The 55,426-nt window shown below is 75.1% G+C and carries 49 protein-coding genes, 1 pseudogene and 1 riboswitch (2 of these 51 cut by a window edge); of the genes and pseudogenes, 23 read left to right on the forward strand and 27 right to left on the reverse strand.

Annotated features, from left to right (window positions below):
* A protein-coding gene (locus tag ACIQPQ_RS10005) for an acyl-CoA synthetase (RefSeq protein WP_401302165.1) crosses the window boundary here: on the reverse strand, nt 1–3 show its start. It extends 1,617 nt beyond the left edge of the window; only the first 3 of its 1,620 coding nucleotides appear in the window; it begins with the start codon at nt 1–3; its stop codon lies beyond the left edge, outside the window.
* Nucleotides 1–1,115, reverse strand: the 5' portion of a protein-coding gene (locus ACIQPQ_RS10010) for an NAD(P)H-dependent flavin oxidoreductase (RefSeq protein ID WP_401302168.1). It extends 1 nt beyond the left edge of the window; 1,115 of the gene's 1,116 nt are visible here — the first part of the coding sequence; the start codon lies at nt 1,113–1,115; its stop codon straddles the left edge of the window (only 2 of its three bases are visible, at nt 1–2). The genes ACIQPQ_RS10005 and ACIQPQ_RS10010 overlap by 4 nt, the downstream gene beginning before the upstream one ends.
* A 145-nt stretch (nt 1,116–1,260) precedes the next feature.
* Nucleotides 1,261–2,937 carry a phytoene desaturase family protein gene (locus ACIQPQ_RS10015; protein ID WP_401302171.1) on the reverse strand — a complete coding sequence of 559 codons (1,677 nt, stop codon included), beginning with the start codon at nt 2,935–2,937 and terminating at the stop codon, nt 1,261–1,263.
* Nucleotides 2,938–3,011: 74 nt separating this feature from the next.
* Nucleotides 3,012–4,850 (reverse strand): protein kinase, encoded by a 1,839-nt coding sequence (locus ACIQPQ_RS10020; protein ID WP_401302173.1) that lies wholly within the window; start codon nt 4,848–4,850, stop codon nt 3,012–3,014.
* A gap of 59 nt (nt 4,851–4,909) precedes the next feature.
* A complete protein-coding gene (locus tag ACIQPQ_RS10025; RefSeq protein ID WP_401302176.1) occupies nt 4,910–5,764 on the reverse strand; it encodes an oxygenase MpaB family protein in 855 nt (284 codons plus the stop codon).
* Nucleotides 5,765–5,866: 102 nt separating this feature from the next.
* Here ACIQPQ_RS10025 and ACIQPQ_RS10030 point away from each other — a divergent pair, with 102 nt between their 5' ends.
* Nucleotides 5,867–6,664: a hypothetical protein gene (locus ACIQPQ_RS10030; protein WP_401302179.1), complete on the forward strand. Its 798-nt coding sequence runs from the start codon at nt 5,867–5,869 to the stop codon at nt 6,662–6,664.
* Here ACIQPQ_RS10030 and ACIQPQ_RS10035 read toward each other — a convergent pair.
* Nucleotides 6,621–7,799, reverse strand: a complete 1,179-nt coding sequence (locus ACIQPQ_RS10035) for an acyl-CoA dehydrogenase family protein (protein WP_401302181.1) — start codon at nt 7,797–7,799, stop codon at nt 6,621–6,623. The genes ACIQPQ_RS10030 and ACIQPQ_RS10035 overlap by 44 nt on opposite strands.
* A gap of 287 nt (nt 7,800–8,086) precedes the next feature.
* Between ACIQPQ_RS10035 and ACIQPQ_RS10040 the strand changes: the two genes are divergently transcribed.
* From ACIQPQ_RS10040 to ACIQPQ_RS10050, 3 genes are all read left to right on the forward strand, one after another.
* Nucleotides 8,087–8,452 (forward strand): DUF6479 family protein, encoded by a 366-nt coding sequence (locus ACIQPQ_RS10040; RefSeq protein ID WP_383777541.1) that lies wholly within the window; start codon nt 8,087–8,089, stop codon nt 8,450–8,452.
* 181 nt (nt 8,453–8,633) lie between these two features.
* Nucleotides 8,634–9,437, forward strand: a complete 804-nt coding sequence (gene ppk2, locus ACIQPQ_RS10045; RefSeq protein WP_383777539.1) for a polyphosphate kinase 2 — start codon at nt 8,634–8,636, stop codon at nt 9,435–9,437.
* Nucleotides 9,438–9,672: 235 nt separating this feature from the next.
* Nucleotides 9,673–11,619: a PAS domain S-box protein gene (locus tag ACIQPQ_RS10050; protein ID WP_401302185.1), complete on the forward strand. Its 1,947-nt coding sequence runs from the start codon at nt 9,673–9,675 to the stop codon at nt 11,617–11,619.
* 9 nt (nt 11,620–11,628) lie between these two features.
* Here the strand turns inward: ACIQPQ_RS10050 and ACIQPQ_RS10055 are convergent, their stop codons facing one another.
* The 3 genes from ACIQPQ_RS10055 to ACIQPQ_RS10065 form a co-directional block, all read right to left on the reverse strand.
* Nucleotides 11,629–12,630, reverse strand: a complete 1,002-nt coding sequence (locus ACIQPQ_RS10055) for a RimK family alpha-L-glutamate ligase (RefSeq protein ID WP_401302188.1) — start codon at nt 12,628–12,630, stop codon at nt 11,629–11,631.
* Nucleotides 12,631–12,929: 299 nt separating this feature from the next.
* Nucleotides 12,930–15,314 carry a phosphoketolase gene (locus ACIQPQ_RS10060; protein ID WP_401302191.1) on the reverse strand — a complete coding sequence of 795 codons (2,385 nt, stop codon included), beginning with the start codon at nt 15,312–15,314 and terminating at the stop codon, nt 12,930–12,932.
* Between the two features lie 290 nt (nt 15,315–15,604).
* The gene (locus ACIQPQ_RS10065) at nt 15,605–16,054 is read right to left on the reverse strand and encodes an RpiB/LacA/LacB family sugar-phosphate isomerase (protein ID WP_401302193.1); all 450 of its coding nucleotides are present in this window, start codon (nt 16,052–16,054) and stop codon (nt 15,605–15,607) included.
* Between the two features lie 80 nt (nt 16,055–16,134).
* On the opposite strand from ACIQPQ_RS10065, the gene ACIQPQ_RS10070 reads away from it, so the two are divergent.
* Nucleotides 16,135–16,656 carry an SMI1/KNR4 family protein gene (locus tag ACIQPQ_RS10070; RefSeq protein ID WP_401302196.1) on the forward strand — a complete coding sequence of 174 codons (522 nt, stop codon included), beginning with the start codon at nt 16,135–16,137 and terminating at the stop codon, nt 16,654–16,656.
* Nucleotides 16,657–16,714: 58 nt separating this feature from the next.
* Here the strand turns inward: ACIQPQ_RS10070 and ACIQPQ_RS10075 are convergent, their stop codons facing one another.
* Nucleotides 16,715–18,433 carry a GAF domain-containing protein gene (locus ACIQPQ_RS10075; RefSeq protein WP_401302198.1) on the reverse strand — a complete coding sequence of 573 codons (1,719 nt, stop codon included), beginning with the start codon at nt 18,431–18,433 and terminating at the stop codon, nt 16,715–16,717.
* Between the two features lie 223 nt (nt 18,434–18,656).
* Nucleotides 18,657–19,454 carry a response regulator gene (locus ACIQPQ_RS10080; protein ID WP_401302200.1) on the reverse strand — a complete coding sequence of 266 codons (798 nt, stop codon included), beginning with the start codon at nt 19,452–19,454 and terminating at the stop codon, nt 18,657–18,659.
* 232 nt (nt 19,455–19,686) lie between these two features.
* On the opposite strand from ACIQPQ_RS10080, the gene ACIQPQ_RS10085 reads away from it, so the two are divergent.
* The 5 genes from ACIQPQ_RS10085 to ACIQPQ_RS10105 all read left to right on the forward strand — a co-directional run bounded on the left by ACIQPQ_RS10085 (nt 19,687) and on the right by ACIQPQ_RS10105 (nt 23,899).
* Complete coding sequence (locus tag ACIQPQ_RS10085; RefSeq protein WP_401302203.1) at nt 19,687–20,157, forward strand: pyridoxamine 5'-phosphate oxidase family protein; 471 nt, start codon at nt 19,687–19,689, stop codon at nt 20,155–20,157.
* A gap of 99 nt (nt 20,158–20,256) precedes the next feature.
* The gene (locus ACIQPQ_RS10090; protein ID WP_383777525.1) at nt 20,257–20,721 is read left to right on the forward strand and encodes a Crp/Fnr family transcriptional regulator; all 465 of its coding nucleotides are present in this window, start codon (nt 20,257–20,259) and stop codon (nt 20,719–20,721) included.
* Nucleotides 20,722–20,884: 163 nt separating this feature from the next.
* Nucleotides 20,885–21,442, forward strand: a complete 558-nt coding sequence (locus ACIQPQ_RS10095; protein ID WP_401302206.1) for an EF-hand domain-containing protein — start codon at nt 20,885–20,887, stop codon at nt 21,440–21,442.
* Between the two features lie 89 nt (nt 21,443–21,531).
* Nucleotides 21,532–22,251, forward strand: a complete 720-nt coding sequence (locus ACIQPQ_RS10100) for a TenA family transcriptional regulator (protein ID WP_401302209.1) — start codon at nt 21,532–21,534, stop codon at nt 22,249–22,251.
* A gap of 253 nt (nt 22,252–22,504) precedes the next feature.
* Nucleotides 22,505–23,899 (forward strand): Tat pathway signal sequence domain protein, encoded by a 1,395-nt coding sequence (locus ACIQPQ_RS10105; protein ID WP_401302211.1) that lies wholly within the window; start codon nt 22,505–22,507, stop codon nt 23,897–23,899.
* 68 nt (nt 23,900–23,967) lie between these two features.
* Here the strand turns inward: ACIQPQ_RS10105 and ACIQPQ_RS10110 are convergent, their stop codons facing one another.
* Nucleotides 23,968–24,465, reverse strand: a complete 498-nt coding sequence (locus ACIQPQ_RS10110; protein ID WP_401302214.1) for a hypothetical protein — start codon at nt 24,463–24,465, stop codon at nt 23,968–23,970.
* Between the two features lie 172 nt (nt 24,466–24,637).
* Here ACIQPQ_RS10110 and ACIQPQ_RS10115 point away from each other — a divergent pair, with 172 nt between their 5' ends.
* Entirely contained in the window at nt 24,638–25,384 is a 747-nt protein-coding gene (locus ACIQPQ_RS10115) for a phosphotransferase family protein (RefSeq protein ID WP_401302216.1), read from the forward strand.
* 27 nt (nt 25,385–25,411) lie between these two features.
* Here ACIQPQ_RS10115 and ACIQPQ_RS10120 read toward each other — a convergent pair whose 3' ends face one another.
* Together ACIQPQ_RS10120 and ACIQPQ_RS10125 are read right to left on the reverse strand one after the other, a co-directional pair.
* Nucleotides 25,412–26,350, reverse strand: coding sequence for a M56 family metallopeptidase (locus ACIQPQ_RS10120; protein WP_401302219.1), 939 nt, complete (start codon nt 26,348–26,350; stop codon nt 25,412–25,414).
* Nucleotides 26,351–26,356: 6 nt separating this feature from the next.
* The gene (locus ACIQPQ_RS10125; RefSeq protein WP_401302221.1) at nt 26,357–26,803 is read right to left on the reverse strand and encodes a BlaI/MecI/CopY family transcriptional regulator; all 447 of its coding nucleotides are present in this window, start codon (nt 26,801–26,803) and stop codon (nt 26,357–26,359) included.
* Between the two features lie 227 nt (nt 26,804–27,030).
* Between ACIQPQ_RS10125 and ACIQPQ_RS10130 the strand changes: the two genes are divergently transcribed.
* Together ACIQPQ_RS10130 and ACIQPQ_RS10135 are read left to right on the forward strand one after the other, a co-directional pair.
* Nucleotides 27,031–27,762: a hypothetical protein gene (locus ACIQPQ_RS10130; protein ID WP_401302224.1), complete on the forward strand. Its 732-nt coding sequence runs from the start codon at nt 27,031–27,033 to the stop codon at nt 27,760–27,762.
* Nucleotides 27,723–28,463 (forward strand): DUF1775 domain-containing protein, encoded by a 741-nt coding sequence (locus ACIQPQ_RS10135; protein ID WP_401302227.1) that lies wholly within the window; start codon nt 27,723–27,725, stop codon nt 28,461–28,463. Before ACIQPQ_RS10130 ends, ACIQPQ_RS10135 begins: the two co-directional genes overlap by 40 nt.
* A gap of 47 nt (nt 28,464–28,510) precedes the next feature.
* On the opposite strand, the gene ACIQPQ_RS10140 is transcribed toward ACIQPQ_RS10135, so the two are convergent.
* Nucleotides 28,511–28,870 (reverse strand): ArsR/SmtB family transcription factor, encoded by a 360-nt coding sequence (locus ACIQPQ_RS10140; RefSeq protein ID WP_383781461.1) that lies wholly within the window; start codon nt 28,868–28,870, stop codon nt 28,511–28,513.
* Between the two features lie 160 nt (nt 28,871–29,030).
* Between ACIQPQ_RS10140 and ACIQPQ_RS10145 the strand changes: the two genes are divergently transcribed.
* Entirely contained in the window at nt 29,031–30,359 is a 1,329-nt protein-coding gene (locus ACIQPQ_RS10145) for an MFS transporter (RefSeq protein WP_401302230.1), read from the forward strand.
* 47 nt (nt 30,360–30,406) lie between these two features.
* On the opposite strand, the gene ACIQPQ_RS10150 is transcribed toward ACIQPQ_RS10145, so the two are convergent.
* The 5 genes from ACIQPQ_RS10150 to ACIQPQ_RS10170 are packed head-to-tail and all read right to left on the reverse strand — an operon-like array spanning nt 30,407 to nt 35,699.
* The gene (locus ACIQPQ_RS10150; RefSeq protein WP_401302233.1) at nt 30,407–31,093 is read right to left on the reverse strand and encodes an ABC transporter ATP-binding protein; all 687 of its coding nucleotides are present in this window, start codon (nt 31,091–31,093) and stop codon (nt 30,407–30,409) included.
* The gene (locus ACIQPQ_RS10155; RefSeq protein ID WP_401302236.1) at nt 31,086–32,201 is read right to left on the reverse strand and encodes an ABC transporter ATP-binding protein; all 1,116 of its coding nucleotides are present in this window, start codon (nt 32,199–32,201) and stop codon (nt 31,086–31,088) included. The genes ACIQPQ_RS10150 and ACIQPQ_RS10155 overlap by 8 nt, the downstream gene beginning before the upstream one ends.
* Nucleotides 32,198–33,088 (reverse strand): ABC transporter permease, encoded by an 891-nt coding sequence (locus ACIQPQ_RS10160; RefSeq protein ID WP_401302239.1) that lies wholly within the window; start codon nt 33,086–33,088, stop codon nt 32,198–32,200. Before ACIQPQ_RS10160 ends, ACIQPQ_RS10155 begins: the two co-directional genes overlap by 4 nt.
* A gap of 5 nt (nt 33,089–33,093) precedes the next feature.
* Nucleotides 33,094–34,062, reverse strand: coding sequence for an ABC transporter permease (locus ACIQPQ_RS10165; RefSeq protein WP_401302677.1), 969 nt, complete (start codon nt 34,060–34,062; stop codon nt 33,094–33,096).
* Between the two features lie 26 nt (nt 34,063–34,088).
* Nucleotides 34,089–35,699, reverse strand: coding sequence for an ABC transporter substrate-binding protein (locus tag ACIQPQ_RS10170; protein ID WP_401302242.1), 1,611 nt, complete (start codon nt 35,697–35,699; stop codon nt 34,089–34,091).
* A gap of 267 nt (nt 35,700–35,966) precedes the next feature.
* On the opposite strand from ACIQPQ_RS10170, the gene ACIQPQ_RS10175 reads away from it, so the two are divergent.
* The 3 genes from ACIQPQ_RS10175 to meaB are packed head-to-tail and all read left to right on the forward strand — an operon-like array spanning nt 35,967 to nt 40,931.
* Nucleotides 35,967–37,772, forward strand: coding sequence for a methylmalonyl-CoA mutase family protein (locus ACIQPQ_RS10175; protein ID WP_401302244.1), 1,806 nt, complete (start codon nt 35,967–35,969; stop codon nt 37,770–37,772).
* A 1-nt stretch (nt 37,773) separates the two neighbouring features.
* Nucleotides 37,774–39,948 (forward strand): methylmalonyl-CoA mutase, encoded by a 2,175-nt coding sequence (gene scpA / locus ACIQPQ_RS10180; RefSeq protein ID WP_401302247.1) that lies wholly within the window; start codon nt 37,774–37,776, stop codon nt 39,946–39,948.
* Complete coding sequence (gene meaB / locus ACIQPQ_RS10185; RefSeq protein ID WP_401302250.1) at nt 39,945–40,931, forward strand: methylmalonyl Co-A mutase-associated GTPase MeaB; 987 nt, start codon at nt 39,945–39,947, stop codon at nt 40,929–40,931. The genes scpA and meaB overlap by 4 nt, the downstream gene beginning before the upstream one ends.
* Before the next feature lie 67 nt (nt 40,932–40,998).
* Here the strand turns inward: meaB and lysA are convergent, their stop codons facing one another.
* The 3 genes from lysA to ACIQPQ_RS10200 form a co-directional block, all read right to left on the reverse strand.
* Complete coding sequence (gene lysA / locus ACIQPQ_RS10190) at nt 40,999–42,363, reverse strand: diaminopimelate decarboxylase (RefSeq protein ID WP_401302253.1); 1,365 nt, start codon at nt 42,361–42,363, stop codon at nt 40,999–41,001.
* 14 nt (nt 42,364–42,377) lie between these two features.
* Nucleotides 42,378–42,788 carry an SAV_915 family protein gene (locus tag ACIQPQ_RS10195; protein WP_401302254.1) on the reverse strand — a complete coding sequence of 137 codons (411 nt, stop codon included), beginning with the start codon at nt 42,786–42,788 and terminating at the stop codon, nt 42,378–42,380.
* A 204-nt stretch (nt 42,789–42,992) separates the two neighbouring features.
* Nucleotides 42,993–44,165 (reverse strand): magnesium and cobalt transport protein CorA, encoded by a 1,173-nt coding sequence (locus ACIQPQ_RS10200; protein ID WP_401302256.1) that lies wholly within the window; start codon nt 44,163–44,165, stop codon nt 42,993–42,995.
* 252 nt (nt 44,166–44,417) lie between these two features.
* Nucleotides 44,418–44,572: riboswitch (cobalamin riboswitch) on the forward strand.
* Between the two features lie 185 nt (nt 44,573–44,757).
* Here ACIQPQ_RS10200 and metE point away from each other — a divergent pair.
* Nucleotides 44,758–47,076: a 5-methyltetrahydropteroyltriglutamate--homocysteine S-methyltransferase gene (gene metE / locus ACIQPQ_RS10205; RefSeq protein ID WP_401302258.1), complete on the forward strand. Its 2,319-nt coding sequence runs from the start codon at nt 44,758–44,760 to the stop codon at nt 47,074–47,076.
* A 90-nt stretch (nt 47,077–47,166) separates the two neighbouring features.
* Here metE and ACIQPQ_RS10210 read toward each other — a convergent pair whose 3' ends face one another.
* Together ACIQPQ_RS10210 and ACIQPQ_RS10215 are read right to left on the reverse strand one after the other, a co-directional pair.
* Nucleotides 47,167–47,592: a universal stress protein gene (locus ACIQPQ_RS10210; protein ID WP_401302260.1), complete on the reverse strand. Its 426-nt coding sequence runs from the start codon at nt 47,590–47,592 to the stop codon at nt 47,167–47,169.
* A 1-nt stretch (nt 47,593) separates the two neighbouring features.
* The gene (locus tag ACIQPQ_RS10215) at nt 47,594–49,102 is read right to left on the reverse strand and encodes an APC family permease (RefSeq protein WP_401302262.1); all 1,509 of its coding nucleotides are present in this window, start codon (nt 49,100–49,102) and stop codon (nt 47,594–47,596) included.
* Nucleotides 49,103–49,366: 264 nt separating this feature from the next.
* Here ACIQPQ_RS10215 and dhaK point away from each other — a divergent pair, with 264 nt between their 5' ends.
* The 3 genes from dhaK (at nt 49,367) to ACIQPQ_RS10230 (ending at nt 51,493) form a co-directional block, all read left to right on the forward strand.
* Nucleotides 49,367–50,359, forward strand: a complete 993-nt coding sequence (dhaK, locus tag ACIQPQ_RS10220; RefSeq protein ID WP_401302264.1) for a dihydroxyacetone kinase subunit DhaK — start codon at nt 49,367–49,369, stop codon at nt 50,357–50,359.
* 115 nt (nt 50,360–50,474) lie between these two features.
* Entirely contained in the window at nt 50,475–51,074 is a 600-nt protein-coding gene (gene dhaL / locus ACIQPQ_RS10225) for a dihydroxyacetone kinase subunit DhaL (protein WP_401302265.1), read from the forward strand.
* Nucleotides 51,071–51,493, forward strand: a complete 423-nt coding sequence (locus ACIQPQ_RS10230; protein WP_401302267.1) for a PTS-dependent dihydroxyacetone kinase phosphotransferase subunit DhaM — start codon at nt 51,071–51,073, stop codon at nt 51,491–51,493. Before dhaL ends, ACIQPQ_RS10230 begins: the two co-directional genes overlap by 4 nt.
* Nucleotides 51,494–51,894: 401 nt before the next feature.
* Here the strand turns inward: ACIQPQ_RS10230 and ACIQPQ_RS10235 are convergent.
* A pseudogene (locus tag ACIQPQ_RS10235) lies at nt 51,895–52,608 on the reverse strand (glycoside hydrolase family 75 protein); the annotation flags it as partial.
* Nucleotides 52,609–53,123: 515 nt separating this feature from the next.
* On the opposite strand from ACIQPQ_RS10235, the gene ACIQPQ_RS10240 reads away from it, so the two are divergent.
* On the forward strand, nt 53,124–54,080 hold the full coding sequence (locus tag ACIQPQ_RS10240) for a fibronectin type III domain-containing protein (protein ID WP_401302268.1): 957 nt from the start codon (nt 53,124–53,126) through the stop codon (nt 54,078–54,080).
* A gap of 178 nt (nt 54,081–54,258) precedes the next feature.
* A complete protein-coding gene (locus ACIQPQ_RS10245; RefSeq protein WP_401302270.1) occupies nt 54,259–54,795 on the forward strand; it encodes a hypothetical protein in 537 nt (178 codons plus the stop codon).
* Here the strand turns inward: ACIQPQ_RS10245 and ACIQPQ_RS10250 are convergent.
* Nucleotides 54,792–55,352 carry a PadR family transcriptional regulator gene (locus tag ACIQPQ_RS10250; protein WP_401302272.1) on the reverse strand — a complete coding sequence of 187 codons (561 nt, stop codon included), beginning with the start codon at nt 55,350–55,352 and terminating at the stop codon, nt 54,792–54,794. The genes ACIQPQ_RS10245 and ACIQPQ_RS10250 overlap by 4 nt on opposite strands.
* Between the last annotated feature and the right edge of the window lie 74 nt (nt 55,353–55,426).

The following is a 55,426-nucleotide window of genomic DNA, read 5'->3' on the forward strand; positions in this document are numbered from 1 at the left end:
CACGGGGCGCTCCTTCCGGTTCCGGCGATGCGGTTGACGTCGGCGACGGCGCGGGCGAAGCCGCGGGTGAGGTCGTCGAAGACGGCGCGGACGCTGCGGACGTCGTTCATGCGGCCGACGATCTGCCCGACGGGCGTCCCGAGCAGGGGGTCGATCTCGTGCTTCTGGATGCGGGAGACGGCCTCGGCGACCAGGAGGCCCTGGAGGGGCATGGGCAGCGGGCCGGGCCCGTCCGGGTCGTCCCAGGCGTCGGTCCAGGCGGTGCGGAGCTGGCGGGCGGGTTTGCCGGTGAGGGCGCGGGAGCGGACGGTGTCGCCGGACCCGGCGGCGAGGAGTTTGCGGGTGAGCGCGGGCGAGTGGAGGTCGGCCTCGGCGGTGGTCAGCCAGAGGGAGCCGAGCCAGACGCCCTGCGCGCCGAGGGCGAGCGCGGCGGCGATCTGCCGTCCGCTGCCGATGCCGCCCGCGGCCAGCACGGGCAGCGGGGCGACGGCGTCCACGACCTCCGGGGTGAGCACCAGGGAGGCGATCTCCCCGGTGTGCCCGCCCGCCTCGTAGCCCTGCGCGACGACGACGTCGATGCCGGCGTCCCGGTGCTTGAGCGCGTGCCGGGCGCTTCCCGCGAGGGCCGCGACCAGGACACCGTGCCCGTGGGCGCGTGCGACGACGTCGGGGGGCGGGGAGCCGAGGGCGTTGGCGAGCAGCCGGATCGGGTAGTCGAGGGCGACGTCGAGCTGGCCGCGCGCCACCCGCTCCATCCAGCCGGTGATCCGCCAGCCCGACGGCTCCCCGTCGGCGAGGCCGGGCACCCCGTACCGGGCGAGGGTGTCCCGCACGAACCGCCGGTGCTCCTCGGGGATCATCGCCTCGACGTCGGCCTCGGTGACGCCCTCGATCCGCCGGGCGGGCATGACGACGTCGAGCCCGTACGGCCGCCCGTCGACGTGGGCCTCGATCCAGTCCAGGTCGCGCCGCAGGTCGTCGGGGGCGGTGTAGCGGACCGCGCCGAGCACCCCGAACCCGCCCGCCCGGCTGATGGCGGCGGCCACGGCGGGAAAGGGGGTGAAGCCGAAGACGGGGTACTCGACGCCCAGGTGCTTGCTCAGCTCCGTCTGCATGCGCGCAGGATGCCGCAGGGGTCCGGACGACGGAAGAGATTTTCTGATACTCCGTCAGATCGGTGGTGGGGCGGGCGGCTTCGGGGTGAACTCGGCGGGCGGGTCGGAGCGCATCGGGGCGAACTCGGCGGGCGGGCCGGGCGGTTCAGGCGTGTGTCACCTCCAGCACGGCCATCGCCGCGTTGTGGCCGGGCACTCCGCTCACGCCGCCGCCGCGCACCGCGCCCGCCCCGCAGAGCAGGACGTTGGGATGCGGGGTCTCCACACCCCACCGGCCGGTGGACTCCTGGGCGTGGGGCCAGGACAGGTCGCGGTGGAAGATGTTGCCGCCGGGCAGGCCGAGGTCGCGTTCCAGGTCCAGCGGGGTGCGGGCCTCGACGCAGGGGCGGCCGTCGGCGTCGGTGGCGAGGCAGTCCGCGATCGGTTCGGCGAGGTGGGCGTCGAGCTGGGCGAGGGTCGCCTTGAGGAGTTCCTCGCGGACGGCGTCGTTGTCGCGGTCGAAGAGGCGGGCGGGGGTGTGCAGGCCGAACAGGGTGAGCGTCTGGAAGCCGCGCGCGACCAGGTCGGGGCCGAGGATGCTCGGGTCGGTGAGGGAGTGGCAGTAGATCTCGGAGGGCGGGGCGGTGGGCAGGCGTCCGGCGGCGGCCTCGGCGTGGGCGGTGGCCAGTTGGGCGTACCCCTCGGCGATGTGGAAGGTGCCGGCGAAGGCCTCGCGGGGGTCGACGGCGGTGTCCCGCAGCCGGGGCAGCCGCTCCAGCAGCATGTTGACCTTGAGCTGGGCGCCCTCGGCGGGCTCCGGCGGGGCGTCGCCGGTGAGGGCGGCGAGGGCCTGCGGGGAGGCGCCCACCAGGACGTGCCGGGCGGCGGCGACTCCCTCGCCGTCGGCGGTGCGGTAGGTGACCTCGGCGCCGCGGCCGTCGGTGTCGATCCGGACGGCCTCGTGGCCGGTGGCGAGCACGGCGCCCGCCTCCCGTGCCGCGGCGGCCAGGGCGTCGGTGAGCGCGCCCATGCCGCCGACCGGGACGTCCCAGGCGCCGGTACCGCCGCCGATCACGTGGTAGAGGAAGCAGCGGTTCTGCTTGAGGGACGGGTCGTGGGCGTCGGCGAAGGTGCCGATCAGGGCGTCGGTGAGGACGACGCCCCGGACCAGGTCGTCGGCGAAGCGCGCCTCGACGGCGGCGCCGATCGGCTCCTCGAACAGGGTCCGCCAGGCCTCCTCGTCGTCGATCCGGCGGCGCAGCGCGTCCCGGCTGGGCAACGGTTCGGTGAGGGTGGGGAAGACACGCTCGGCGAGGCGGCCGGTCATGCCGTAGAAGCGGCGCCAGGCCTCGTACTCGGTGTCGCCGCCGGTCAGCCGGGCGAACGCGGCGCGGGTGCGGTCCTCGCCGCCGCCGACGAGCAGCCCGGTGGCCCGGCCGCCGCGCTCCACGGGCGTGTACGAGGAGATGGTGCGGCCCTGGACGCGGAACCGCAGGCCGAGGTCGCGCACGATCTTCGACGGCAGCAGGCTGACCAGGTAGGAGTAGCGGGAGAGGCGGGCGTCGACCCCGGCGAAGGGGCGGGTGGAGACGGCGGCGCCGCCGGTGTGGTCCAGCCGCTCCAGCACCAGCACGGAGCGTCCGGCGCGGGCCAGATAGGCGGCGGCGACGAGGCCGTTGTGCCCACCGCCGACGACGACCACGTCGTAGGCGCGGTTCCCGGCACGGGCCGCCGCACCGCCGGGGCCTGTGCCCCGCGCGCCGCCCCCGTCCTCGCCGCCGCCCGTGCCGCCGCCGTCCCGCTCGCCCCGGTGTCCGGTCCGCTGTCCCTCGTCTGCTGGCATGCCTCTTGGTAACACGGCGCGATCAAGGTCGGCCAGAGGGGCGCGGCCCGGACGGCACCGCCACGGCGGCACGGCTACGAGGGGTGCGTCTCCTCAGGGTGCGGCTCCGCGGTCCGCTCCTGCTCGGCGAGGCGTTCCCGGCAGCGGGCCTCGTCGGCGCGGGCCGCGCGGGTGTCGGGGTGGTCCGGGCCGAGGGCGCGCTCCCGGATCGCGGCGAGTTCGCCGTACGTCTCCAGCGCCTCCGCCCACCGCGCCGACCGGCGCAGCACATGGGCGACCTCGGCGCGGGTGGCGAGGGTGTCCGCGTGCAGCGGCCCGAGCACGCGCGCCCGGACGACGGCCGTCTCGTACGCCGCCCGGTACGCCTCCTCCAGCCGGCCGAGCCGGGCGAGGTTGACGGCGAGGTCGTGACGGCAGCGCAGGGTGTCGGGGTGGTCGGGGCCCGCGGCGCGCTCGCGGGCGGCCAGCACCGCCGTGTGGAGCTGGTGGGCGTCGTGGTGGCGGCCCAGGCGGCCCAGGGCCGCGGCCGTCTCCTGCCGGGTGGCGAGGGTCTCGGGGTGGTCGGGGCCGAGGACGCGCAGCCGGGCGTCGGCGACCTGCCGGTAGACGCGCAGGGCCTCGGCGGCCCGTCCGGTCCGGGCGAGGGCGGCGGCGGCCTCGTGGCGGCTGGTGAGGGTGTCGGGGTGGTCGGCGCCGAGCAGGCGGGCGCGGTCGGCGCCCACGGTGCGGTGCGCCTCGGCGGCCTCCGACCAGCGGCCGTCGCGGGCGAGCCCGACGGCGCTCTCGTGGCGGCCGGTGAGCGCGGTCAGCTCGCGCGCGGCGGCGGGGCCGGGCGCGGGCGGCTCGGGGCGGGTGCCGTGGGCGTCCACGCGGGTCCACCGGTCGCTCAGCGGCACGCCGGTGTCGGACGGCGGGACGACGGGCCGTCCCCCGGCGGCCCGGTGGCCGGGGGTCATGCCCCGGGTCCAGGACGGCAGCGGCGAACCGGGGCCGTTCTCCCCCGTGGGCGCGGACGGCGCGTCGGGCGGTTCGGGGGCGAGGGCGGGCAGGTACGGCGGGGTGGTGCGGCCGACGCTGATCCGCCGCTCCAGCTCACGGGCGTCCGGGGGCCGCTGGTCGGGCTGTTTGGCGAGGAGTTCGAGGATGACCCGGTCGAGGTAGTCGGGCAGGTCGGGCCGCTGCTCGCGGGGCGGGACGGGGACGGTGTCGCGGTGGCCGAGGAGGATCGCCCAGGGGTCGCCGAGGTCGAAGGGCGGGACGCCGGTGGCGATCTCGTACAGCACGCAGCCGAGGGAGTAGAGGTCGCTGCGCTGGTCGACGTCGGTGCCGCCGATCTGCTCGGGCGACATGTAGTGCGGGGTGCCGAGGGCGAGGCCGGTGGTGGTGAGCCGGGACGCGCCCGCGCCGGGGTCCTCGCCGAGGCGGGCGATGCCGAAGTCGCAGATCTTCACGGTGCCGTCGGTGAGCCGCACGATGTTGGCGGGCTTGAGGTCGCGGTGCACGACGCCCTGCCGGTGGGTGTAGTCGAGGGCGGCGGCGACCTGTTCGGCGATGTCGAGGACGTCGGCGACGGGCAGCGGCCGGTGCTCGGCCTCGTCGAGCAGGCGGCCGAGGTCGCGGCCGTCGAGGAGTTCCATGACGAGGAAGAGGACCCCGTCGGACTCGCCGAAGTCGTGCACGACGGTGACGCCGCGGTGCTGGAGCCCGGCCGCCACCCGCGCCTCGCGCCGGAACCGTTCGCGCAGCACGCGCGCGGCCTCCGGGTCGAGGTGCGGGGCGGGCGGTTTGAGGCACTTCACCGCCACCTGGCGGCCGAGGGACTCGTCCCGCGCCCGCCAGACCTCGCCCATACCGCCGCGCCCGATCGGCTCCAGCAGCCGGTACCGGCCCTGGATCACCTTGCTCTCCGCCATAGTGCGCCGCCGCCCCCGTAAACTGTCCGGCTCCCCCCTGGCCCGCCCAGTATGACGGTCTACCGCGCGGCTTTGTACGCCGCGGGTCGTACCTGCGGTCCGAGTCGCGCCATCGCGCCCAGCACGTTGCGCGGCGGCATCTGCCACCGCACCCGCGCCGGAACGGCCCGCAGCACGCCCCCAGCGACCCGCAGCCGCCGGGTCACCGTCGCCGCCGGGGGTGCCCCACGACCGTACAACTCCTGTGCGTACGACGGGAGGGAGCCGTACGCGAGGTCCGCCACCCGGCGCCACAGCAGGGCGCGGGCCGGGACGAGCAGGGGGTGCGCGGGCGGGCGCCGCAGGAAGGCGTCGACGGCGTGGGCGTCGTCCCCGGCGGCGAGCGCGGGCCGGGTCCGCGCGAAGTAGGCGGCCATGGCGGCCCGGTCGGCCGGTACGGCGTCGGGGTCCAGGCCCACCAGGCGGGCGGCGACGCGCTGTTCGGTGAGGTAGCGGTCGGCGGCCGCGTCGGTGAGGGGGTATCCGGAGCGGCGCAGGACGTGCAGGTAGGAGTCGACCTCGGCGCAGTGCACCCACAGCAGCAGCGCCGGATCGTCCACGCCGAACCGCTCCCCCGTGACGGGGTCGGCCGCCGACAGCCGCCGGTGGATGCCGCGCACCCGGGCCCCGGCCCGCTCGGCCGCCTCCGTCGTGCCGTAGGTCGTCGTCCCCACGAACCGGGCGGTCCGCGCCAGTCGCCCCCACGCGTCCGCCCGGAAGTCCGAGTTCTGCGTCACCCCGGCCACCGCGCGCGGATGCAGCGCCTGGAGATACAGCGCCCGGATCCCGGCGATCCACATCACGGGATCGGCGTGCGCCTGCCAGGTGACGCTGGACGGGCCGAAGAGTCCGGGGTCGGGGGTGTCGGGGGTCATACCCGTCCTATGCTCGGCGGCCCAGCCCGCCACACACGGGCCGGACGGTGCGGGACGGGGCCCGTGCGGGGAGCTGTCCGGCGGGGCGGCTACGGTGCGTGCATGTCGTACCGACTCGACGCCGTCGTGGGTGACTTCGACCGTCTACGGAGCTGGGCCGCCGGGGTGCCCGGGGCGGTGGTCGCCCCGCTGGAGCAGCGCCTGGGGCTGCTGCCGCTGTCCGACGCGCTCCGCGACGACCTGCCGCGCCTGCTCGGCGAGCTGTCCCGCGGCGGCCCGGTGGCCCGACTGGAGGCCGATTTCTGGGGCGGCGAGGGCGACCAGACCGCCGCCCTGTGGCGGGACGGCGCCCGGGAGTGGGGGCCGGTGCGCACCGCGGACTTCGACGGCCCCCGGGAGGACTGGCCGATCAACGCGGCGCTGGCCCGGCTCGGCGCGGCATCGGCCGGGCTCGGCGCTCCGGCCCACCGCGACCTGTTCGCGGAGGTCGGCCTCGGCCGGGGCCGCGACGAGGAGGACTGGCACCGGGCCGCGCTGGAGGCCCGCGACGCGGGCGGCTACGACGCCTGGCACACCCGGAACCGGGCGCTACGGGCGGCCGAGGAGCAGGCCGCCGCCGACCGCGCCGACGCCCAGCGGCTCGCCGGTGTCCCACTCCCCCTCGACGGCCGGGACATCATCGCCCTGCTCGGCCTCCCCCCGGGCCCGACCGTCGGCGCGGCCCTCCGCCACCTCCGCCGACTCCACCTCGACCAGGGCCCCCGCTCGCGCACACAGGCGGAGACCGCACTGCGCGCGTGGGCGGCGCAGCAGGGCCTGCCACCCGCGCCGGTGCAGCCCGGCGGCGACGGGACGCCTACCGGCGCACCCGCGGCATCCCCAGTCCGATCCACGCGATGATCTCCCGCTGGATCTCGTTGTTGCCGCCGCCGAAGGTGAAGATGACGGCGGAGCGGTAGCCGCGTTCGAGTTCGCCGTGGAGGACGGCGCCCGCGGAGCCTTCCTGGAGGGCGCCGGGGGCGGCGACGATCTCCAGGAGCCAGGCGTAGGCGTCGCGGCGGGCCTCGGAGCCGTACACCTTGACGGCGGAGGCGTCCTGGGGGGTGAGGGTGTTGTCCTGGAGGGCGGCGACCATCTGCCAGTTGAGGAGTCGCAGGGCGTCGAGGCGGACGTGGGTGCGGGCCAGGAGGCGGCGGACCCAGGGGAGGTCGACGACCCGGCGGCCGTCGGCCAGTTTGGTCTCCGTGGCCCAGCGCTGGACGTCGTGCAGGGCGCGGACCGCCATCGTGCCGTGGGCGGCGAGCGTGACGCGCTCGTGGTTGAGCTGGTTGGTGATCAGCCGCCAGCCCTCGTTCTCGGCGCCGACGCGGTGGGCGACGGGGACGCGGACCCCCTCGTAGTGGCTCGCGGTCGTGTCGTGCGAGGCCAGGGTACGGATGACGGTGCAGGAGTAGCCCGGGTCGGTCGTCGGCACCAGCAGGAGGGTGATGCCCTTGTGGGGCGGGGCGTCCGGGTCGGTGCGGACGGCGAGCCAGACCCAGTCGGCGGTGTCGCCGTTCGTCGTCCAGATCTTCTGGCCGTCGACGACGTACGTGTCACCGTCGCGCACCGCGCGCGTCCGCAGCGCGGCCAGGTCGGTGCCCGCGTCCGGTTCGCTGTAGCCGATCGCGAAGTCGATCTCGCCCGCGAGGATGCGCGGCAGGAAGTACGCCTTCTGCTCGTCGGTGCCGTAGCGCATGATCGTCGGGCCGACCGTGTTGAGGGCCATCAGCGGCAGCGGGACGCCCGCCTGCGCGGCCTCGTCGAAGAACACGAACTGCTCGGTCGGGGTCAGGCCGCGGCCGCCGTACTCCTTCGGCCAGCCGACGCCGAGCCAGCCGTCGGCGCCGAGGCGGCGGATCGTCTCCCGGTAGAAGCGCTTCGCGGCGACCGGGTCGGTGTGCCGGGCGTACGCGTTGTCGGGCACCAACGCGGCGAAGTAGGCGCGCAGTTCGGTGCGCAGCCGCAGCTGCTCGGGCGTGTGGTCGAGGTGCACGGCGCCTCCCGGCTGCCCAGGGCGGTACTCCTGACGGTCATCTGACGGCGCACACGGTAGAACGTGTTCCAGAAATAGGGAATGGCGGCGGCCGGGTCGCCGTACACCCCGGACGCCGGGGCGCGGCGCTCGGTCCAGAGGCACCCCGGAGCCGAGGCCGAGACCGGGACAGGGACAGGCACCGGGGCGCACCCACGCCCCCGCCCGGCCTCCCCAGCCCGCCGGGCCGCCTCCAGCCGCCCCGTCACCAGGTGGTTCACGTCCGCTATAGGGGGTATTCAGCCGATATGACTAACGCAACCGTGCAGCTGGCCGCCGCGAGCGGCCTGCTCAGCCTCGCGCTGTTCGTGGTGGGCATCGCCGTCGTGGCGATGCTGGCCGGCAGCTTCTGGCTGGGAGCGCGTATCAAGCTGCGCGAGCCGCCCCGGCCGCGCCCCGAGGAGCAGCCGCACCTGCCGCCCGACGGTCCGGTGCGCGAGATCCGGGAGAACCGGGAGCCCGACGAGGTGCCCCTGATCCCGAAGGACGGCCGCGCCCTCACCCCGTACGAGATCAGCAACGCCAAGACCCGCACCAGCTCCGACACCTCCCGCAAACGCTGGGCGCCGGGGAGCAGCGGCTCGTTCGGCGGGGGTGGGCTGGGGTCCCACTGAGGGACGTCCGCGACGCCGGGGCGCCGACGGGGAGGCGCCCCGGAGCTTCGATGGCGGGGCGTGACCGTCCGACCGCGCCCCGCACCCGGGGCCCCGTCGCCGCGCGGGTCCGCCGCCCGCGTCACCCGGTCCCGTACGGTGGGTCACCATGATCCGGTACCCGGCGAGGGGATGAGGCGGCATGGCCGACAAGAAGGCTGCGCGGGTCCCGCGCAAGGTGTACGAGACCGAACTGCTCAGGCTCCAGACCGAGTTGGTCAAGCTCCAGGAGTGGGTGCGGGCGGAGGGCGTGCGGCTGGTCGTTCTGTTCGAGGGCCGGGACGCGGCGGGCAAGGGCGGCACCATCAAGCGGGTCTCCGAGCACCTGAACCCGCGCGTCGCGCGCATTGTGGCCCTGCCGAAGCCGACCGAGCGCGAGCGCACCCAGTGGTACTTCCAGCGGTACGTCGAGCATCTGCCGGCCGCCGGGGAGATCGTGCTGCTGGACCGGTCCTGGTACAACCGGGCCGGGGTGGAGCGGGTGATGGGGTTCTGCACGCCGGAGGAGTACCAGCTCTTCCTGCGGCAGTGCCCGATCTTCGAGCGGATGCTGGTCGAGGACGGCATCCTGCTGCGCAAGTACTGGTTCTCGGTGAGCGACACCGAGCAGCAGGAGCGGTTCCGGCGGCGGCTGGAGGACCCGCTGCGGCGCTGGAAGCTGTCCCCGATGGACCTGGAGTCGATCACCCACTGGGAGGACTACTCCCGCGCCAAGGACGAGATGCTGGTCCACACCGACATCGCCGAGGCGCCCTGGTACGTGGTGGAGAGCGACGACAAGCGCCGGGCCCGGCTGAACACCATCGCCCACCTGCTGGCCACGGTGCCCTACCGCGAGGTGCCGCCGCCCGTCCTGGAGCTGCCCCCGCGTCCTCCGTCGACCGGGTACCAGCGCTCGCCGCGCGACCTCCAGAACTTCGTGCCCGACCACGCGGCACGGCTCTAGGCGTACGTCTCCGCTTCAGGCGTAGGGCTCCGCAGGACCTGCCTGGGCCGACCCTTGCCGCGCCCCGGCCCGGACCACCTCGGCCCGGCGCGGACCGTCCCTCTCGGCCGGGCCCCGCCCCGGCCCGGAGCGCGGGCAGGTTCTGGCGATAGCGGTCAGTATGCGACTTTCCGGCACGCGGCCGGTGTGAAGGCGCTGTGATGGCCCCTATTCGTCGCGCGAGCCGAGGTGGAACATGGCCGATCTGGTGCAGGTGGAACCGGCGGTACGACCCCGCCGCGGCAGCCACGTCGCTCCGCCCGCCGCGTCCGGGAGCACCCCGGGCGGGGCGGAGGAGCGGTTCCGGGGGCTGCTGGAGGCGGCCCCGGACGCGATGGTCATCGTGGACGACCGGGGCACCATCCGGCTGGTGAACGCCCAGACGGAGGCGCTGTTCGGCTACGGCCGCGAGGAACTCCTCGGCCGCCCGGTGGAGTTGCTGATGCCGCACCGCTTCCGCGACCAGCACACGGACCACCGCGGCGGCTACGCGGCCAACCGTCAGGTCCGGCCGATGGGCGCCGGTCTCGAACTGCGCGGGCTGCGCAAGGACGGCACCGAGTTCCCGGTCGAGATCAGCCTCAGCCCGCTGGAGACCACGGACGGCCTGCTGGTGTCGGCGGCCGTCCGCGACGTCTCCGAGCGCAAGGCCGCCGAGGCCCGTATCAACGAGCTGGCCGCGCTCGTGGAGTCCTCGCAGGACGCGATCCTCGCCCACACCCTCGACGGCTACGTCACCTACTGGAACGCGGCCGCCCAGCGGCTGTACGGCTGGACCGCCGAGGAGGCCATCGGACGGCACGTGTCGATGCTCGCCCCGCCGGAACTGCGCGGCGAGGTGAAGGGGCTGCTGAAACGGCTGCGGCGGGGCCGCAAGGTCGAGCACTTCGAGACGCTGCGGGTGACCCGCTCGGGCGGGCTGCTCGACGTGGACGTGACGCTGTGGCCGACCCGCGACACCCAGGGCACGGTCGTCGGGGCGTGCGCGATCGTGCGGGACATCAGCGACCGCAAGCGGGCCGAGGCCGAACTGACCGCGCTCTACGAGCAGCAGCGGCACATCGCGCTCACCCTCCAGCGCAGCCTGATGGGCACCCCGCCCGACCTGCCCTCGCTGGCCACGGCGAGCCGCTACCGGCCCGCCACCCAGGGCGCCGGGGTGGGCGGCGACTGGTTCGACCTGGTGCCGCTGGGCGCCGACCGGGTGGGGGTGCTGATAGGCGATGTGATGGGCCGCGGGCTGGAGGCGGCGGCCGTGATGGGGCAGCTGCGGTCGGCGGCGCACGCGCTGGCGAAGACCGGGATGCAGCCCCGTCAGCTGATGCGGGCGCTCGACACCTGCGTCGCCGACCTCGACGTCCCCGACCAGCTGGTCACCTGCTGCTATCTGGTGATCGCCCCGGACACGGGCACGGTCACCATCTGCTCGGCGGGCCATCTCCCGGTCCTGATCGCCGGGGCGGGCGAGGGCGTCCGGCCGCTGGACTGCCCGGTGAACGCGCCGCTCGGGGTGGGCGACGTGCTGTACGAGCAGTCCAGCGCGGAGATAGCGCCGGGGGCCACGCTGGTGCTCTACACGGACGGGCTGATCGAGACGCCGGGCAGTGACATCGAGCTGCGGATCGGTGAACTCACCGAGCTGCTGGAGAAGTTGTTCTCGGGATCGACAGGTCTGGAGGCGGCGGCCGACCAGGTCCTGGCGGGGCTGCTGCCCGACCCGGAGAGCCACAACGACGACGTGACCCTGCTGCTGGCGCAGCTCCCTGCGCCCCCGCTGGCGGCGGTCACCACGGTCCTGGACGCCGTACCCGCCTCGGTGCGCGCGGGGCGGACCTTCCTGAGCGAGACGCTGGCCGCGTGGCAGTGCGCGGACCGCGCCGACGACGCCCTGCTGCTGCTGTCGGAGACGCTCACCAACGCCGTGGTGCACGCCGAGGGCCCGGTCGACGTCCATCTGCACCGCACGGCCACCGACCTCACCGTGGAGGTCGGCGACCGCAGCCCGCGGGTGCCGCAGCCGCGCCCGGCGGCCGAGGAGGAGGAGTCCGGGCGCGGTCTGCTGCTGGTGCGGGCCCTGTCCGACAGCTGGGGGGTGCGGCCGACGGACGAGGGCAAGACCACCTGGTTCACGCTGCGGCTGTGACGGCCCGGGTCAGGCGAGGGCGGTGAAGTCCCGCTCCACGCGCGGGTCTTCGCGCCGTCGTCCGTCGTCCGCGGCGCGGGTCCGGGCGTACGCGTCGAGGTGCGCCCGCACGTACGGCACGGCGACGGTCTCCACCTCCCCCGGCACGAACGCGGGCTGCACGTTCACCTCGAAGACGACGCCGCCGTGCTCCACGGCCAGGTCCACCCCGGCGAAGGGCAGGCCCACCGAGGCGGTCGCGGCGACGGCGAGCGCGGCGAGCCGGGGGTCGAGGTCGGCCGGGGCGATGGGGACCGGGGTGGCGCCCTGGCAGGTGTTGCAGGGGGTGTCCGGGGCGGGCTGCAGGTGCTCGCGGGCGTGCACGACCCGGTCGCCGAGGACGAAGACCCGGAACTGGTGGCGGCGGCCGTCGGCGGTGAAGTTGCCCGCGTCGCGGGAGAGCATCCAGTCGCTGCCGTGCGCCGCGTAGTAGACGCGGGCCGCCTCCACCTGGTCCGGGGTGGTGACGTGGAAGGTGTCGCTGCCCCCGGTGCCGACGACCGGCCGGGCCCAGGTGTCGCCGCCGAGCCGGGCGAGGGTGTCGGCGGCCTCGCGGGCCGTGGGTCCGGACAGGACGGCCGTCTCCATCTGGGCGACGCCGTCGCGGCGGAACCGCTCCACGGTGAGGTTCTTCTCGGTGGCGGTGCGCCAGGCGTCGGGGCCGGTGCCGAGGGTGACCACGTCGTGGAGTTCGAGGACGTCCTGGAACGCGGCCAGGGCACGCCTGCGGTGCGGCGGGATCTCGTACAGGACGACGATGTCGGGGACGACGTCGATCCGCTCCCCGGGCACCGTCAGGCGTAAGCGTCCGCCGTCGCCGACCGCGAGGCCGGTGCCGCCGGACGCGAAGTGGCGGGCGTCGATCCGGACCGGCGGGGCGCCGGTGAGCAGGTCCACGGCCTCGGCGAGATACTCCCGGCAGCCCTCGGGGGACGTCGGATCGGCGATCAGGGCGATGCACGGTCGGGACACAGCGGCCTCCTGGGGCTCTCGACGCGCGCGGCCCGCGGGCACCCTGGGGCTCACGGCCGTACGGCGTCACGGGGGTGGTGCCTGTCGCGCGCCCGGCCCGGCGGCCCGCGCGGGGCTCGCCCACCGGGTCCGCGCCGCGGGGCGGGCCGTCCACTGTAGGCAGGCGGCGCACGACGTGACAGGGCGCACGGCGGCCCGGCTCCTGCCCCGGCCCCTGCGCCGTCCGCACCACCCGTGCGCCCCGCCCCAGCCCCGATTTCCCGGTCCCGCCCCGTTTCCCGGGTCCCGCGGCGGTGCGGTCAGCCCTGCCAGGTCCAGTCGGCCACCTCGGGCAGGTCGGTGCCGTGGACGCGGATCCAGTCGTGGTGGCGCAGCCGCGCGTCCTCCATCCGCTGCCGTACGGCCGCCGCGCGCACCGCGAGGCCGGGCACGCGGTCGATGACGTCCATGACGAGGCGGTAGCGGTCGAGGTCGTTGCGGACGACCATGTCGAACGGGGTGGTCGTGGTGCCGATCTCCTTGTAGCCGCGGACGTGCAGGTTCCGGTGACCGGTGCGGCGGTAGGCGAGGCGGTGGATGAGCCACGGGTAGCCGTGGTAGGCGAAGATGACGGGCCGGTCGGCGGTGAACAGGCCGTCGTACTCGAAGTCGCCCATGCCGTGCGGGTGTTCCTCGCTGGGCAGCAGGCGGGCGATGTCGACGACGTTGACGACCCGGACGGCCAGCTCGGGCAGGTGACGGCGGATCAGCTGGGCGGCGGCCAGGACCTCCTGGGTGGGGACGTCGCCCGCGCAGGCGAGGACGACGTCCGGTTCGCGGTCGCCGGTCTCGGTGCCCGCCCAGTCCCAGATCCCGGCGCCGCGGGCGCAGTGGGCGCGGGCCTGGTCGATGGTCAGCCAGTCGAAGCAGGGCTGCTTCCCGGCCACGACGACGTTGACGTAGTCGCGGCTGCGCAGGACGTGGTCGGCGACCGACAGCAGGGTGTTGGTGTCCGGCGGGAAGTAGACGCGGACCGCCTCGGGGCTCTTGTTGAGGATGTGGTCGACGAAGCCGGGGTCCTGGTGGGAGAAGCCGTTGTGGTCCTGGCGCCAGACGTGCGACGTGAGCAGGTAGTTGAGAGAGGCGACGGGGGCGCGCCAGGGCAGCCGCCGGGTGGTGCGCAGCCACTTGATGTGCTGGTTGACCATCGAGTCGACGATGTGGACGAACGCCTCGTAGCAGGAGAACAGTCCGTGGCGGCCGGTGAGGAGGTAGCCCTCCAGCCAGCCCTGGCAGGTGTGTTCGGAGAGGATCTCCATCACCCGGCCGTGCCGGTCGAGGTGTTCGTCGACCTGGAGGGTCTGGGCCTGCCAGGCCTTGCCGGTGGCGCCGTAGACGGTCTGGAGCCGGTTGGAGGCGGTCTCGTCGGGGCCCACCAGGCGGAAGTCGCGCCGGTCGGCGGTCGCGTGCATCACGTCCTCCAGCAACTCGCCCAGCACGTGGGTGGGTTCGTGGAGGGTGGTGCCGGGCTTGTCGACGGCGACGGCGTAGGTGTCGAGGTCGGGCAGGGGCAGACTGCGCAGCAGGAGACCGCCGTTGGCGTGCGGGGTGGCGCCGAGGCGGCGGGTGCCGTCGGGGACCCAGGTGAGCACGTCGTGGCGGGGGGCGCCGGTCGCGTCGAAGAGTTCCTCGGGCCGGTAGGAGCGCAGCCACGCCTCCAGTTGGCGCAGGTGCTCGGGGTTGTCGCGGACGCCGGACAGCGGCACCTGGTGGGCGCGCCAGGTGCCTTCCACGGACAGTCCGTCGACGTGGGCGGGACCGGTCCAGCCCTTGGGGGTGCGCAGCACGATCACCGGCCAGCGGGGGCGCTCGCGGGCGCCGTCCTCGCGGGCGGCGCGCTGGAACGCGGCGATGCGGTCCAGGGCGGTGTCCATCGCCTCGGCCATGGCGCGGTGGACGGCGGCCGGGTCGCTGCCGGTGACGTGGATCGGGTCGTGGCCGTAGCCGCGCAGCAGGTCGTCCAGTTCCGGTTCGGGGACGCGGGCCAGCACCGTGGGGTTGGCGATCTTGTAGCCGTTGAGGTGCAGGATCGGCAGGACGGCGCCGTCGTGGACGGGGTCGAGGAACTTGTTGGAGTGCCAGGACGCGGCGAGCGGTCCGGTCTCGGCCTCGCCGTCGCCGATGACGCAGGCGACGGTCAGGCCGGGGTTGTCGTAGGCGGCGCCGTAGGCGTGGGAGAGGGCGTAGCCGAGTTCGCCGCCCTCGTGGATGGAGCCGGGGGTCTCGGGCGCGACGTGGCTGGGGATGCCGCCGGGGAACGAGAACTGCTTGAAGAGGCGGGCCATGCCGTCCGCGTCGCGGGTGACGTCGGGGTAGGTCTCGGTGTACGAGCCCTCCAGCCAGGAGTTGGCGACGACCGCGGGACCGCCGTGGCCGGGGCCCCACACGCAGAGGGCGTCGAGGTCGCGTTCGCGGACGACGCGGTTGAGGTGGGTGTAGACGAGGTTGAGGCCGGGCGAGGTGCCCCAGTGGCCGAGCAGGCGCGGCTTGACGTGCTCGGGGCGCAGCGGCTCGGTGAGAAGGGGGTTGGCCATGAGGTAGATCTGGCCGACGGACAGGTAGTTCGCGGCGCGCCAGTGGGCGTCCAACGTCCTCAGCTCGTCGTCGGTGAGGGGGGTGGACACCTGCTGGGGGTCGACGGACATCTGCGGTCCCTTCCGGTTCGGTGGCGGCGGGGGTGCGTGCCGGGGTGGGCGGGGGTGCGTGCCGGTCCGTGTCTCCACCCTCTCCCGGCGACCCGGTACCCGCCAGGGCCGACCGGCCCCGTCCGGACGCGCGGAACCCGCCCGGACGGGGTTGCGGGACACCCGTACGGCCGATCCCGCGCCACCGTCCCGAACGTACGATCCCGCTCGTCCACGCGGACCGCCCCGCCCGACCGGTCCGCCCCGCGTCTCCGGCGGGTGCAGCGGTCCGTGAGGCCGGTCCGGTCCGGTCAGGCGTCCGTGCGGCCGATCCGGTCCACGTGGGCGATGTTCTCCCGGTCCTCGGCGTCCTCGCTGGGTCCGGCGGCGAACCAGGCGTCGAGGATCTCGCGCAGCAGCGGTCCGGAGGTGAGGCGCAGGCCGAGGGCGAGGACGTTGGCGTCGTTCCAGCGGCGGGCGCCGTCGGCGGTGTAGGCGTCGGTGCACAGGGCGGCGCGGACGCCGGGGACCTTGTTCGCGGCGAGGGCGGCGCCGGTCCCGGTCCAGCAGCAGACCACGGCCTGCTCGGCGGTCCCGTCGGCGACGTCGCGGGCCGCCGCCTCGGAGCAGACCGCCCAGCGCGGGTCGGCGCCGGGGGCGAGGGCGCCGTACGCGGTGACGTCGTGGCCGCGCTCGCGCAGTTCGGTGACGAGGGCGCGGGCGACGGGTTCGTCCATGTCGGAGGAGACGGAGATACGCATGCCCGGAGCCTACTGAGCCGGGGCCGGGCCGGAAGGGGGCCACCGGGGGCGCTGTCGGTGCCCGGCGCTACTGTGCGGCCATGACGGAGACGATCACCGACGACCGGCGCTTCCCGCCCGCCCTCGCCGACCTGGCCGAGGTCGCCCTGTCCTACGAGGACGGGATCGACTTCGAGCCGTACGAGGCGTTCGACGCGCCGGAGGAGACCACCGACTGGATCCGCTCGTGGACGGGGAACGACACCCTGGACGGCGGCGCGTACCGCGTGTTCGGGCAGGACGGCACGGGCGGGCTGGCCGCGCTGTGGTGCGTGCGGCCGGGGCTGCCGCTCGCCGCGCAGCCGGTGGTGTTCCTCGGCTCGGAGGGGGAGTGCGGGGCGGTCGCCGGGAACCTGTCGGACTTCCTGTGGGTGCTCGCGGAGGGGGCGGGCCCCAAGGAGGTCGTCGAGTATCCGGGCCTCGACACCCGCCCGCACGCCGCGCTCACCGCGCTGGCCGAGCGGCACGCCGGCACGCCCCGGCGTCCGGCGGCGGAGATCGTCGCGGAGGCGGGCCGGGAGTTCGCCACGTTCCGGGACGACCTGTACGCGCTGTGCCGCTGAGCCCCGCCGGGCCGACCACGGGGCCATGCGTGCCGCGGGGCCCCGGACCGCCTGAAGTTCAGTCCCGGCCGGGCAGCGGGACGTGCCACACCAGGCGGGTCCCGCCGCCGTCCGGGACCTCGGACTCCAGCGCGCCGCCGCGCTGTTCGGCGCGTTCGGCCAGATTGCGCAGGCCGCTGCGGCGGCCCCCGGCCGGAAGGCCCACGCCGTCGTCGGTGACCGTCAGCCGCACCTGACGGCCGTCGGTCTCCAGGACGACGTCGGCGCGGTGCGCGTGGGCGTGCCGGGCGACGTTGGCGAGGGCCTCGGAGAGGACGGCGACCACGTCGTCGGCGATCGGGGCGGGCACCTCGGTGTCGAGCAGGCCCTCCATGCGCAGGCCGGGCGGGTGCCCGAGCAGGGGGGCCGCCTCCCCCGCCACCCGCACCGCGCGCGCCCGCAGCCCCGACCCGCCGCCGCCGTCGCGGGTGCGGAGTCCGAAGATGGTCGACCGGATGATCTTGATGGTCTCGTCGAGGTCGTCCACCGCGCGGGCGACCCGGTCCGCGGCCTGCGGGTGGTCGATGAACCGGCCCGCGCTCTGGAGGGTCATGCCGGTGGCGAACAGCCGCTGGATGGCGAGGTCGTGCAGGTCGCGGGCGATGCGGTCACGGTCCTGGAGCATGGCCAGCTGCTCGGCGTCGCGGCGCCGTTCCGCCAGTTCCAGCGCGACGGCGGCCTGCGCGGCGAACCCCTGGAGCGGCTCGGTCTCCTTCACCGGGAACACCGGCCGCCCGGCCCGCCGCACCAGCAGCAGGACGCCCCGCCCGCCCTCGCCGGTCCCGAACGGGACGGCGACGGCGGGCCCGAGCCCGGTGAGGTCCTGGTCCGCGCCGGGCGCCCCCGCCTCCCGGGTCAGGTCGGCGGTGACGACGGGCGCGCCCGCGGCGAGGGCGCGCGCGGGCAGACCGGAGCCGGGCGGCAGCACCAGCCCCCGGTGCTTCGCCGCGCCCTCCCCGACGGCGTGTTCGACCGTGAGCGTGTCGGAGTCCTCGGCCGGTGTGGCGACCAGGGCGAGCGCGGCGCCGGTGATCTCCCGGGCCCGCTCCGCGATCAGCGCGAGCGCCTCGTCGCGCCGCCCGCCGGACAGCAGCCCGTGGGTGATCTCGGCGGTGGCCCGCAGCCAGCGTTCCCGCAGCCGGGACTCCTCGTACAGCCGGGCGTTGTCGATGGCGACACCGGCCGCGACGGCGAGGGTGGCGAGGACCGACTCGTCCTCCTCGTCGAAGTCGGCGCCGCCCCGCTTCTCGGTCAGGTAGAGGTTGCCGAAGACCTGGTCGCGGACCCGGATCGGGACGCCGAGGAACGTGTGCATCGGCGGGTGGTGGGGCGGGAAGCCGTACGACGCCGGGTGCTCGGAGAGTTCCGGCAGCCGCAGCGGGGCGGGGTGGCGGATCAGCTCGCCGAGGATGCCGTGGCCCTGCGGGTAGGCGCCGATGCGGGCGATCTCCGCCTCGCCGACACCGACCGTGTGGAACGCCGACAGCCGGGCGCCGTCGGCGCCGATGACGCCGAGGGCCGCGTAGCGGGCGTCGACCAGGGTGGCGGCGGCCTCCAGGATGCCGTTGAGGACCTGTTCGAGGTCGAGTTCCCGGCCGACCGAGAGGACCGCCTCCAGCAGGCTGTGCACCCGGTCGCGGGTGCCGCGGGCCGCGTCGAGCCGGGCCTGCACTTCCGCCAGCAGCTCGTCGAGCCGCAGCTGCGGCAGGCGCACACGCGGCTCGTCCGGTCTTCCCACCGGTCCTCCAGGTCCGTCCCGTCGCGGTACGCCGACGGCCCACCGCCGCCCGGGTCCTCGTCGCTTGTCACGGTAGCGGTTCGCCGGGCCGCCGACCGGGGAGTCCGCCCGAGCGGGGGCGGCGGGCAGGGACACCGGTCCCGGCGTGGCGGCGCCGCGTCCGACGGGACCGGCCGGGGCACGGGGCCACCGTCTCCGTCGCCCCGGCGCAGGGGGGCTCGGCTCAGCCGACGCCGGGCCCCTGCCCCTGCCGGTCCCGTGCGCGGGTGGCGAGCACGGCGGCCTGGACGCGGCGTTCCACGCCCAGCTTGGCGAGCAGCCGGGAGATGTGGTTCTTCACGGTCTTCTCGGCGAGGTAGAGCCGCTGCCCGATCTGCCGGTTGGTCAGGCCCTCGCCGACGAGGGCGAGGATCTCCCGCTCGCGCTCGGTGAGCGCGGGCAGCCCGTCCGCCCCGGACGGCGCCCCGGCGCGGGCCCCGGCGGAGGACGGCGGCCCCGGTGCCGCGCCTGTCGGCCGCGCGGGGTCCTCGCCGCGCAGCCGCGCCATCAGGCGGGCGGCGGCGCTCGGGTCGAGCAGGGAGCGGCCCGCGGCGACCGTGCGGACGGCGGAGACGAGGTCGGAGCCCTGGATCTGCTTGAGGACGTAGCCGGAGGCGCCCGCCATGATCGAATCGAGCAGCGCCTCCTCGTCGTCGAACGAGGTCAGCATGAGACACGCCAGGTCCGGCAGCCGCGACCGCAGCTCCCGGCAGACGCTCACGCCGTCGCCGTCGGGCAGCCGTACGTCGAGCACGGCGACGTGGGGGCGCGCGGCGGGCACCCGGGCGAGCGCCTCCCGTACGGTGCCCGCCTCGCCGACCACGGTGATGTCCGGCTCGTCGTCCAGCAGGTCGCGCACCCCGCGCCGGACCACCTCGTGGTCGTCCAGCAGGAAGACCCGGACCGGGCCGCCGTCACCGGCCCGCCCGTCGGCCGCACCCGCCCACGCCTCCCGCGCGCCGGGCCGCTCGCCCTCGGTCATCGGTGACTCCCTCTCCGTACGGACTCCGCCACCTCGCCGTACGGGGTCCGGTACCGATCCTTCTCCGTTCCGGGAAGGACGGCCAGGGCCGAACGGCCCCGGCCGCCGACCGGCGCGGGATCGGGGCCGTTCGGCCCTGGCAGGCGGCCCGCCGGAGCGTTCCCATGGCCTGACCACGGACGGCGGACCGGGACACCGGTCCCGCCCCAGCCCCCGACCTCTGGGAAGCGCCATGCCTCTCGACGCCCCCCGCCCCCCGGTGCCCCGCACCGCTTCCTCCGCCTCTCCCGGCCCGCGCCGGAGCGTCGCGCTCGACGGCGCGGAGGCCCTGCGGCTGCTGGGCAGCGTCTCGCTGGGCCGGGTCGTCTTCACCCGGCACGCGCTGCCCACCGTCCGCCCCGTGAACCACGTCCTCGACGGCGGCGACATCGTCATCCGCACCCACGAGGGAGGCGCCCTCACCTCCCGCGCGGCGGCGGGCGGGGAGGAGGGCGTCGTGGTGGCGTACGAGGCCGACGCCATCGACCCGGACACCCACCTCGGGTGGAGCGTCGTCGTCACGGGTTACGCCCACCGGGTGACGGACCGGCGCGAGCTGGAGCGCTACCGGGCGCTGCTGCACCCGTGGGTGGAGCAGGCGGCGGACTACGCGATCCGTATCCGCCCCGACCTGATCACCGGCATCCGGCTCACCGCCGCCTGAGGACCGGTCGGCGCGCCCGCCGGGGCCGGACGGCCCTGTACGGCGGGCGGCGCGCGGCGGGAGGCTGGAAGCACCCCGGCGCACCCCTTGGAGGCCGCGATGCACACGACCCTCGCCCCCACCCTGCCGCGCGGCCTGCCCGCCGCCCACCGCGGCCGACTGATGGAACTCGCCCACGAGGTCAACATCCCGCAGGGCACCCGCCTGTTCGAGGAGGGCGCCCGCGCCGACCGGTTCTGGGTCGTGCGCAGCGGCAGCGTCGCCGTCGACGTCCGGGTGCCCGGCCGCCGCCCGCCGGTCGTCGAGACCCTCGGCTTCGGCGACCTGGTCGGCTGGTCCTGGCTGTTCGAGCCGTACGTGTGGCACCAGGGCGCGGAGGCCGTGACGCCGGTACGCGCCCACGTGTTCGACGCGGTCGCCGTCCGGCGGCTGTGCGCCGAGGACCCGGCCTTCGGGCAGGCCGTGGAGCACTGGGTCGGCCGGGTCCTGGCCCACCGCCTCCAGGCCACCCGCACCCGCCTCCTCGACCTCTTCGCCCCGTACGGGAGCGGGACCGCGGTGTGAGGCGCGGTCCGCGAAGGCGCACCCACACGAACGGGTGACAGGACTTCGCCGCCGGTCCGCGGCGAGCGCGACGCTGCCACGCTGAGCCGGCGGACGCCCCGCTCGCGCGACGGAGCGACGGGTACGGACGGGTCCGCCCCGCACGATGGGTCGAGGTCCTCGCATGCCGGAGCAGTCCCTCATCCACCGCAAGGCCGCGCACTACTGCACCGTGTTCCGCAACGAACGCGACGGGTGGGTCGGCGAGACCGACGTCCACCGCTGGGCGGACCGCACCACCCGGGTGTTCGGGCTGGCACCGGGAACCGCCCCCGCCGACGCGCTGCGGCGGTCGCTCCTGGAGTACTGGCGGAGACTGTTCGTCCCCATGGACGCGGACGGGGACGGCGTCGTGTCGCGCGAGGAGTTCCTGGCCGGGTTCGTCAGCCTGGCGGACCGGCCGGACGACTACGCGCGGATCGTCACGCCGTCCGCGAAGGTCTTCGTGGCCACCGCCGACACCGACGGGGACGGCGCACTCGACAGGTCCGAGTTCGCGCGTCTGTTCCAGTCCTCGTTCGCGCTGAGCGACGAGGACATCGACGGGTCGTTCGCCGATCTCGACACCGACGGCTCGGGCTCCCTCTCGACCGACGAACTGCGAGCGGCCATCCGCGTGTTCCACAGCAGCACCGACCCCCACGACCGGGGCCACCGCCTCCTCGGGGACCCGGGCCTGTGACCGGCTGGGAGCCGCACCACGCGCTCCCGCCGCCCGGCACCCCGCCCCGGGCCCGCCCCGCCGGTGACAGCACGCCAGGAGAGACGATCGTGACCACCCTTCCGCGTACCACCGGGGCGCCGCTGGTGACGGCACGCGCAGAGCACGCCGTGGCCCGGGCCGGCGTCCTCACCAACCCGTACTTCCGCACGCTGGCGGACGGAACGATGTCCTTGGCGGACTTCCGTGCGAGCCAGGAGCAACTGGGTTTCGCCGTCACCTGCTTCGCCCGCCCGATGGCCGCCCTGTCCTCCCGGATCGAGCATCCCGCGCACCGGGTGGGCATCCTGGGCGACGTCGTGGAGGAGCACGGGGGGTTCCGGCCCCAGGAGTTCCACCACGAGACCTTCCGCCGCTTCCTGGCCGGTATCGGCAGCGAGCCCGCACGGCTGGACGAGCTGACGATGATCCCGGCCGTCCACGCCTACAACAGCGTGCTGAGCGCGGTGTGCACGCTGGAGGACCCGCAGGTGGGCATCGCCTGCATGGGCGCGATCGAGTACGCGTTCGCCTCGGTGTCGGCCCTCACCGGCAACCCGGCCGTCGACCGCGGCTGGGTGGCCCGCGCCGACCTGACCCACTACGGTCTCCACGCCGACCTCGACGAACAGCACGCGGAGGACTTCTTCCTCCTGCTGGAACCCCACTACGCCTCCCCCGCCGCGCGCCGCAGGATCGACCAGGGCCTCGGCCTGGGCGCGTACGTGCTGAACCGCCTCTACAGCGACCTGTCCGACCTGGGCGGCCCGCGGGCGGAGTCGGCGTCGTAGCCGACCGCCGCGCCTGAGCCCGCCGCCCGGAGCCGGCCGGCCCGGCCGCGACCCCGTCGACCGGCAACAGCCGCTCGTGTCGCAGGCGTTGACCAGGCCGGGGCGGAACAGCAGAATGAGCCGCGCACCTGAGAGCGCTCTCAAGGCTTCCTTTCAGTTTGGGAGCGCTCCCATATGTCGCGTCGGGTCGGTTCCGCACTCCGGCGTTCAGTCGTTCACCCGCACTCCACTCCCGCACATTCCAAGGAGACCCATGACCGGCAGCAGCCAAGGTCGGGCGTTCAGCCGTCGCGCGCTCATCGGGACCGGACTCGGCGTCGGCGCCGCCGCGGTCGTCGGCGCGGGCTCGGGCGCGGCCCACGCGTCCTCCCGGCCGTACCGCCCCCAGGCCTCCCCGGAACGCCGGGCCTTCGCCTTCACCACCGCCGCCATGGACGCCTACCCGGTGAACGAGGGCGTCCGGCTGGCCCAGAGCTACACCGACCAGTCGGGCCTGTTCAGCACCGCCTTCACCTACGACAACGCCCTCGCCGTCCTCGCCGCGCTCGCCGTCGGCACCGGCGAGGGCCGCTCCAGAGCCGTGGCCCTGGGCGACGCCCTGCTGTACGCGCAGGCCAACGACCCGGCGCACGACGACGGGCGGCTGCGGCAGGCGTACAACGTCGGCCCGTACACCTTCTACGACGGCTTGCTCCAGCCCGACGGCTTCGTCCGCGCCGACGGCACCGCCAACGTGGGCACGCAGTTCGGCTTCACGGGGACGGCCGTCGGCGACATGGCCTGGGCGGGCATCGCGCTGTCGGCGCTGGCCCGCGACACCGGCCGCCGCCGCTTCCTGACCGGGGCCGTGCGCATCGGGGAGTGGATCGAGCGCAACGGCCGGACGGACGAGCCGCTCGGCGGCTACAAGTTCGGCGTCGACGGGGCGAACAAGCCGCTGCCGTTCACCTCGACCGAGCACAACACCGACCTGGTCTGCCTGTTCGGCAGGCTCGCCCGGCTCACCGGGGACCGGGTGTGGCGGGAGCGGCGGGCGCGCGCGGTGGCCTTCCTGGAGAAGGTGTGGGAGCCCGACGGCGGCTTCTTCTACACGGGCACCAACGACGGTGTCACGGTGAACCGTTCACCGATCCCCGAGGACACCCAGACCTGGACGCACCTCGCCCTCGACTCCCGCCGGCACTCCCGCTCGCTGGACTGGGCGGCGGCCCACCTCGCGGTACGGGACACCGCCGACCGGCCCAACAGCACCGTCCCGGCGGGGCAGTCGTACGACGGCGTCACGTTCAGCTCGGCGAGCCTGCTGGCGAACGAGGACGCGCCGATCGCCGACGGCCAGCCGAAGCCGGACCGCAACGGCGTCTGGTTCGAGGGCACCGCACACCTCGCGCTCTCCTTCCGCGACCGGGACGGCCGGGGCGACGCGACCCGCGCCCGGCGGCTCCTCGACTCCATCGAGCGCGCGCAGGACCGGCTCGGCGGCGGGCAGACCCTCGGCGGGACGCCCGTCCGGGACGGCTCCGGCGTGGTCTCCGCGAGCAGCCCCATCGACACCGGGTTCGGCTTCGGCTACTACCCCTACCGGCACCTCGGGGCCACCGCCTGGTACCTGCTGGCGGCGACCCGGACGAATCCGCTGCGCGCCTGAACGGCGCGGGCGGCGGCCGCTGTTGGGGCAGCGGGACCCGCTGACGGCGGGCGCGGTGGCGCGTGCCGTCAGCGGGGCGGGTCCGACGGGGCTCCGCCCGGGTCCCCGCCGATGCGCTTCAACTCCTTGATCTCGCCGCCCAGTCGGGGACGGAACCGCTCCAGCAGGTCCGTCTTTCCGCTGACCACCCAGCGGGTGCCGACGAGATAGGTGCCGCCGTACACGGCGGCGGAGTCCAGCCAGGTCTCCTTGAACCGCTCCTCCGGGAACGTGGTGATCAGGTAGCCGGTGTCGCCGGTGCGGCAGGCGCCCTGGCGCAGTTCGTCGGCGTCGATCCGGATGTCGGCGGTGCAGCCGGTGAGGCCGGCGATCACCTCGACCTTGGCGGGGGCCACTACGCCGGCGGCGGGCGCGGCGGACATCTTCGCGGGGTCGCCGTCCGCGCCCGTCGACCGGTTCCTGTCGTCGGAGGTGCCGCAGGCGGCCGTGGCCGTGGCAAGGAGGGCTGCGGCCGCGACGAGGGGCAGGGCGCGAGGGCGGGGTGGGCGGCGGGGGTGCGGGGACACGTGCCTCTCCGTGGTCGGGGTGTGGGCTCCGCCCGGTCCGGGGAGGGGAGGAGCGGGCGGGCGTCTGTGTACGGGGGTACGGGTGGGTGGGGGGTGGTGTTCAAACGCGGGCTCGCCCCGGACGGGCTGAATTCAGCGGCCGGGGTCGTCGGTGCCTGGGTAGTTTTCGTTCATGGATGAGGTCGAAGTCGTCGTCGCGCACTCCGAGCGGGCCACGGTGCGGGTCGGGGACATGTTCCTGAAGGTGGACGGCGATCCGGGGCGGCTCGACGCGGAGGCCGCGGTGATGGGGGTCGTACCGGTTCCGACGCCTTGGGTGCTGTGGCGGAAGCCGCATGTGCTCGCGGTCGCCGCGCTGGCGGGGGCGCCGCTCGGGCGGCTCGGCGGGGCGTCGACGGCGTCCGCGGCGGGGTGGGCCGCGGCGGGGGCCGCGATCAGGGCGTTGCACGACGCGCCGCCGCCCGCCCGGACCGGCGGGGCGGGCCGGAGCACCGACGCGCTGAGGGCGGAACTCGACGACGAGTGCGCCGCGCTGGTGGCGGGCGGGCTGCTGCCCGCCGACCTGGTGGCGCGGAACCGGGAGGTTGCCGAGGCCGCGCTGCGGCCGTGGAAACCGGCGTTCACCCACGGCGACCTCCAGATCGCGCACGTCTTCCTCGACGGCGACGAGGTCACCGGGATCATCGACTGGTCCGAGGCGGGCCGGGGTGACGCGCTGTACGACCTCGCCACCTTCACGCTCGGACACGAGGAACGCCTCGGCGCCCTCCTCGCCGGGTACGGCGGCGACGTCGACCTCGACGTGGTCCGGGGGTGGTGGTCGTTGCGGAGTCTGCTGATCGTGCGCTGGCTCGCCGGGCACGGCTTCGACCCGTTCGCGCCGGGCTGCGAGGTCGACGTGCTGAGGGCCCGGATGTGAACGGACCTGCCGCGCCCTCGGGTTGGGTCAGAGCGGGGTCGCCGCGTGCAGGATCAGGACCATCGTCACCGCCGAGTTCGCCGACGACATCGCGGAGACCGCCGTACCGGCCGCCGCCGTCCACGCGGCGACCCCGACGGCGGTGAACACGGAGGGCCAGGCCCGGTGGGCGGCCGGTGCGGGGCGCAGCAGGGCCTCGACCCGGCGCGGGACGGGACCGGCGGCGGCGAGGCCCGCGAGGGTGGGGGCCGGGGTGCCGTGCCCGGCGAGGGCCGCCTTGCCGATGGCGCGGGCCACGACCCGGCGGTCGCCGACGGCGCGGGCCGCGTCCTCGTCCGCCCAGCGTTCCGTGGTGTAGGCGACGGCCGTGCCGAGGGGGCGCAGGAAGGGGTTGGCGCGGGCGGCGAGCCGCGTCACCAGAAGAAAGCGGTGGTGGCGGGCCGTCAGGTGGGCTCGCTCGTGGGCGAAGAGGGCCCGGCGCTCGGCGGGGCGCAGGCCCGCGAGCAGGGCGGTGGTGACGACGATGCGGTCGCGTCCGGCGCCGCCGGGGAGGGCGTAGGCGTAGGGCGTGGGGTCGGGCAGGACCGCGACCTCGGTGCCGGGCAGCCCGGCGAGGGCGCGGTGGGCGCGGCGGCGGACCCGGCGGTGCCGCCACAGGGTGCGGGCGCAGACCGCCGCCACCAGCAGCAGCGCGGGGATGGCGGCGCGTCCGGCCACCTCGTCGTAGGGGACGGCGGCCCGGACTTCGGGGTCGGACCAGCCGTCGGGCAGCGGGTTGCCGGGGAGCTGGGCGGTGCCGACCACCATCAGCAGGCCGAGGCAGACCGTGCTGCACAGGGCCATCACGCCCGCGACGGCGGTGAGCAGCCGGGTCGCGGCGCGCGGGTGGAGGTGCTGTTCGGCGAGGCGGGCGATCGGCCACGCCGTCAGCGGCAGCACCAGCGGGAGGAAGACGAAAACCCCCATGCGGTCTCAGTCTTTCCTCTCGGCGCCGTCGGAGCCGTCGGGGTCGGACCCGCCGATGCCGGACCCGTGGGGGTCGGATTCGTCCTTCGCGCGGCCGAGGAGGTCGCGCAGGAGGCGTTCGTCGTCGGGTGCGAGGGAGGTGACGAAGCTGGCGAGGACCGCCTCGCGGTCGCTCTCGCCGTCCAGGAGGCGGCGCATGCGGTGAGCGGCGAGTCCGGCCTCGTCGGAGACCGGGGTCCAGGCGAAGGAGCGCCCGGCGCGTTCCCGCGTCACGGCTCCCTTGGCGAGCAGCCGGGTCAGGATGGTGATGACCGTGGTGTAGGCGAGGTCGCCGCCGAGGCGTTCCTGCACCCAGCCGGCGGTGGCGGGGGCGTCCGCCTCCCGCAGGGCGGACAGCACCTGCACCTCCAGTTCGCCCTGTCCCCGTCGCCGGGGCCGCCGGTCCTCCGTCACGCCCTGTCTCCTCTCCGCCGCCCCGCGCGCCCGCCGCTACGGGCACCGTGAGCGCCCCATCGTACGGAGGTGGCGCGGCCGGGCGTGCCGCGGCCGATTTCCGGACCGGTCTGTCGCCGGGCCGGGCGATGCCGCATGATGAGCGGGCCATGCCGCCGCCCCTCCCCCGCAGCCGAACCGCCCCGACGGCCCGACCGGTCCGACGTGCCCGGTCCCGGCCGGTTCCCGTGTCCGCCGCGCCGCCCCTGCCCGCCGCGCGGGCCGCGGTGTTCGCGGTCGTCGGCACGGTCCTCGGGATCGGCGCCCACCGGTTGCTCGCGGAGCGGCCGGTGCCGTGGGCGCAGGGCGCGGTCGCGGCGGCGGTGATGTTCGCGGTGGGGCTGGCCGGGGTGCGCCGGCCGCGCGGTCTGGTGACGGTCGCGGCGTGGAGCGTGCTGGCCCAGTCGGGGCTGCACCTGTGGCTGTCGCACACCGGCCGCGCCGCACCGCCCCCCGCCGTCGCGCACGCCGCGCACGGGCACGGTGTCCACGACGTCCACGCCGCCTGGTACGAGCGGCTGCACGACTCCCTCGCGATGACGGCGGCGCACGCCGTGGTCGCCGCCCTCGTCGCCGTCCTCCTGCACCGCGCCGACGGCGTGTGCTGGGCGCTGGCCCGGGGGACGACGGCCGCGCTCGACGCCGTACGGGGTCTGCTGGTCCGGCGGCCGGTGCGCCCGGCCGGGCCGGAGCCCGCGACCGCGGCCGTCGGGGCGGCGGGGCGGGACGACCGGCTTCCCGGCCACGGGGCGCCGCTGGCGCACGCGTTGGTGCGGCGGGGTCCGCCGACGGGGTCCGCACCCGTCGTCCGACCCCCTCGGGGCGCCCGTCCGGCCCAGCCGACGGGTGGCCCCGCACACCCACGTGCCTGGAGTGACCCATGTCCCGCATCACCCTGCCGCGCGGCGCGCGGCGTCTGACCGTCGCCGCCACCGCCGCGGCGGCCGTCCTGCTGGCCGCCGTACCGGCCGCCGCCCACGTCGAGGTCGAGGCCAAGGGGGCGCAGGCCCTCGCCGAGAACGTCGAACTCACCTTCACCGCCGAGTCGGAGTCCGCCACCGCAGGCATCACCGAACTGCGCATCGTGCTCCCGGAGGGCATCACACCCGCCGACGTGGCGTACGGGACCGGCCCCGAGGGCTGGTCGCTCACCGCCACCGCCGACGGCTACTCGGTGAAGGGCCCGGCCGTGAAGGTCGGGGAGAACGCCGAACACTCCATCGTCGTACGGCAGTTGCCCGACGCCAAGGAGCTGGTGTTCAAGACGCTCCAGACGTACAGCGACGGGAAGGTCGACCGCTGGATCGAGCTGGCCGAGAAGGGCGGCGACGGGCACGGACACGGGCACGGCAACGAGGCGCCCGTCCTGAAGCTGAAGGCCGCCGCCCCCGGCGCGCAGAGCGTCAGCCCCACCCCGAGCGCGCCGCCCACCCCGTCCGCCGAGCCCACCCCGAGCACGGAGAAGACGCCGGTCGACGCCACCGCGCAGGCCGCCGACACCGGGAAGGACGACGACGGCGGGCTGTCGGGCGGCGCCTGGGCGGGCATCGTCGCCGCCGTCCTGGCCGTGGTCGCGGCCGCGGTGCTGCTCGTCCGGCGCCGGGGCTCCGCCCAGGCGTAGTCCCGCCCCGCACCGGTCGTCGGCGCGACGACGGCACGCCCCGCCGGTCAGCCGTGCGGGGCGTGCCCGCTCACCCGGTGGTCGGCGTGGCTCAGCGCCTCCAGGACCAGGCGCCGCAGGTGGCCGTCGCTGAGCCGGTAGTGGACGTGCCGCCCCTCGCGGCGGGTGTCGACCAGCCCGGCGAGCCGCAGCTTGCCGAGGTGCTGGCTGACCGCCGTGCGGGAGGCGCCGCAGCGCCCGGTGAGCGAGCCGACGTCCGACTCCCCCTGGGCCAGCAGCCAGAGCAGGTGCAGCCGGGTCGGGTCGGCCAGCATCGCGAACACCCCGGTGGCCTCGGCGAGCCGCGCCCCGTCGGGGTCCCGCAGATGCACATCGGACGCAGGTGGGAGGGGCTGGCTCTCGGGCATGGGGCCAGCCTAGGGCCAGGGCGGTCGCCGGGCGGGGAAAGGCCGGTTCATCATGTGCGCAGATGCGCACATGATGACTACACTCGGCGGTCGACACCAGCCCGTCCGGCCGGTCCCCCGGTCCGCGCCGCCACGGGAGCCTCCCCCCGGAGCCGCCCGCATGCTCACCGTCCTGCGCCACCGCGTCTACCGCCGCCTGCTCACCGCCCAGGTCGTGGCCCTGACCGGCACCGGGCTGGCCACCGTGGCGCTCGCGCTGCTCGCGTACGACCTCGCGGGCGCCGACGCGGGGTCGGTGCTCGGCACCACGCTCGCGCTCAAGATGGTGGCCTACCTGGTGATCGCGCCGTTCGCGGGCGCGCTGCCCGCCCGGGTGCCGCGCCGGGTGCTGCTGGTGGCCGCCGACCTCACCCGGGCCACCGTCGCCCTGCTGCTCCCCTTCGTGGACCAGGTCTGGCATGTGTACGTCCTGGTCGTCCTGCTCCAGTCCGCCTCCGCCGTCTTCACGCCGGTCTTCCAGGCCGCGCTGCCGGACGTCCTGCCCGACGAGCGGGACTACACCCGGGCGCTGTCGCTGTCCCGGCTCGCCTACGACCTGGAGAGCCTGCTCTCCCCCGCGCTGGCGGCGGCCCTGCTCACCGTCCTGGCGCCCGCCCGGCTCTTCACCGGCACCGCGCTGGGCTTCCTGGCCTCGGCGGCCCTCGTCCTGGCCACCCCGCTCCCCCGCCCCGCCGACCCCACGGACCGCGGCGGCACCCTCGCCCGGACCGGGGCGGGCCTGCGCCTGTTCCGCGCCGACCCCCGGCTGCGCGCCCTGCTCGCGCTGAACCTCGCGGTGGCCGCGGCGGGCGCGCTGGTGACCGTCGACACCGTCGTCTACGTACGGGAGTTCCTCGGTCTGCCCGCCGGGGCGCTGCCGCTCGCGCTCGGCGCGTACGGGGCCGGGTCGATGGCCGTGGCGCTGGCGCTGCCGCGTGTCCTGGAGCGGTCGGACGACCGGACGGTGATGCTGCGCGGCGGGCTCCTGACGGCCGCCCTGTTCGGGGCGCTCGGCGTCCTCACGGGCGCGGGCGGGGCGGGCCCGTGGGCGCTGCCGGGCCTGCTCGCCGTGTGGGCGGGCTTCGGGGCCGCCTGCGCGCTGGTGCTGACCCCGGCCGGTCGGGTGGTGCGGCGGGCGGCGCCCGCGCGCGACCGGACGGCGGTGTTCGCGGCCCAGTTCTCCCTGTCGCACGGCTGCTGGCTGCTGACCTATCCGCTGGCGGGCTGGACCGCGTCCACGGGCGGTCTCGGCCGGACGGCGGCCGTCCTCGGCGTCCTCGCCCTGGTGGCGGCGGTGGGGGCGGTGCGGCTGTGGCCCGCGCCCGGCGCGCACACCCACGCGGACCTGCCCGCCGGGCACCCGCACCTGGCGGACGCCCGCCGCGTCCCGTCCGGCTGGCGGCACCGCCACGGCCCGGTCGTCGCCGACGGGCTGCCCGCCCACCCGTGAGCCGTCGCCGTACGCCCGCGCCGCGCCCGTCCCGGCGGCCCTCCCCGTCAGCCGACCGGCTGCTTGCGGGCCGTGTCCGGTCCGACGACCGTCTCCCAGTCCACGACCCGGTCGCACCAGCGGGTCAGCAGGACCCGGTCGTGGCCCACGGCGAGCAGGGCGGCGCCGGTCCTGGCGCGGTACTCCTCGACGACACCGACCAGAGCGGCCGTGGTGGAGGCGTCGAGCATGGCGGTCATCTCGTCGCAGACGAGACGGCTCGGGCGCAGCACCAGGGCACGGGCCAGGCAGGCGCGTTGGAGCTGGCCGTCGCTGACCTCGTGCGGGCGGCGGGCCAGCAGATCGGGGGTGAGGCCGACGTCGGCGGCGAGTTCCGCGACCCGGTCGGCGGCCTCGGCGCGGCGGCCGGTGGCGCGCAGGGGCTCCGCGATCAGGTCGGCGAGGCGCAGCCGGGGGTCGGCGGAGAGCCGGGGCTGCTGGAAGACCACGCCGAACGTGGTGCGTTGCTCGCGGGGCGCGCGGTGGCGCCAGTGCCGGACCGGGCGGCCGTCGAGGAGGAGGGTGCCGGAGTCGGGGCGGTGCAGGAGGGCGGCGACCCGGGCGAGGGTCGACTTGCCGCAACCGCTGGGGCCGAGCAGGCCGACGGCCTCGCCGGGGGCGACGGTGAGCGTGGCGTCGCGGACGGCGGGGGCGCGGCGGTCGTATCCGGCGGTGACGGACCGGAGTTCAAGCACGGGCGTCCTCCGTGACGTGCGGGTGGTGGCAGGCGACGGGGTCGCCCTGTCGGGGCAGGGGCGGCTGGACGGCGCAGGCGTCGGTGCGGCGGTCGCAGCGCGCGGCGAAGGCGCAGCCCTCGGGGAGGGCGCCGAGTTCGGGCGGCAGGCCGGGGACGGGGACGAAGGCCCGCTCGGGCAGGGCGTCCAACAGGCCCCGGCTGTAGGGGTGACGGGGGCCGCGTCCGCCGAAGAAGGCGTCGGCGTCGGCGAGTTCGACGATGCGGCCCGCGTACATGACGGCGATCCGGTCGGCGACGCGACGCGCCGCGGCCAGGTCGTGGGTGATCATCAGCAGCGCGCGGCCGGGACCGTCGCCGTCGTCGCCCGTGCCGCCGTGGTCGACGTGGCGGCGGAGTTCGTCGACGGTGCGGTCCACGAGGTCGCGGTCGAGGCCGGTGGTGGGTTCGTCGGCGAGGAGCAGCGGGGCGTCGCCGACCAGGGCGAGGGCGGTGGCGGCGCGTTGGGCGAGGCCGCCGGAGAGCTGGTGCGGGTACCGGTCGAGGTGGTCGGGCGGGAACGCGGCCCGCTCGGCGGCGGCCACGGCCGCGTCCCGTACGGCGGCCCTGCCGCGTACCTCGGTCAGCGCGGCCACGGTCTCCTGGAGGTGGGCGCGGACGGTGCGGACCGGGGTGAGGTGGGCGGCGGGGCTCTGCGGGACGAGGCCGATGACGCGGCCGCGGACCGTGCGGGCGAGGACGTGTTCGTCGGCGCCGATCAGGTCGAGGCCGCCGACGTGGGCCGTGCCGGTGGTGCGCGCGTTGCCGGGGAGCAGGCCCAGCAGGGCGGAGGCGAGGACGGACTTGCCGCAGCCGCTCTCCCCGATCAGGGCCAGGCACTCCCCGGGCGCCACGTCGAAGTGGGCGTCGGTGACGGCGGCGACGTGCCGCCCGCCCGGCATGAGGAAGCGCACCGTCAGGCCGCGCACCGACAGCACGGGCGCGTCCCCCTCGGGCGCGGCGGCGGACGGCCCGGCGGCGGACGGCCGGGGTGCGGGGGGCCGAGGGGCAGACGGTCGGGGTGCGGGGGGCCGGGCGTCGGAGGGGCGCTCGGCGGGGCGCTCGGTCACAGCATCAGCTCCGATCGGCGGCGGGGGTTGATCCGCTCCCGCCAGACCCCGGCGAGCCCGGCGACGGCGAGGGTCGGGACGATGAGGAAGAGTCCGGGGAAGAGCGTCGGCCACCACTGCCCGGCGAGCAGGGAGCCGCGGGCGCTCTGGATGAGGGTGCCGAGGCTCGCGGTGTGGGTGGGCAGGCCGAGGCCGAGGAAGGACAGCGCCGACTCGTGCCACATGGCGTGCGGGACCATCAGGACGGCCGCGAGCCCGGCCTGGGGCAGCACACCGGGCAGCAGGTGCCGTACGGTCACCCGCCACCGGGAGGCGCCGCCGGAGACGGCCGCGTCGACGAACGGGCGGGCCCGCAGGGAGAGCACCTCGGCGCGGACGATGCGCGCGGTCGACAGCCAGTGGGTGAGGGCGACCGAGACGATCACCGGCCACACGCCGGGCCGGAACATCGCGACGATGAAGATGCCGAGCAGCAGGTGCGGCACCGAGGAGAAGGTGTCGACGAGCCGCATGACGACCCGGTCCACCCAGCCGCCGAAGGCGCCCGCGGTGGCGCCGACGGCCGTGCCGAGGACGGTCGTGGTGAGCGCGGCGGCCACCCCGACGAGCAGGGAGACGCGCAGGCCGTACACGCAGCGCAGCAGCAGGTCGCGGCCGACGTCGTCGGTGCCGAACGGGTGGGCCGGGCTCGGCGGGCGCAGCTTCGCCGCGAGGTCGACGGCCTGCTGGTCGAGCTGGACCAGGGGCGGCACGAGCAGCACGGCGAGCACGGTCACCGCGACGAGGGCGATCGAGACGCGGGCCCGCAGGGCGTGGGTGGAGCGGCGCGCCGTGCCGGGGGCCCGGCGTCGGGGGGCGGGGGCCTTGTGCGGCGCGGCGTCAGCCATGGGGATCACATGTCACGGAGGTTCACCCTCGGGTCGAAGAGGCCGTAGAGGAGGTCGGCGAGGAGGTTGCCGGTGAGGACGGCCAGGGTGGCGAGCGTGGTCAGGGCGGCGAGCAGCGGGAAGTCGACGGCGAGGGCGGCCTCCACGGTGGCGGCGGCGATGCCGGGCCAGCTGAAGACGGTCTCCACCAGCAGGGCCCCGGTGATGAGTTCGGGCACCCGCGAGCCGATCAGGGTGAGGACGGGCAGGAGTCCGGAGCGCAGGGCGTGGCCGAGCAGGACGGTGCCCTCCCCGAGGCCGCGGGCGCGGGCGCCGCGCACCGGGTCCTCCGCGAGGGCGTCGGCGACGCCCTGGCGGACGTAGAGGGTGAACCAGGGCAGTTGGGAGATCGCCAGGACCGCGGCGGGCAGCACGAGGTGGCGGGTGACCTGGCCCGCGGTGACGACCTCGCTGGCGGTGTCGGTGAGGCCGCCCGCCGGGAGGACGCCGAGGCGGAGCGCGAACACCCAGACGGCGAGGAGGGCGATCCAGAAGACCGGGGCGGCCTCCAGGGTGTAGGCGAGGGAGGTGACGGTCCGGTCGAGCCAGGAGCCGGGGCGGCGGGCGGCGAGGACGCCGAGGACGGTGCCGGTGAGGACGGCGGCGGCGAACGCGACCGCGCACAGCAGCGTGGACCACACCAGGCGTTCGCCGATGACCTCGGCGACGGGCTGGCGCATCACGCTGGACTGTCCGAGGTCGCCGCCGAGGGCGGCGGTGAGCCAGTCCCACCAGCGGGCGGCGAACGGCTCGTCCGCGCCGAGGTTGGCGCGCAGCCGGTCCAGGGTCTCCTGGTCGGCGCCGAGGGCGGCGGTCCCGGCGTACGCCTTGACGGGGTCGAAGGGGGAGGCGGCGGCGATCGCGAACACGCCGAAGGTGACGGCGAGCAGGACGGGGACGGCGAACAGGGTCCGCCGTCCCGCCAGCCGGGCCATCGCCCCCCAGGGCAGGGGCGGCCGGGTCACTTCTTGGGCTGCCAGTCCTCGATGTTCCACCAGGGGCCGCTGGAGAAGCCGTGCTCGTGCGGCTCGACCTGGGTGGTGAGGCCCTGCCAGCGGTCGGCGAGGACGTAGAGGTGGTCGATGTGGGTGAGGAAGGTGTAGCCGGGGTTCTCGACGAGGGCGCGCTGGAGGCCGTCGTAGGCGGTCTTGCGGGCGGCGGGGTCCTGGCTGCGGCGGCCGGTGTCGAGGGCGGCGTCGACGGCCGGGTCGTCGTAGCGGCCCATGTTGTTGAAGCCGTCGCCCGCGAGGCTGGAGTGGAGCAGGGTGTAGAGGCCGAAGTCGGGGTCGCCGGTGCTGCCGAAGCCCGCGAGGACGGCGTCGTTCTTCATGCGCGGCTCGATGACCTCCCAGGTGGCGCTCTCCACCTCGACGTCGATGCCGGTCTTCTTGGCGTCGGAGGCGTAGGCGAGGGCGTGGTCCTGGCGGACCTTGTCGCCGGAGGGGTAGAGCAGGGTGAAGGAGGCCTTGCGGCCGTCCTTGGCGCGGATGCCGTCGGAGCCGGGCTTCCAGCCCGCCGCGTCGAGGATCTTCCCGGCCCCGGCGAGGTCCTGGGGGCGTTCGATGCCCTTCGCGAACCAGGGGTCGTCGAGGGGCAGCGGGCCGTAGGCGGGCCGTCCGGCGCCTTCGAGGATCTTGTCGACCATGGCCCGGCGGTCCACGGCGGCGTCCAGGGCGCGGCGGATCGCGCGGTCGCCGGTGACCTTGTTCGCGGTGGGCAGAGTGACGGTGCGGAAGTCGTAGGACGTCGCGTCGTACGTGCGGCGCCCGCCGTCCTTCGCGAAGGTGGCGGCGAGGTTGGGCGGGAGGATCGCGCCGTCGAGGTCTCCCGCGCGCATGCGGGTGGCGCGGACGTCGTCGTCCTCGACGATCGCCATGGTGAAGCTCTTCACCTTCGGCTCGGGGCCCCAGTAGCGGGGGTTGGCCTTGAAGGTGAGCTTCTCGCCCTTGCGCCAGTCCGCGAGGACGTACGGCCCGGTGCCGACCGGCCGGGTGTTGAAGGCGCCGGTGTTGGGGTCCTGCTTCCCGGCGACGTGCTCGGGCACGATCGGCAGGACGGTGCGGGCGGCGAACGGCGCGTAGGGGTACTTGAGGGTGAAGACGACCGTGTCGTCCCCGGCCGCGCGCACGTCCTTGATGGCGTCGAGTTCGCTGCGGTAGGTGTTGTTGGTGCCCGCGTCGAGGACGGTGCGGTACGTGAAGACGACGTCGTCGGCGGTGAGCTTCTCGCCGTCGCTGAACTCGACGCCGCCGCGCAGGCGGTACGTGTAGGTGAGGCCGCCGTCGGTGATCTGGGGGAGGTCCTGGGCGAGGGCGGGCCGTAGGGCGAGGTCGGCGTCGTGGGTGAGCAGCCCGTCGAAGATCTTGGAGTTGCCGTCCTTGCCGTAGCCGAGGAGCGGGCTGAGCGTGTCCGGCTCCGAGGCCACCCCGATGACGACGGTGTCGGCGGCGCCGTCCCCCGCCGGGCCGCCGCCGGGCGCCGAACACGCGCTGATCCCGCCCGCCAGCGCCGCCACGGCGGCGGCCCCTCGTATGCGTCCAGGTGTCCGCCGGAGTGTCCGTCGGATCGTCATGCGCGTCTCACACCCTTACTGGTGGCTGAATGTAGTTGCATATTATGTGCAGGTAAGAGTTGCCCATGAAATTCAGCCGTCAGTCCCCGATCCGGACCCGATACGGGCCCGATCGTGGCCGGAACCCGTCCGGCGCGCGTTCCCTACCGTCCGCGCCGCCGCGATCTCAAGGGATCCCCCGGGAGGGTCTGCTCACATTTCCCTAGAGTTCAAGGTCACAGGGCTGGCCTCTGCTGATCCGCCGACCGGCTGGCCTAGCATCCGAACATGACGGTCCTGCCTGACGACGGGCTTGAGCTGGCCGGCGAGTTCCCTGACGTGACGCACGAGCAGTGGCAGCGCCTCGTGGCGGGTGTCCTGCGCAAGGCGGGCAAGGACGTCGAGGGCGCCGAGGCCGAGGAAGCCCTGTCCACGACGCTTGAGGACGGGTTGCGCACCCGCCCCCTGTACACCGCGCGCGACGAGGCGCCCGACCCGGGACTCCCCGGGCTCGCGCCCTTCGTCCGGGGCAGCCGTCCCGAGGGGAACACCGTCGGCGGGTGGGACGTCCGCCAGCGGCACACCGCCGCCGACAACGCGGCCGTCCTGGCCGACCTGGAGAACGGCGTCACCTCGCTGTGGCTGGTCGTCGGCGAGGGCGGCCTGCCGCCCGCCGCCCTGGAGCCGACCCTCGACGGCGTCCTCCTGGACCTCGCGCCCGTCGCCCTCGACGCCGGAGCCGACGCCGAGACCGCCGCCGCGACCCTGCTGCGGCTGTACGAGGAGCGCGGCGTCGCCCCCGAGGCCGCGCGCGGCACCCTGGGCGCCGACCCGCTCGGCCACGAGGCCCGCACCGGACAGGCCCTCGACCCGGCCCCGGCCACCGCGCTCGCCCTCCGCTGCGTCACGTCGTACCCCGGACTGCGGGCCCTGACCGTGGACGCGCTGCCGTACCACGAGGCGGGCGGCTCGGCCGGGCAGGAGCTGGGCGCCTCACTGGCGACCGGCGTCGCCTACCTGCGGCAGCTCACCGAGGCCGGACTCGGCGTCGAACAGGCCCTCGGCCAGCTGGAGTTCCGCTACGCGGCGACCGCCGACCAGTTCCTCACCATCGCCAAGCTGCGCGCCGCCCGCCGCCTGTGGGCCCGGGTCGCCGAGGTGTCCGGGGCGCCCGCGGCGGGCGCCCAGCACCAGCACGCGGTGACCTCGCCGGTGATGATGACCCGCCGCGACCCCTGGGTGAACATGCTGCGCACCACGATCGCCGCGCTGGCCGCCGGGACCGGCGGGGCGGACGCGGTGACCGTCCTCCCCTTCGACGAGGCCCTGGGTCTGCCGGACGCCTTCGCCCGCCGCATCGCGCGCAACACCTCCACCGTCCTCATCGAGGAGTCCCACCTGGCGCGGGTCATCGACCCGGCGAGCGGCTCCTGGTACGTGGAACGGCTCACCGACGAACTCGCCCACGCGGGCTGGGAGTTCTTCCGCTCCGTCGAGCGCGACGGCGGCCAGGCCGCGGTCCTGCGCTCCGGCCGCCTCGCCGACGACCTCGCCGCGACCTGGCGGACCCGCGGCGCGAAGCTCGCCGCGCGGCGCGAGCCGATCACCGGCGTCAGCGAGTTCCCGAACCTGGCCGAACCGCCCGTCCACCGCGCACCGGCGCCCGCGCCGCGCTCGGGCGGGCTGCCGCGGGTACGCCGCGACGAGGCCTTCGAGGCGCTGCGCGCCCGCTCGGACGCGCACCTCGCGGCCACCGGGTCCCGGCCGCGGATCTTCCTGGCCACCATCGGCCCCGCCGCCGCGCACACCGCGCGCGCCGCCTTCGCCGCCAACCTGTTCCAGGCGGGCGGCATCGAAGCCGTCACGACGGGCACCTTCGAGGAGAGCGGGGCGGCCGAGGCCTGCCTGTGCTCCAGCGACGCGCTCTACGCCGAGCAGGCCGAACAGACCGCCGCCGCCCTGCGCTCCGCCGGGGCCACGCACGTGTTCCTGGCGGGCCGCGGCGACTACGCCGGGGTCGACTCCCGGATCTTCGCCGGGGCCGACGCCGTGGGCGTGCTGTCCACCACCCTCGACCGCATGGGAGTGTCCTGACATGGGAATCCCCGACTTCACCGGGATCGAGCTGGGGACCCCGGCCGCGGACGGGGGCGCCGACGAGTGGCGCACGGCTGTTAAGCGGGCCGCGGGCGGCGACGACCTGCTGTGGGAGACCCCCGAGGGCATCCCCGTCAAGCCGCTCTACACCGGGCAGGACCTGGAGGGCCTCGACTTCCTCCACACCTACCCGGGCACGGCGCCGTTCCTGCGCGGCCCCTACCCCACGATGTACGTCAACCAGCCGTGGACGATCCGCCAGTACGCGGGCTTCTCCACCGCCGAGGAGTCCAACGCCTTCTACCGCCGCAACCTGGCCGCCGGGCAGAAGGGCCTCTCCGTCGCCTTCGACCTGCCGACCCACCGCGGCTACGACAGCGACCACCCGCGGGTCACCGGCGACGTCGGCATGGCGGGCGTCGCCATCGACTCGATCTACGACATGCGGCAGCTCTTCGACGGCATCCCGCTGGACCGGATGACGGTGTCGATGACGATGAACGGCGCCGTGCTGCCGGTCCTCGCGCTGTACATCGTGGCGGCCGAGGAACAGGGCGTGCCGCCGGAGAAGCTGGCCGGGACCATCCAGAACGACATCCTCAAGGAGTTCATGGTCCGCAACACCTACATCTATCCGCCGAAGCCGTCGATGCGGATCATCTCCGACATCTTCGCCTACACCTCCCAGCGGATGCCGCGCTACAACTCCATCTCGATCTCCGGCTACCACATCCAGGAAGCGGGCGCGACGGCCGACCTGGAGCTGGCGTACACCCTCGCCGACGGCGTCGAGTACATCCGCGCGGGGCGCGAAGCGGGCCTGGACGTCGACGCGTTCGCGCCGCGGCTGTCGTTCTTCTGGGCGATCGGCATGAACTTCTTCATGGAGATCGCCAAGTTGCGGGCGGCGCGGCTGCTGTGGGCCAAGCTGGTCAAGCAGTTCGACCCGCAGAACGCCAAGTCGCTGTCCCTGCGCACCCATTCGCAGACCTCGGGCTGGTCCCTCACCGCGCAGGACGTCTTCAACAACGTGACCCGCACCTGCGTCGAGGCGATGGCGGCGACCCAGGGCCACACCCAGTCGCTGCACACCAACGCCCTCGACGAGGCGCTCGCGCTGCCCACGGACTTCTCCGCGCGCATCGCCCGCAACACCCAGCTCCTCATCCAGCAGGAGTCGGGCACCACCCGCGTCATCGACCCGTGGGGCGGCAGCGCCTACGTCGAACGCCTCACCTACGACCTCGCCCGCCGCGCCTGGCAGCACATCCAGGAGGTGGAGCAGGCGGGCGGCATGGCGCAGGCCATCGACGCCGGTATCCCGAAGCTGCGGGTGGAGGAGGCCGCGGCCCGCACCCAGGCCCGCATCGACTCCGGCCGCCAGCCGGTGATCGGCGTCAACAAGTACCGGGTGGAGACCGACGAGCAGATCGACGTCCTCAAGGTCGACAACTCCTCGGTCCGCGCCCAGCAGGTGGAGAAGCTGCGGCGGCTGCGCGCCGAACGCGACGAGCGGGCCTGCCGGGACGCCCTGGACGCGCTGACCCGCGCCGCGGGCGGCGAGGGCAATCTGCTGGAGCTGGCGGTCGACGCGGCCCGCGCCAAGGCCACCGTCGGCGAAATCTCCGACGCCCTGGAGAAGGTGTACGGGCGGCACGCGAGCCAGATCCGTACGATCTCCGGCGTGTACCGCAACGAAGCAGGCGAGTCCCCGTCCGTGGAGCGCACCCGCACCCTGGTGGCGTCGTTCGAGGAGGCCGAGGGCCGCCGTCCGCGCATCCTGGTCGCCAAGATGGGCCAGGACGGCCACGACCGCGGCCAGAAGGTCATCGCGACCGCCTTCGCCGACCTCGGTTTCGACGTCGACGTCGGCCCGCTGTTCCAGACCCCGGCCGAGGTCGCCCGGCAGGCCGTCGAGGCGGACGTGCACATCGTCGGGGTCTCCTCGCTGGCCGCCGGACACCTCACGCTGGTGCCCGCGCTGAAGGAGCAGCTCGCCGAGGAGGGCCGCGAGGACATCATGATCGTCGTCGGCGGGGTCATCCCGCCGCAGGACGTGCCCACCCTGCTGGAGATGGGCGCCACGGCCGTGTTCCCGCCCGGGACGGTGATCCCGGACGCGGCGTACGACCTGGTGAACCGGCTGGCGGGCGACCTCGGACACACCCTGTGATCGATGTCGACGCCTACGTCAAGGGCGTCCTCGACGGCAGGCGGGCGCTGGTGGCGCGGGCCATCACGCTCGTCGAGTCCACCCGCGCCGACCACCGGGCGCTGGCGCAGGAGCTGCTGACCGAGCTGCTCCCGTACAGCGGGCGGGCGCGGCGGATCGGCGTCAGCGGGGTGCCGGGGGTCGGCAAGTCGACGTTCATCGACGCGTTCGGCACGATGCTGACCGGGCTCGGGCACCGGGTGGCGGTCCTCGCCGTGGACCCGTCGTCCAGCCGGACCGGCGGCTCCATCCTCGGTGACAAGACCCGTATGGAGCGGCTCGCCGTCGACCCGGCGGCGTTCGTCCGCCCCTCCCCCACCGCGGGCACCCTCGGCGGCGTCGCCAAGGCCACCCGCGAGTCGATCGTGGTGATGGAGGCGGCCGGGTACGACGTCGTGCTGGTGGAGACGGTGGGCGTCGGGCAGTCCGAGACGGCCGTGGCGAACATGGTCGACTCCTTCCTGCTGCTGACCCTGGCCCGCACGGGGGACCAGCTCCAGGGCATCAAGAAGGGCGTGCTGGAGCTGGCGGACGTCATCGCCGTCAACAAGGCGGACGGCCCGCACGAACGTGACGCGCGGGCCGCGGCCCGTGAACTGGCGGGCGCGCTGCGGCTGATGCACGGCCGGGACGCCGCCTGGACGCCTCCGGTGCTCAGTTGCAGCGCCCGCGAGTCGGCGGGCCTCGACACGGTGTGGGAGCGGCTGGAGCAGCACCGCACCCTGCTGGACTCCACCGGGCGGCTGGCCGCGAAGCGGCGGGACCAGCAGGTCGACTGGACCTGGTCGATGGTCCGCGACGACCTCCTCGGCCGGCTGCGCACCCACCCGGCGGTCCGCGCCCTCACCCCGGAACTCGAACAGCGGGTCCGGGACGGCGAGTTGACGCCCACACTGGCGGCGGAGCGCATCCTGCGGGCGTTCGGGGAACAGCAGCGGGAGTGAGGGACGGCCCGGTCGGGCCGGCCGGCGGGGGGAGGTCCGCGGCCGGGCCGACCGGGAGCAGAGGCGGCTACAGCCCGACGTCGCGGCCCCGGAGGTCGTCCAGCGACTCGCGCCGCACCAGGAGCCGGGCGCGGCCGTCGCGGACGGCGGTGACGGGCGGGCGGCCGACCATGTTGTAGGCGGAGGCCATCGACAGGTGGTAGGCGCCCGCCACGGGCACGGCGAGCAGGTCGCCGGGGCGCACGTCGTCGGGCAGCGGCACGTCGGCGGCGACGACGTCACCCGCCTCGCAGTGCCGTCCCACGACGGTCGCCGGGGCGAGGGTCGCGGAGCCGGGGCGCCCGACCAGCCGGGGCGCGTACCGGACGCCGTACAGGGCGGGCCGCGGGTTGTCGCTCATCCCGCCGTCGACCGCGACGAAGGTCCGTCCGCCGGTGCGTTTGACGGCCAGTACGTGGTAGACGGCGACGCCCGCCGGTCCCACGACGGCGCGGCCCGGTTCGACGATCAGCCGGGGCACCGGGAGCCCGGCGGAGGCGCAGGCCGAGGTCAGCTCGGCGCGGACCCGGCGGGCGAGGGCGGTGAGGTCCAGGGCGGGTTCGCCCGGCCGGTAGGCGATGCCGTGGCCGCCGCCGAGGTCGAGTTCGGGCAGCACCAGCCCGTGCTGGCGGTGCAGCCGCGACATCAGGCCCACCATGCGGCGTACGGCGGACAGATAGGGCTTGACCTCGGTGATCTGCGAACCCAGGTGGCAGTGCAGGCCGGTGAGGACCAGCTGCGGCTGGTCCAGTATCCGGGCGATGGCGTGCTGGGCGTAGCCGTCGGCGATGGAGAGGCCGAACTTCTGGTCGTCGGTGCCGGTGCGGATCTTCTCGTGGCCGCCCGCGGCGACGCCGGGCACCACCCGGACCATGACCCGCTGACGGCCCCCCGGCCCGACGGCCGCGGCCAGGCGGGCGATCTCCGAGGGGCTGTCGATGACGATCCGGCCGACGCCGAGGCGCAGGGCGGTGGCGAGGTCGTGCGGCGACTTGGCGTTGCCGTGCAGGACGATCCGCTCGGGCGGGAAGCCCGCGGTGACGGCGAGTTCCAGCTCGCCCGCGGAGCAGACGTCGAGGCCGAGGCCCTCCTCGTCGATCCAGTGGATCATCGCCCGGCACAGGAACGCCTTGGCGGCGTAGAGGACGTCGGCGTCGGGGAACGCGTCGCGGTAGGTGCGGCAGCGGTCGCGGACCTCGTGCTCGTCGAGGACGTAGACGGGGGTGCCGAAACGGTCGGCGATCTCGGTCAACGCGACCCCGCCGACGGCGAGTTCGCCGGGCCGGGGCTCGGTGGTGGAGGCGGGCCACACCGACCGCTCGGCGGCGGTGGAGACGGCACGGGCGGTGGCGGGGGCGGTCGTGGGAACGGCGGGGACGTGCGCGGTGGTCATCGGTCGTCCTCCCCTCAGCCGATCCGGGACACGAGCGCGGGGACCGGAGCGGGGCCGGCCGTGCGGTCGGGGGCGGGCGCGGGCCGCTCGGCCGCGGGGGCGGGCGCGGACGGCGCCGGGGCGGGGGCCGAGGATGCCGGGGCGGGGGCGGAGAGCGGCGGGTCGACCGTCACCGTGGTGACGCCGAGCGGGGCGGTGAGGGCGCGCAGCGCGGGTTCGGCGAGCCGGATCCACGGCTGGCCGGTGCCGAGGGTGGCGGCGAGCCGGGCGGCGCTGGTGAAGCCGACGGCCGTACGGGCGCCGAGCGGGGTGCGGAAGAGCCGGGTGACGTTCCCGGCGGGGCCCGGCCGGACCGGGACGTAGAGGGGTCCGGCCGGGGTCCGTTCGCAGGGTTCGGGGTCGTCGCCGCACAGGGGTGCTGCCATGGGATGCCTCCTGAGGGGCCCGGGGACCGGTGGTCCGCGGGTCCGGGGGTGGTTCGGGGAACCTGGTCGTGGTTCCCGGCAAGGACGCTATGCCCGCCCGGCCCGCCGCCGGGACCCGTCCTGACGCGACGCTGACGCGGTGAGCGCCGTCCCTGACGGATCACTGACGGCGCGGGGGCGGGCCGGAGCGGCGCCCGTACCGCGTCAGAGCCAGTCGCGGTGCTTGAAGACGACGTACAGGCTGACGCACACCAGGGCCATCAGGGCGACGGCGAAGGGGTAGCCGAGGGTCCAGTGCAGTTCGGGCATGTGGTCGAAGTTCATGCCGTAGACCGTGCCGATGAGGGTGGGGGCGAAGAGGATGGCGGCCCAGCTGGAGATCTTCTTGATCTCGTTGTTCTGGGCGTGGCCCGCCTCGGCGAGCGCCTTCATCTCCTCGTTCTGCGCCTGGGTGACGAGGGTGGCGTTGACGGTGAGGATGTCGCCGAGCATCTGCCGGAAGCCGTCCACGCGTTCGGCGACGGTGGTGGCGTGGTCGGCGACGTCTCGGAGGTAGCGCTGGAGTTCCTCGCTGGTGCCGTACTTGGCGAAGCCCGCCTCCAGGCCGCGCATGATGGTGAGCAGCGGGCGGGTGGCCCGCTGGAAGTCGACGACCTCGCGGGAGAGCGCGTAGATGCGGCGGGAGACGTTGGGGTCGCCGCCGAACACCTCGGACTCGATCTCGTCGATGTCGTTCTGGAGTCCGGCGACGACGGGCGCGTAGCCGTCGACGACCGCGTCGAGGATCGCGTAGAGCACGGCCTCGGGGCCCAGGGCGAGGAGGTCGCGGTCGTTCTCCAGGCGTTTGCGGACGGCGCCGAGGTCGGGGGCCTGGCTGTGCCGGACGGTGAGGACGAACTCGGGGCCGACGAAGATGTGGATCTCGCCGAAGTCGACCTCCTCCGTCTCGTCGAGGTAGCGGGCGGAGCGCAGGACGACGAAGAGGGTGGTGCCGTAGCGTTCCAGCTTGGGGCGCTGGTGGGCGACGATCGCGTCCTCCAGGGCAAGTTCGTGCAGCCCGAACCGTTCGGCGGCCTGGCCGAGCTGTTCCGGGGAGGGCCGGTAGAGGCCGATCCAGGCCATCGTGCCGGGCTCGCCGGGCAGCCGGGCGTAGATCTCGGCGAGGTCGGCGGGAACGTCCAGGCGGCGGCCGTCGCGGTAGACGGCCGCGTCGACGAGGCTGCGCTCCAGGGGTTCGCGCGGCGGCTCGGCGTCGGTCCAGGGGTCCATGGAGCGTTCGGGCGCGGGGTCGGTGTCGGGGTCGTCGCCGCGGGGGTGACCGGCGGACCGCAGGGGCCACTTCCCGGCGCGGGACGCGCGCGCTCGCCAGTCGGACATGGGCGCACCTCCTGGTGGGACGGCGTGACCGAGCCTAGGTGCTGCGGCGGGGGCCCGCGACGGCACACGGCCGGGCGCGGTACGGGTGCACGGCCGGGGCGTGCTGTTCCCGGTGGGGGCCCGGTTCAATCCCGTGGCACGGGTGGGTCAGGTCACCATCCGAATGGTGGACGTGACGCAGCGCACGGTACGGGGGCGCCGTAGGGTGGGCGGCGCAGCTGGTTCGCCCCGTCCGCCAGGCGGGATGCGTCGTAAGAGGGAACCCGGTGGGAATCCGGGACTGCCCCGCAGCGGTGAGCGGGAACGACCGCCGTCATACGCACTGGACCCTCGGGGGTCCGGGAAGCGACGGCCACTAGGTGTCCCCCGGTGTTGTCCGGAGGGCGTGCCCGCGAGTCCGAAGACCTGCCCGTTGCCCGTACGCGAACCCTCGCGCACGGACATCCCGGTGACCTCGTGGGCGGGTCGGCGTACAGAGCAGACGGACGACCGCGCCGTGCCGCGCGGGGTCGGACCCGTCCGCTCCGTCACCCCTTCGCGCTCTCGTCCCGCCACCGGGATCTCAGGGATTCGTCTCGCGAAGGAGATCTCCGTGACCACCAAGCCCGCAGCCGCGGCAGCACGGGCCACCGTGTACGGCTACCCCCGTCAGGGTCCGAACCGGGAGCTGAAGAAGGCCGTCGAGGGCTACTGGAAGGGCCGCGTCACCGCCGACGCCCTCCGGGCCACCGCCGCCGACCTGCGCCGCGACACCTTGCGGCAGCTCGCCGACGCCGGCATCGACGAGGTGCCCACCGGTCACTTCTCGTACTACGACCACGTCCTCGACACCACCGTCATGGTCGGCGCGGTCCCGGCCCGCCACCGGGCCGCCGTCGACGCGGACGCCCTGGACGGCTACTTCGCCATGGCGCGCGGCACCCAGGACGTCGCGCCGCTGGAGATGACCAAGTGGTTCGACACCAACTACCACTACCTGGTGCCCGAGCTGGGTCCGGACACGGAGTTCACGGCCGACTCCGCCAAGCAGGTCGCCGAGCTGGAGGAGGCCCTCTCGCTCGGCCTCGCGGCCCGCCCGGTCCTGGTCGGCCCGGTCACCTACCTGCTGCTGGCCAAGCCCGCGCCCGGGGTCCCCGCCGACTTCGAGCCGCTCACCCTCCTCGACCGGCTGCTGCCGGTGTACGCCGAGGTCCTCGCCGACCTGCGCGCCGCGGGCGCCGAATGGGTCCAGCTCGACGAGCCCGCCCTGGTGCAGGACCGCACCCCGGCCGAGCTGAACGCCGCCACCCGCGCCTACCGTGACCTCGGCGGTCTCACCGACCGCCCCAAGCTGCTCCTCGCGTCCTACTTCGACCGGCTCGGCGAGGCCCTGCCCGTCCTGGCCAAGGCCCCGGTGGAGGGCCTGGCGCTGGACTTCACCGAGGCTGGCGCCGCCCAGCTCGACGACCTCGCCGCCGTCGGCGGACTGCCCGGCAAGCGGCTGGTCGCGGGCGTCGTCAACGGCCGCAACATCTGGATCAACGACCTGTCGAAGTCGCTCGCCACCCTCGGCACCCTGCTGGGTCTCGCGGACCGGGTCGACGTGGCCGCGTCGTCGTCGCTGCTGCACGTGCCGCTCGACGCGAGCGCCGAGCGCGACATCGAACCGCAGATCCTGCGCTGGCTCGCCTTCGCCCGCCAGAAGACCGCCGAGATCGTCACCCTCGCCAAGGGCCTCACCAGCGGCACCGACACCATCGCGGGCGAACTCGCCGCCAACCGGGCCGCCCTCGCCTCCCGCGCGAACTCGCCGATCACCCACGACCCGGCCGTCCGCTCCCGCGCCGCCGCGGTCACCGACGCCGACGCCCGCCGCTCCCAGCCGTACACCGAACGCGCCGCCGCCCAGCGCGCCCACCTCGGGCTGCCGCTGCTGCCGACGACGACCATCGGCTCGTTCCCGCAGACGGGTGAACTGCGCACCGCCCGCGCCGATCTGCGCGCGGGCCGCATCGACACCGCCGGGTACGAGGAGCGCATCAAGGCGGAGATCCGCGAGGTCGTCTCCTTCCAGGAGAAGACCGGCATCGACGTCCTCGTGCACGGCGAGCCCGAACGCAACGACATGGTGCAGTACTTCGCCGAGCAGCTCACCGGCTACCTCGCCACCCAGCACGGCTGGGTGCAGTCCTACGGCACCCGCTACGTCCGCCCGCCGGTCCTGGCCGGGGACATCTCGCGGCCCGAGCCGATGACCGTGCGCTGGACGTCGTACGCGCAGTCCCTCAGCGACCGTCCCGTCAAGGGCATGCTAACCGGGCCCGTCACCATGCTGGCCTGGTCGTTCGTCCGTGACGACCAGCCCCTCGGCGACACCGCCCGGCAGGTCGCCCTCGCCCTGCGCGACGAGGTCGGCGACCTGGAGACCGCCGGCACCTCGGTGATCCAGGTCGACGAGCCCGCGCTGCGCGAGACGCTGCCGCTGCGCGCCGCCGACCGGCCCGCCTACCTCGACTGGGCCACCGAGGCGTTCCGCCTCAGCACCGCGGGCGTCCGCCCGGACACCCAGATCCACACCCACATGTGCTACGCCGAGTTCGGCGACATCGTCCAGGCCATCGACGACCTCGACGCGGACGTCATCAGCCTGGAGGCGGCCCGCTCGCACATGCAGGTCGCCCGCGAACTCGCCGCGCACGGCTACCCCCGCGAGGCGGGACCGGGCGTGTACGACATCCACTCGCCGCGGGTGCCGAGCGCGGAGGAGGCGGCGGAGCTGCTGCGGACCGGACTGAAGGCGATCCCCGCCGAACGGCTCTGGGTCAACCCGGACTGCGGCCTGAAGACCCGCGGCTGGCCCGAGACGCGGTCCTCGCTGGAGAACCTGGTCGCGGCGGCCCGCACCGTCCGCGAGGAACTGCCCACGAGCTGACCGGTCACCGTGGGCCGGGGGTCCGGGGCGTGTCGCACGCTCCGGACCCCCGGCCGCGGTCTCAGCCGTCCCGGTTTCAGTCGTCCCGTCTCAGTCGTCCGTCTCCGCCATGGGGACGCAGAGCACGGGCACCGGGGACAGGTGGAGCAGCTTGTGCGGGGTGGAGCCGAGCAGCGCGCCGCGCACCGGGCTCTCGCCCCAGCTGCCGACGACGATGACCCGGCCGCCGTGCCGTTCGGCCGCGTCCAGGAGGGCCTGGGCGGGCTTCTGGTCGATCACCTCGACCGTCGCCGGGACCCCGGCCGCCTCCGCCTCCGCCACGGCGTGCTGGAGGGCGACCCGGCCCGACTCGCGCAGCGCCTGGAGGTGGCTGCGGTACTCCTCGCCCATGCCGCCGGGCGCCGCCGCGCCGTAGACCAGCACCAGCGGCTCGTCGAAGGCGGCGGCGGTCTGGACGGCGACGCGCAGGGCGCGGACCGCGCCCGGGGACTCGTCGTAGCCGAGGATCACCGACATGTCAGGACTCCTTGCCGTGCACGAGGTCGGGGTCGGCCACGCCGGGGCGCTCCGACCAGAACGCGGGCGCCCGCAGCCGCCACACGATCATGATGATCACGCCGGCCAGGGCGATGCCGATGCCGATGACCAGCGGCGGGCCGACGCCGAACCAGGAGGTCCCGGTGTAGGAGTTGGCGGGGTCGGCCATGTCCTGGACGGACTCGACGAGCAGCCAGGCCAGCAGTCCGGCGCCGACCAGCGGGCCGAGGCCGATGAGCAGGAAGTGGTGCAGGCTCTCGGTGAGGTGGCGGCGGTAGTAGACGGCGCAGGCCACACCGGTGAGGGCGTAGTAGAAGGCGATCAGCAGGGACAGCGCGGTGAGCGAGTCGAACAGGGCGTTCTCGCTGATCTGGTTGACGACGACGTACCAGGCGATGGCGATGGCCGCGACCCACCAGGTGCTGACGTCGGGGGTGCGGAAGCGCGGGCTGATGTGGGCGAAGTGGCGGGGCAGCGCCTGGCGGCGGGCCATCGACAGGGCGGTGCGGGAGGCGGGGATGATCGTGGTCTGGGTGGAGGCGAGCGCCGAGGTGGACACCGCGACCAGCACGATCCAGTCCCAGCCGCCCAGCGCCTGGTTCGCGAGGAGCGCGAAGACGAACTCCTCCTCGTCGGCGTTGTCGGCGAGGAACGCCGGTCCCGCGTAGGCGACGACGGCGAACGCCACGGACACGTACGTGACGAGCAGGACGACGGTCGACCAGATCGCGGCCTTGCCGGGCGCGGTGGCGGGGTCCTCGGTCTCCTCGGAGAGGTTGACCGCCGACTCCCAGCCCCAGTAGATGAACACGCCGAGCAGCAGGGCCGCGGTCAGCGGGGCACCGCCCGCGCCGAACGGGTTGAGCCAGTCGATCGCGGGGTCGAGGGAGTCCGGGGTGCCGGTGCCGGCGTAGACGCGGTAGAGCGCGACGCCCGCGAAGATCAGCAGGCAGACGACCTGGGCGAGGATGAGGACGTTCTGCACCTTCGCCGAGAGTTCGGTGCCGATGACGCAGACCGCGGTCATGACGATGATGAGCAGGACCGCGAGGATCTGGCTCACCGCCTCGTTGTCGGCCCAGCTGTCCAGGCCGACCGCGAGGAGGCCGAAGGTGACGGCGACGTCGGCGAGCGAGCCGACGACGAGGACGCCGGTCATCGCGATGGCCCAGCCGCCGATCCACCCCGCCCACGGGCCCATGGCGCGGGTGACCCAGGAGAAGGTGGTGCCGCAGTCCTGGTCGACCCGGTTGAGGTAGTAGAACGCCGACGCGATCAGCAGCATCGGCACGAAGGACGCGAGCATCACGCCGGGCGCGTAGGTGCCCACGAGGACCACGACGGGTCCGATGACCGCGGCCAGGGAGTACGCCGGGGACGTGGCGTTGAGTCCGATGACCAGCGCGTCGACGAACCCGATCGCGCCCGCCTTCAGACCGTCCGCCGGACGGTCCGACGGCGGGCGCGCGTCCGCGGTCTCCTCGGCCATGGTTCTCCACCTCGCCTCTTCGCGGCCGCGCGGGGTGCGCGGCCCTCGCCCATACAACAGGGCGGAACGGGTTTCCACCGGGCGGGGAAGCCCGCACCGCACCGCACGTCACCCGGGTGCCCGACCGGGGGCGGGGCTCCCGCGACGTGACCTTCTCGGCCGCAAGGTCGATACTTGCGGACAGAAGGATCTCCGGCCGGCCGCCGACGCGACCGCGAGCGACGCCTGACCGTCTGCACCATGTCAGCACTCAGGAGGCACCCCGTGAAGATGCTCATCAACGTTCCCGAGACGGTCGTCGCGGACGCGCTGCGCGGCATGGCAGCCGCCCATCCCGAACTGACCGTCGACGTGGAGAACCGGGTGATCGTCCGGCGGGACGCCCCGGTCGCGGGGAAGGTGGGACTGGTCTCCGGCGGCGGGTCGGGGCACGAGCCGCTGCACGGCGGGTTCGTGGGCCCCGGCATGCTCTCCGCGGCCTGTCCGGGCGAGGTGTTCACCTCCCCCGTGCCCGACCAGATGCTGCGCGCGGCGGCGGCCGTGAACAGCGGCGAGGGCGTGCTGTTCATCGTGAAGAACTACACCGGTGACGTGCTCAACTTCGACATGGCGGCCGAGCTGGCCGAGGACGAGGGCATCCGGGTCGCGAAGGTGCTGGTCAACGACGACGTGGCGGTGACCGACAGCCTGTACACGGCGGGGCGGCGCGGCACCGGCGCCACCCTGTTCGTGGAGAAGATCGCGGGCGCGGCGGCCGACGAGGGGCAGCCCCTGGAGCGGGTCGAGGCGATCGCCCGCCAGGTCAACGAGAACTCCCGCAGCTTCGGCGTCGCCCTGAGCGCGGTCACCACCCCCGCCAAGGGCAGCCCCACCTTCGACCTGCCCGCCGGGGAACTGGAGCTGGGCATCGGCATCCACGGCGAGCCGGGGCGGGAGCGGCGCGCCATGATGACCTCCGGGGAGATCGCCGAGTTCTCGGTGGACGCCGTCGTCTCCGACCTCGCCCCCCGCAACCCGGTCCTGGTGCTGGTCAACGGCATGGGCGCGACGCCGCTGCTGGAGCTGTACGGCTTCAACGCCGAGGTCCAGCGGGTGCTGGAGCGGCGCGGGGTGCCGGTCGCCCGCACCCTGGTCGGCAACTACGTCACGTCCCTCGACATGGCGGGCGCCTCGGTGACCCTCTGCGAGATCGACGAGGAGCTGCTGCGGCTGTGGGACGCGCCCGTGGCGACGCCGGGGCTGCGCTGGGGCAGGTGAGGCGGGGGCCGCGCCGGGCCGGGTGACGCCGGGCGGCGGACGACCGCGGGGTGGCCGGTCCTGGGGGCCGGCCACCGGGAACGACCAGGCAGGGACGACCACGCAAGGAGATCCAGTGCTCGACGCCGACTTCTTCCGCCGTTGGATGACGGCGACCGCCGCCTCCGTCGACCGCGAGGCGGAACGGCTCACCGCCCTCGACTCGGCCATCGGGGACGCCGACCACGGCAGCAACCTCCAGCGCGGCTTCACCGCCGTCGCCGCCGAGCTGGACAAGGAGACCCCGGCGACACCGGGCGCGGTCCTCGTGCTCGCCGGACGCAAGCTGATCTCGACCGTCGGCGGCGCCTCCGGCCCGCTCTACGGCACGCTGCTGCGGGCCACGGGCAAGGCCCTCGGGGACGCGCCCGAGGTGAGCGAGGCGGAGTTCGCGGGCGCCTTCCGGGCGGGCGTGGACGCGGTCACCCGGCTGGGCGGGGCCGCGCCCGGCGACAAGACGATGGTCGACGCGCTGGTCCCGGCCGTGGACGCCCTCGGGGACGGGTTCGCCGCCGCGCGCACCGCCGCCGAGGAGGGCGCGGCCGCCACCACCCCGCTCCAGGCCCGCAAGGGCCGCGCCAGCTACCTCGGCGAGCGCAGCATCGGGCACCAGGACCCGGGGGCCACCTCGGTGGCACTGCTGGTCGCCGCCCTCGCGGAAGCGGACGCGAAGTGAGCGCCGCCGCGGGCGGGGAGCGGCTGGTGGGGATCGTCCTCGTGTCGCACAGCGCGGAGGTGGCCTCGTCGGTCGCCGCGCTCGCCCGGGGGCTGGCGGGCGGGGCGGACGCCGTGCCGGTCGCCCCGGCGGGCGGCACCGAGGGCGGCGGCCTGGGGACCAGCTCGGAGCTGATCGCCGCCGCTGCCGCCTCCGTCGACCGCGGGGCGGGCGTCGCGGTGCTGATGGACCTCGGCAGCGCGGTCCTGACCGTGAAGGCGCTCCTCGCCGAGGGCGACGAACTCCCCCCGGACACCCGGCTGGTGGACGCGCCCTTCGTGGAGGGCGCGGTGGCCGCCGTGGTCACCGCCTCCACCGGCGCGGACCTGGACGCGGTCGAGGCCGCGGCGGCGGAGGCGTACTCGTACCGGAAGGAGTGAGGAGGCCGTCCGCCCGGTCCGCGGCGGCCGTACGGCGTCGGCGAGGGGTGTCAGCGAGCGGCGGCCCGGGGCCCGGTGACGGGCCGGAGGCGGCTGCCCCCGCGGCTGGCGGGCGGGCCCGCGACCGGCTGGGCCGGGGCGAGCCGCTCCACGGCCGCCTCCTGAGCCTCCCGCGCCTCGGCGGGCCGGGGGGCGGTGGAGGGGGCGGAAGCGGGCCGGGTGCCGGTCGCGGGGCGCGTCCCGGTCGGCGCACTGCCCGACGGCTGCTGGGCTCCCGGCTGCTGTGCCCCCGGCGCCTGGACGCCCGGCTGCGCGGGGGCCGACCCCTCGGTACCTGACTGCCCGGTGCCCGAGCCCCCGGTGTCCGGCTGTCCGGTGGTCTGCGGGCCCCCCTTCGGGGTGACGAAGGCGCGGGCAAGCGCCTCGCCCGTGGCGACGGCCGCCGAGTGGCTCTCGATGGGGGTGACGCGAGAGTTCCTGAACACGATGTACGTGACGTCGGAGGGGGCGCCGCCGGTGCGCGGGTCGGGCTTGATGCCCAGGGCCTCGGCGGCGGCGTAGGAGGCCTCGCCGATGATCTGCGTGGGGCCGACGTCGCCGACCACCGCGTACCGGACCCGGTCGCCGTGGACGACCGCGGCGACGCTGCCGCCGCGCACGCCGTGGTCGCGGTAGTTCCACACGGCGCTGACGCCGGGCACGACGATGAACGGCAGTTCCTCCGCGCTGAGGTAGCGCCCGTCGGACTGCGCGAACGCCGTCGCGGGCGAGAACTGCGGGTCGGTGGTGGCGTTGCAGCGGGGGCCGGGACGCCCGTCGCAGTCGATGTCCATGTCGGCCGTCCAGTACACGGCCTCGTCGGTGCCGCAGACCGGGATGTCGGCCGGGGCGCCCGCGTCGGTGCGGTACCGGCCAGCGGAGACGGGGACGCAGTCCCGCACCCGGGCCAGCAGCTCGGCGGCGCTCACCGTGCCCTCCTGCCGAGGAGAGGGACGCTCCTGGCGGTGGGCCGGGCTCCGGGGGAGGTCGGCGGCGTGGGACGCGGCGGCGGGGTGCGCGGTCGGGGCCAGCAGGGCGAGACCGGCCGCGGCCAGGGTCAGCGTGGGGACACGCACGTGGGGGAACCCTCTCGTGGGGGACGGTGGGTGGGGCTCGGCTGCATGTCTTGCCGGTGGACGGCGGGGCGCGACCCGCGCGGGGCCGTACGGAGCAGTGAATCCGACGATATGAATGACATACGCGGTGCGTCCTCGCGCGGACGACGCCGGGCACGCGGTGGAAGAGCGGCGGGCGCGGGCCGGGGCGGGCGGTACGACAGGGGGCGGGCGCCGGCGCCTGTCGGGCACCGGCCGCCCGGCCGCCCCGCGGGCGCGGGACCAGCGACGACAGCGGATCGCGCCACCGGCGTGAACTGCCACTGGTTCAGGGCGAGTTCAGCCGTGAGGAACCCCAGCATACGGAACGTTCCCGGCACCCGACCACCGAGGGCCGGACCCACGCCACCTCGGGGGGCCGGGCCCGAGCCGCCGAGGTCGCCCCGCACCGCCCTCTTGATGTGCCCACGACGACCCGGCAGAATTGGTCCGGACCAATTCTTCCCATTCCACCGGAGCGGGCCGGGAGGCGAACCGTGCGACGCGTCGTGCTGTGCGGGTGGGTGCTCGTCCTGTGCTGCGGATGCGCCGGCGCGGGCGCCGCGGACGAGGGGCGCGGACCGGGCGTACCGAAGGGGCTCACGGCCGAGGCGGGCAGCGCGACCAGCGTCCACGTCATGTGGAACGCGGTGCCCGGCGCGAAGGAGTACGAGGTGTACCGCGGCACCACCAAGGTCGCCGACGTCCCCGGCTCCTCGCACATGCACGACGTCACCCGGCTCGAACCGTCCACCGCGTACGCCTTCACCGTGCGCGCCCGCGACGGGGAGGGCCGCCTCGGACCGCGCAGCGCGGAGGTGCGGGCCACGACCCCGGCGGCGGTCGCGGCGGACCGGGCGGCCCCGACCCGGCCGGGCGCCGCCACCGGCCGGGCGGCGGGGAGCCGGGCCGTCCAGCTGTCCTGGACGGCCTCGACGGACGACCGCAAGGTGGTGTCGTACGAGGTGTTCCAGAGCGGGACGAAGATCCACAGTGTGGGCGGCGGGCAGACCGCGACCGTGGTCACCGGGCTGCGGCCGGGCACCCGCTACTCCTTCACCGTCCGGGCCCGCGACGCGGCCGACAACCTCTCCCCCGACAGCGCGGCCGTGCGCCTCACCACCGCGGCGGGCGCCGACGAGGGGCTCGACACCGCGCCGACCGCGTTCCGGGCGACGAGCCGCACGGCCGACGGGGCGTACTACGTCGTGCTGTCGTGGGTGGCGCCGCGGGTGGACGGCGTGGTCACCGAGTACCAGATCCAGCTCGACGGGCAGCCCGCCACCACGCTGGTCTGGGGCGGCGCCCCGCCGAAGGGCACGGCGACCTACGAGTTCTACGTCGGCCGCGAGGCGGGCGAGGAGCACCGGGTGCGGCTGCGGGCCCGGCTGCCGGACGGCACCTGGGGGGCGTTCTCGGCCACGCGCGGCGTCACGACGGGCGGACGGACCTGAGCGCAAGCCGGCGGGGCCCCCGCGTGGGCCGTCCGGCGGAAGACGTCACCTGGCCGGACGCGGCCGGAGTGCGGCGGGCACCGGGGACGCGTTGGCTGCCCCTGTGGCAGCACGGGCGTACCCGACCCCTAGGCGGCGCACCGGATGTACCGCCAACCGTGCCGCCGGAGGACATCCGATGCGCACTCACCCCCTTGTCGTCCGCGGCGGTCTGGCCGCGGTGGCCGTCGCCCTCCCCCTCGCCCTGGCCGCCCAGCCCGCGGCAGCCCGGACCAACGGGATCTCGGTCAGCACGACCGGCTCCACGGTGTCCGTGGTGACCAGCGCCTGCACCCAGATCAACGGCAGCTGGGGCACGGCCGCCCTGCTCGGCAGCGGGCAGGCCAACTTCTCCCAGGGCCGCCAGGTCGCCCTGTCGGGCACCACCGTCAGCCAGTCGGCCGCCTGGTCCAACGTCACGCCGGGCACCTACACGGTCGTCGTGATGTGCTCCAGCGGGACGACCGCGGGCACCCAGTCGGTGATCGTGTCGAGCCCGTCCACCCCGACCATCTCCGCCACCGCGTCGCCCTCACGCGGCGTCATGGGCGGTGTCGGCGGCACCGTCCGCGACTACGGCACGGTCACGATGGTGGCCGGTGGCGCGCTGGTCGGCACGGGTGCCATCGCGGCGGCGTTCTTCCTCCGCCGCCGCACCAAGCCGAACCGGCTCTAGCACGGACCCGGTCCCGCCTCGCCCTCCGCCTCGGGAAGGTCCGCGAGGGCTTCGGTCAGCCAGCGGGTCCAGAACGTCTCCAGTTCGATGCCCGCGCGCAGGACCAGGTGCTGGAGCCTGGCCTGCGCGCTGTCGTCGCCGGGCGGGAAGTCGCGCTTCTCGATCGCCTCGTACTCGGCCAACTGCGCGTGATGCAGGTCGAGATGGCGGCGCAGGTCGGTCTCCAGGCCCGCGGTGCCGACCACGGCGGCGGCCCGCAGCCGCAGCAGCATCGCGTCGCGCAGCGGCTTGGGGTCCTGCGCGGTGGCCGTCCAGCGGCCGAGTTCGGCGCGGCCCGCGGGCAGCACCTCGTAGCTCTTGCGCTGTCCGCGGGCCGGCTGCTCGGTGGGCAGGGCACGGATGAGGCCGTCGGCCTCCAGCCGGCCCAGCTCGCGGTAGATCTGCTGGTGCGTCGCCGACCAGAAGTAGCCGATGGACTTGTCGAACCGGCGGGTCAGATCCAGCCCCGAGGACGGCTTCTCCAGCAGGGCGGTGAGGATCGCGTGCGGCAGTGACATGCGGTCATCCTAGGGAGGGTCGGGGGGCGGCCCCGTGGAGCGGCGACCGCTTCCCGGGCGTCCGGGATCGCGCG

The organism is Streptomyces sp. NPDC091281 (assembly GCF_044757425.1).
Taxonomy (GTDB): domain Bacteria; phylum Actinomycetota; class Actinomycetes; order Streptomycetales; family Streptomycetaceae; genus Streptomyces.

Excerpts from the sequence above, each read along its gene's own strand:
- ACIQPQ_RS10015 (WP_401302171.1), bottom strand. The coding sequence starts at position 2,937 with ATGCCAGCAGACGAGGGACAGCGGACCGGACACCGGGGCGAGCGGGAC.
- ACIQPQ_RS10020 (WP_401302173.1), bottom strand. The coding sequence starts at position 4,850 with ATGGCGGAGAGCAAGGTGATCCAGGGCCGGTACCGGCTGCTGGAGCCG.
- ACIQPQ_RS10025 (WP_401302176.1), bottom strand. The coding sequence starts at position 5,764 with ATGACCCCCGACACCCCCGACCCCGGACTCTTCGGCCCGTCCAGCGTC.
- ACIQPQ_RS10030 (WP_401302179.1), top strand. The coding sequence starts at position 5,867 with ATGTCGTACCGACTCGACGCCGTCGTGGGTGACTTCGACCGTCTACGG.
- ACIQPQ_RS10040 (WP_383777541.1), top strand. The coding sequence starts at position 8,087 with ATGACTAACGCAACCGTGCAGCTGGCCGCCGCGAGCGGCCTGCTCAGC.
- ppk2 (WP_383777539.1), top strand. The coding sequence starts at position 8,634 with ATGGCCGACAAGAAGGCTGCGCGGGTCCCGCGCAAGGTGTACGAGACC.
- ACIQPQ_RS10050 (WP_401302185.1), top strand. The coding sequence starts at position 9,673 with ATGGCCGATCTGGTGCAGGTGGAACCGGCGGTACGACCCCGCCGCGGC.
- ACIQPQ_RS10060 (WP_401302191.1), bottom strand. The coding sequence starts at position 15,314 with ATGTCCGTCGACCCCCAGCAGGTGTCCACCCCCCTCACCGACGACGAG.
- ACIQPQ_RS10065 (WP_401302193.1), bottom strand. The coding sequence starts at position 16,054 with ATGCGTATCTCCGTCTCCTCCGACATGGACGAACCCGTCGCCCGCGCC.
- ACIQPQ_RS10070 (WP_401302196.1), top strand. The coding sequence starts at position 16,135 with ATGACGGAGACGATCACCGACGACCGGCGCTTCCCGCCCGCCCTCGCC.
- ACIQPQ_RS10080 (WP_401302200.1), bottom strand. The coding sequence starts at position 19,454 with ATGACCGAGGGCGAGCGGCCCGGCGCGCGGGAGGCGTGGGCGGGTGCG.
- ACIQPQ_RS10085 (WP_401302203.1), top strand. The coding sequence starts at position 19,687 with ATGCCTCTCGACGCCCCCCGCCCCCCGGTGCCCCGCACCGCTTCCTCC.
- ACIQPQ_RS10090 (WP_383777525.1), top strand. The coding sequence starts at position 20,257 with ATGCACACGACCCTCGCCCCCACCCTGCCGCGCGGCCTGCCCGCCGCC.
- ACIQPQ_RS10095 (WP_401302206.1), top strand. The coding sequence starts at position 20,885 with ATGCCGGAGCAGTCCCTCATCCACCGCAAGGCCGCGCACTACTGCACC.
- ACIQPQ_RS10105 (WP_401302211.1), top strand. The coding sequence starts at position 22,505 with ATGACCGGCAGCAGCCAAGGTCGGGCGTTCAGCCGTCGCGCGCTCATC.
- ACIQPQ_RS10115 (WP_401302216.1), top strand. The coding sequence starts at position 24,638 with ATGGATGAGGTCGAAGTCGTCGTCGCGCACTCCGAGCGGGCCACGGTG.
- ACIQPQ_RS10120 (WP_401302219.1), bottom strand. The coding sequence starts at position 26,350 with ATGGGGGTTTTCGTCTTCCTCCCGCTGGTGCTGCCGCTGACGGCGTGG.
- ACIQPQ_RS10135 (WP_401302227.1), top strand. The coding sequence starts at position 27,723 with ATGTCCCGCATCACCCTGCCGCGCGGCGCGCGGCGTCTGACCGTCGCC.
- ACIQPQ_RS10140 (WP_383781461.1), bottom strand. The coding sequence starts at position 28,870 with ATGCCCGAGAGCCAGCCCCTCCCACCTGCGTCCGATGTGCATCTGCGG.
- ACIQPQ_RS10145 (WP_401302230.1), top strand. The coding sequence starts at position 29,031 with ATGCTCACCGTCCTGCGCCACCGCGTCTACCGCCGCCTGCTCACCGCC.
- ACIQPQ_RS10160 (WP_401302239.1), bottom strand. The coding sequence starts at position 33,088 with ATGGCTGACGCCGCGCCGCACAAGGCCCCCGCCCCCCGACGCCGGGCC.
- ACIQPQ_RS10165 (WP_401302677.1), bottom strand. The coding sequence starts at position 34,062 with ATGGCCCGGCTGGCGGGACGGCGGACCCTGTTCGCCGTCCCCGTCCTG.
- ACIQPQ_RS10170 (WP_401302242.1), bottom strand. The coding sequence starts at position 35,699 with ATGACGATCCGACGGACACTCCGGCGGACACCTGGACGCATACGAGGG.
- ACIQPQ_RS10175 (WP_401302244.1), top strand. The coding sequence starts at position 35,967 with ATGACGGTCCTGCCTGACGACGGGCTTGAGCTGGCCGGCGAGTTCCCT.
- scpA (WP_401302247.1), top strand. The coding sequence starts at position 37,774 with ATGGGAATCCCCGACTTCACCGGGATCGAGCTGGGGACCCCGGCCGCG.
- lysA (WP_401302253.1), bottom strand. The coding sequence starts at position 42,363 with ATGACCACCGCGCACGTCCCCGCCGTTCCCACGACCGCCCCCGCCACC.
- ACIQPQ_RS10195 (WP_401302254.1), bottom strand. The coding sequence starts at position 42,788 with ATGGCAGCACCCCTGTGCGGCGACGACCCCGAACCCTGCGAACGGACC.
- ACIQPQ_RS10200 (WP_401302256.1), bottom strand. The coding sequence starts at position 44,165 with ATGTCCGACTGGCGAGCGCGCGCGTCCCGCGCCGGGAAGTGGCCCCTG.
- ACIQPQ_RS10210 (WP_401302260.1), bottom strand. The coding sequence starts at position 47,592 with ATGTCGGTGATCCTCGGCTACGACGAGTCCCCGGGCGCGGTCCGCGCC.
- ACIQPQ_RS10215 (WP_401302262.1), bottom strand. The coding sequence starts at position 49,102 with ATGGCCGAGGAGACCGCGGACGCGCGCCCGCCGTCGGACCGTCCGGCG.
- ACIQPQ_RS10245 (WP_401302270.1), top strand. The coding sequence starts at position 54,259 with ATGCGCACTCACCCCCTTGTCGTCCGCGGCGGTCTGGCCGCGGTGGCC.
- ACIQPQ_RS10250 (WP_401302272.1), bottom strand. The coding sequence starts at position 55,352 with ATGTCACTGCCGCACGCGATCCTCACCGCCCTGCTGGAGAAGCCGTCC.